This is a genomic window from Starkeya nomas, from assembly GCF_902703545.1.
Classification (GTDB): domain Bacteria; phylum Pseudomonadota; class Alphaproteobacteria; order Rhizobiales; family Xanthobacteraceae; genus Ancylobacter; species Ancylobacter moscoviensis.
On sequence record NZ_CACSAS010000029.1, the window covers coordinates 1 to 57671 of the forward strand.

Annotated in this window: 49 protein-coding genes (1 of these 49 running past the window's edge); 31 read left to right on the plus strand and 18 right to left on the minus strand. The window is 65.0% G+C overall.

From position 1 onward, the window contains the following. Nucleotides 1-87: 87 nt before the first annotated feature. From rbbA to ftsH (STARVERO_RS22095), 3 genes are read right to left on the minus strand one after another with little or no spacing between them, the layout of a single operon-like run. Nucleotides 88-2478 carry a ribosome-associated ATPase/putative transporter RbbA gene (rbbA, locus tag STARVERO_RS22085; RefSeq protein ID WP_159602167.1) on the minus strand — a complete coding sequence of 797 codons (2391 nt, stop codon included), beginning with the start codon at nt 2476-2478 and terminating at the stop codon, nt 88-90. Continuing rightward, nucleotides 2468-3487 carry an HlyD family secretion protein gene (locus STARVERO_RS22090; RefSeq protein ID WP_210323649.1) on the minus strand — a complete coding sequence of 340 codons (1020 nt, stop codon included), beginning with the start codon at nt 3485-3487 and terminating at the stop codon, nt 2468-2470. The genes rbbA and STARVERO_RS22090 overlap by 11 nt, the downstream gene beginning before the upstream one ends. Nucleotides 3488-3517: 30 nt before the next feature. Continuing rightward, complete coding sequence (ftsH, locus tag STARVERO_RS22095) at nt 3518-5392, minus strand: ATP-dependent zinc metalloprotease FtsH (protein ID WP_159602169.1); 1875 nt, start codon at nt 5390-5392, stop codon at nt 3518-3520. A 426-nt stretch (nt 5393-5818) separates the two neighbouring features. Between ftsH (STARVERO_RS22095) and STARVERO_RS22100 the strand changes: the two genes are divergently transcribed. From STARVERO_RS22100 to STARVERO_RS22140, 9 genes are all read left to right on the plus strand, one after another. Then, complete coding sequence (locus STARVERO_RS22100) at nt 5819-6847, plus strand: ribose-phosphate pyrophosphokinase (protein WP_159602171.1); 1029 nt, start codon at nt 5819-5821, stop codon at nt 6845-6847. Between the two features lie 48 nt (nt 6848-6895). Beyond that, a complete protein-coding gene (locus STARVERO_RS22105; protein ID WP_159602173.1) occupies nt 6896-9283 on the plus strand; it encodes a phosphoketolase family protein in 2388 nt (795 codons plus the stop codon). Between the two features lie 8 nt (nt 9284-9291). Continuing rightward, the gene (locus tag STARVERO_RS22110; RefSeq protein ID WP_159602175.1) at nt 9292-10650 is read left to right on the plus strand and encodes an MBL fold metallo-hydrolase RNA specificity domain-containing protein; all 1359 of its coding nucleotides are present in this window, start codon (nt 9292-9294) and stop codon (nt 10648-10650) included. After that, a complete protein-coding gene (locus STARVERO_RS22115; protein WP_159602177.1) occupies nt 10647-12173 on the plus strand; it encodes a thymidine phosphorylase family protein in 1527 nt (508 codons plus the stop codon). The genes STARVERO_RS22110 and STARVERO_RS22115 overlap by 4 nt, the downstream gene beginning before the upstream one ends. 20 nt (nt 12174-12193) lie before the next feature. Next, a complete protein-coding gene (locus STARVERO_RS22120) occupies nt 12194-12694 on the plus strand; it encodes a cytochrome b (RefSeq protein ID WP_280178166.1) in 501 nt (166 codons plus the stop codon). A gap of 43 nt (nt 12695-12737) precedes the next feature. Next, nucleotides 12738-14015, plus strand: a complete 1278-nt coding sequence (locus STARVERO_RS22125) for an MgtC/SapB family protein (RefSeq protein ID WP_159602181.1) — start codon at nt 12738-12740, stop codon at nt 14013-14015. A 604-nt stretch (nt 14016-14619) separates the two neighbouring features. Then, nucleotides 14620-16104 carry a multicopper oxidase family protein gene (locus STARVERO_RS22130; protein ID WP_159602183.1) on the plus strand — a complete coding sequence of 495 codons (1485 nt, stop codon included), beginning with the start codon at nt 14620-14622 and terminating at the stop codon, nt 16102-16104. Between the two features lie 272 nt (nt 16105-16376). Then, nucleotides 16377-17417 (plus strand): type II glyceraldehyde-3-phosphate dehydrogenase, encoded by a 1041-nt coding sequence (locus STARVERO_RS22135; RefSeq protein WP_159602185.1) that lies wholly within the window; start codon nt 16377-16379, stop codon nt 17415-17417. A 39-nt stretch (nt 17418-17456) separates the two neighbouring features. Beyond that, entirely contained in the window at nt 17457-19055 is a 1599-nt protein-coding gene (locus tag STARVERO_RS22140; protein WP_159602187.1) for an ABC1 kinase family protein, read from the plus strand. Between the two features lie 12 nt (nt 19056-19067). Here the strand turns inward: STARVERO_RS22140 and STARVERO_RS22145 are convergent, their stop codons facing one another. The 8 genes from STARVERO_RS22145 to STARVERO_RS22180 all read right to left on the minus strand — a co-directional run bounded on the left by STARVERO_RS22145 (nt 19068) and on the right by STARVERO_RS22180 (nt 26928). Next, on the minus strand, nt 19068-19736 hold the full coding sequence (locus tag STARVERO_RS22145) for a DUF6629 family protein (protein ID WP_159602189.1): 669 nt from the start codon (nt 19734-19736) through the stop codon (nt 19068-19070). 1 nt (nt 19737) lies between these two features. After that, complete coding sequence (locus STARVERO_RS22150; protein WP_159602191.1) at nt 19738-20748, minus strand: hydroxyacid dehydrogenase; 1011 nt, start codon at nt 20746-20748, stop codon at nt 19738-19740. Continuing rightward, nucleotides 20745-21398, minus strand: coding sequence for a CBS domain-containing protein (locus tag STARVERO_RS22155; protein ID WP_159602193.1), 654 nt, complete (start codon nt 21396-21398; stop codon nt 20745-20747). Before STARVERO_RS22155 ends, STARVERO_RS22150 begins: the two co-directional genes overlap by 4 nt. Nucleotides 21399-21412: 14 nt before the next feature. Then, nucleotides 21413-23107, minus strand: coding sequence for an alpha-glucan family phosphorylase (glgP, locus tag STARVERO_RS22160; RefSeq protein WP_200837949.1), 1695 nt, complete (start codon nt 23105-23107; stop codon nt 21413-21415). 29 nt (nt 23108-23136) lie between these two features. Next, nucleotides 23137-23340 (minus strand): DUF2934 domain-containing protein, encoded by a 204-nt coding sequence (locus STARVERO_RS22165; protein ID WP_159602195.1) that lies wholly within the window; start codon nt 23338-23340, stop codon nt 23137-23139. 110 nt (nt 23341-23450) lie between these two features. Further along, nucleotides 23451-23945, minus strand: a complete 495-nt coding sequence (locus tag STARVERO_RS22170) for a DUF411 domain-containing protein (RefSeq protein WP_159602197.1) — start codon at nt 23943-23945, stop codon at nt 23451-23453. Then, a complete protein-coding gene (gene cueR / locus STARVERO_RS22175; RefSeq protein ID WP_159602199.1) occupies nt 23942-24379 on the minus strand; it encodes a Cu(I)-responsive transcriptional regulator in 438 nt (145 codons plus the stop codon). The genes STARVERO_RS22170 and cueR overlap by 4 nt, the downstream gene beginning before the upstream one ends. Next, nucleotides 24376-26928 carry a heavy metal translocating P-type ATPase gene (locus STARVERO_RS22180; RefSeq protein WP_159602201.1) on the minus strand — a complete coding sequence of 851 codons (2553 nt, stop codon included), beginning with the start codon at nt 26926-26928 and terminating at the stop codon, nt 24376-24378. Before STARVERO_RS22180 ends, cueR begins: the two co-directional genes overlap by 4 nt. A 155-nt stretch (nt 26929-27083) precedes the next feature. On the opposite strand from STARVERO_RS22180, the gene STARVERO_RS22185 reads away from it, so the two are divergent. Further along, entirely contained in the window at nt 27084-27275 is a 192-nt protein-coding gene (locus STARVERO_RS22185) for a heavy-metal-associated domain-containing protein (RefSeq protein WP_159602203.1), read from the plus strand. Between the two features lie 197 nt (nt 27276-27472). Then, nucleotides 27473-27958, plus strand: coding sequence for a DUF305 domain-containing protein (locus STARVERO_RS22190; protein ID WP_159602205.1), 486 nt, complete (start codon nt 27473-27475; stop codon nt 27956-27958). A 35-nt stretch (nt 27959-27993) separates the two neighbouring features. On the opposite strand, the gene STARVERO_RS22195 is transcribed toward STARVERO_RS22190, so the two are convergent. Together STARVERO_RS22195 and STARVERO_RS22200 are read right to left on the minus strand one after the other, a co-directional pair. Next, entirely contained in the window at nt 27994-28257 is a 264-nt protein-coding gene (locus STARVERO_RS22195; RefSeq protein WP_034462619.1) for a hypothetical protein, read from the minus strand. Between the two features lie 179 nt (nt 28258-28436). Beyond that, nucleotides 28437-28811: a hypothetical protein gene (locus tag STARVERO_RS22200; RefSeq protein WP_159602207.1), complete on the minus strand. Its 375-nt coding sequence runs from the start codon at nt 28809-28811 to the stop codon at nt 28437-28439. Nucleotides 28812-30051: 1240 nt separating this feature from the next. Between STARVERO_RS22200 and STARVERO_RS22205 the strand changes: the two genes are divergently transcribed. The 12 genes from STARVERO_RS22205 (at nt 30052) to STARVERO_RS22260 (ending at nt 45529) form a co-directional block, all read left to right on the plus strand. Next, entirely contained in the window at nt 30052-30978 is a 927-nt protein-coding gene (locus STARVERO_RS22205; RefSeq protein WP_159602209.1) for a DUF3991 and toprim domain-containing protein, read from the plus strand. Nucleotides 30979-31205: 227 nt separating this feature from the next. Next, the gene (locus STARVERO_RS22210; protein WP_159602211.1) at nt 31206-31883 is read left to right on the plus strand and encodes a hypothetical protein; all 678 of its coding nucleotides are present in this window, start codon (nt 31206-31208) and stop codon (nt 31881-31883) included. 170 nt (nt 31884-32053) lie between these two features. Further along, complete coding sequence (locus STARVERO_RS22215) at nt 32054-32656, plus strand: DUF1419 domain-containing protein (RefSeq protein WP_159602213.1); 603 nt, start codon at nt 32054-32056, stop codon at nt 32654-32656. Between the two features lie 8 nt (nt 32657-32664). Further along, entirely contained in the window at nt 32665-33063 is a 399-nt protein-coding gene (locus STARVERO_RS22220; RefSeq protein WP_159602215.1) for a DUF3085 domain-containing protein, read from the plus strand. A gap of 106 nt (nt 33064-33169) precedes the next feature. Continuing rightward, the gene (locus tag STARVERO_RS22225) at nt 33170-38266 is read left to right on the plus strand and encodes a DEAD/DEAH box helicase family protein (protein ID WP_159602217.1); all 5097 of its coding nucleotides are present in this window, start codon (nt 33170-33172) and stop codon (nt 38264-38266) included. A gap of 247 nt (nt 38267-38513) precedes the next feature. Next, the gene (locus tag STARVERO_RS22230) at nt 38514-40187 is read left to right on the plus strand and encodes a ParB N-terminal domain-containing protein (RefSeq protein WP_159602220.1); all 1674 of its coding nucleotides are present in this window, start codon (nt 38514-38516) and stop codon (nt 40185-40187) included. 87 nt (nt 40188-40274) lie between these two features. Further along, the gene (locus STARVERO_RS22235; protein WP_159602222.1) at nt 40275-40751 is read left to right on the plus strand and encodes a hypothetical protein; all 477 of its coding nucleotides are present in this window, start codon (nt 40275-40277) and stop codon (nt 40749-40751) included. Further along, nucleotides 40748-41626 carry a DUF7007 domain-containing protein gene (locus STARVERO_RS22240; RefSeq protein WP_159602224.1) on the plus strand — a complete coding sequence of 293 codons (879 nt, stop codon included), beginning with the start codon at nt 40748-40750 and terminating at the stop codon, nt 41624-41626. The genes STARVERO_RS22235 and STARVERO_RS22240 overlap by 4 nt, the downstream gene beginning before the upstream one ends. After that, nucleotides 41623-42048, plus strand: coding sequence for a hypothetical protein (locus STARVERO_RS22245; protein ID WP_159602226.1), 426 nt, complete (start codon nt 41623-41625; stop codon nt 42046-42048). The genes STARVERO_RS22240 and STARVERO_RS22245 overlap by 4 nt, the downstream gene beginning before the upstream one ends. 323 nt (nt 42049-42371) lie before the next feature. After that, nucleotides 42372-43694: a tyrosine-type recombinase/integrase gene (locus STARVERO_RS22250; protein ID WP_159602228.1), complete on the plus strand. Its 1323-nt coding sequence runs from the start codon at nt 42372-42374 to the stop codon at nt 43692-43694. Between the two features lie 117 nt (nt 43695-43811). Then, a complete protein-coding gene (locus STARVERO_RS22255) occupies nt 43812-44480 on the plus strand; it encodes a DUF6088 family protein (protein WP_159602297.1) in 669 nt (222 codons plus the stop codon). Beyond that, nucleotides 44477-45529 carry a nucleotidyl transferase AbiEii/AbiGii toxin family protein gene (locus STARVERO_RS22260; protein ID WP_159602230.1) on the plus strand — a complete coding sequence of 351 codons (1053 nt, stop codon included), beginning with the start codon at nt 44477-44479 and terminating at the stop codon, nt 45527-45529. Before STARVERO_RS22255 ends, STARVERO_RS22260 begins: the two co-directional genes overlap by 4 nt. Here the strand turns inward: STARVERO_RS22260 and STARVERO_RS22265 are convergent. The 5 genes from STARVERO_RS22265 to STARVERO_RS22285 all read right to left on the minus strand — a co-directional run bounded on the left by STARVERO_RS22265 (nt 45463) and on the right by STARVERO_RS22285 (nt 48509). Continuing rightward, the gene (locus tag STARVERO_RS22265; protein ID WP_159602232.1) at nt 45463-46539 is read right to left on the minus strand and encodes a S1C family serine protease; all 1077 of its coding nucleotides are present in this window, start codon (nt 46537-46539) and stop codon (nt 45463-45465) included. The two genes, STARVERO_RS22260 and STARVERO_RS22265, sit on opposite strands and share 67 nt — an antisense overlap. Before the next feature lie 23 nt (nt 46540-46562). Beyond that, complete coding sequence (locus STARVERO_RS22270; protein ID WP_280178169.1) at nt 46563-46979, minus strand: phosphate-starvation-inducible PsiE family protein; 417 nt, start codon at nt 46977-46979, stop codon at nt 46563-46565. A gap of 176 nt (nt 46980-47155) precedes the next feature. Beyond that, entirely contained in the window at nt 47156-47647 is a 492-nt protein-coding gene (locus STARVERO_RS22275) for an Hsp20/alpha crystallin family protein (protein ID WP_159602236.1), read from the minus strand. Between the two features lie 20 nt (nt 47648-47667). Then, nucleotides 47668-48066: an Hsp20/alpha crystallin family protein gene (locus tag STARVERO_RS22280; protein WP_159602238.1), complete on the minus strand. Its 399-nt coding sequence runs from the start codon at nt 48064-48066 to the stop codon at nt 47668-47670. Between the two features lie 14 nt (nt 48067-48080). After that, entirely contained in the window at nt 48081-48509 is a 429-nt protein-coding gene (locus STARVERO_RS22285) for an Hsp20/alpha crystallin family protein (protein WP_159602240.1), read from the minus strand. A 193-nt stretch (nt 48510-48702) separates the two neighbouring features. Here STARVERO_RS22285 and STARVERO_RS22290 point away from each other — a divergent pair, with 193 nt between their 5' ends. The 8 genes from STARVERO_RS22290 to STARVERO_RS22325 form a co-directional block, all read left to right on the plus strand. After that, nucleotides 48703-49131 (plus strand): MarR family winged helix-turn-helix transcriptional regulator, encoded by a 429-nt coding sequence (locus tag STARVERO_RS22290; protein ID WP_159602242.1) that lies wholly within the window; start codon nt 48703-48705, stop codon nt 49129-49131. Nucleotides 49132-49147: 16 nt separating this feature from the next. After that, on the plus strand, nt 49148-50980 hold the full coding sequence (ftsH, locus tag STARVERO_RS22295) for an ATP-dependent zinc metalloprotease FtsH (protein WP_159602244.1): 1833 nt from the start codon (nt 49148-49150) through the stop codon (nt 50978-50980). Nucleotides 50981-51041: 61 nt separating this feature from the next. Continuing rightward, a complete protein-coding gene (locus STARVERO_RS22300) occupies nt 51042-53957 on the plus strand; it encodes an ATP-dependent Clp protease ATP-binding subunit (RefSeq protein WP_308678649.1) in 2916 nt (971 codons plus the stop codon). A 73-nt stretch (nt 53958-54030) separates the two neighbouring features. Continuing rightward, entirely contained in the window at nt 54031-55155 is a 1125-nt protein-coding gene (locus tag STARVERO_RS22305; protein ID WP_159602246.1) for an RNA polymerase sigma factor, read from the plus strand. A gap of 171 nt (nt 55156-55326) precedes the next feature. Beyond that, on the plus strand, nt 55327-55977 hold the full coding sequence (locus STARVERO_RS22310; protein ID WP_159602249.1) for an HdeD family acid-resistance protein: 651 nt from the start codon (nt 55327-55329) through the stop codon (nt 55975-55977). Nucleotides 55978-56178: 201 nt separating this feature from the next. Further along, complete coding sequence (locus tag STARVERO_RS22315; RefSeq protein WP_244616990.1) at nt 56179-56871, plus strand: hypothetical protein; 693 nt, start codon at nt 56179-56181, stop codon at nt 56869-56871. Nucleotides 56872-56923: 52 nt separating this feature from the next. After that, nucleotides 56924-57433, plus strand: a complete 510-nt coding sequence (locus tag STARVERO_RS22320) for an NADH dehydrogenase ubiquinone Fe-S protein 4 (RefSeq protein ID WP_244616993.1) — start codon at nt 56924-56926, stop codon at nt 57431-57433. 33 nt (nt 57434-57466) lie between these two features. Beyond that, nucleotides 57467-57671, plus strand: partial view of a rhomboid family intramembrane serine protease gene (locus tag STARVERO_RS22325; protein WP_159602253.1) — the start only. The gene runs 545 nt beyond the window's last position; the window shows 205 of its 750 coding nt (coding positions 1-205); it begins with the start codon at nt 57467-57469; the stop codon falls past the right edge of the window.

Genomic DNA, 57671 nt, shown 5'->3' on the forward strand with positions numbered 1-57671 from the left:
TCGGCAAAGCCACCCAAACCCACCAGGGAGAAGCCGCGAAACTTGACCGCCACCTGACCCCAGACCACCATCAACCCGGGTCACTTCTCAGTGGAAATCCAGGGTCACTTCTCGACGGAAATCAACACTCAGGACACCGATCGCGACGTAAGGGAGCTGCTTGCCCAGCAGATACTCGCCGACCGTCGCCGGCGACGCGTAGACATTCGCGATCGACCCCATCTCCTTCTCCCGCACGACGCCAAGGGCCGTCAGCATCGCCGGGAAGATGATCAGCAGCAGCATGATCGATCCCGGCGTGATCGCGAAGACGGAGCGAAAGTCCTGATTGTAACGAAAGCGCGGCTCGACCCGCAGCGTCTCGGCCGGCAGTCCGTTGGCGCTTCGCGCGGCGCGCGCGAGCTCGCCGGCATAAGTCTGAAGCGTGCCAAGAATGTAGGCGCGCGCGGTCTCGGCGGGGAAGGTGTTGCCGCCGTCAAGCCAGAAGCCGACTTCAGGTCGGTGGCCTTGCAACAGGTCGCGGCCGAAGCCCGGCGGAATGTCGACCGCGAATTTGAGTTCGCCGGCGCGCAGGCGCCGGTCGATCTCGACATCCTCCTTCAGGCGCGCCTGCTCGACGAAGTACCGCGAGTTCGAGAATTGGTCGAGGAAAGCCCGGCTTTCCAGCGACTGGTCGCGGTCGAGCACCGCGTAGCGCAGGCCTTCGATGTCGAAGGAAATCCCGTAGCCGAAGGCGGCCATGAGCAGGAGCGGACCAATCAGCGCGAAGGCCAGCCGGATGCGGTCCCGGCTGAGTTCGAGCGCCTCCCGGCGTGCGAATGTCCAGATCCGCTTCATGGAAGCGAGCCTCGGCTTCTGCACCGCCCTGGCATCGTCATCCCGCATCGCTGAGCCGGGCTCGACCGCGCTGCGCGCATCACTCACAGCCGCCTCTTCGGTCCCGGTAGCCGCCGCATCCTCCAGATAGGCGACAAAGGCATCCTCGAGGCTCGCGGCGCCCCGCGCGGCCTGGAGCTCGCTTGGAGCGCCGACCGCCAGCACGCGGCCCGCATGCATGAGAGAGACGCGGTCGCACCGCTCGGCCTCGTTCATGAAATGCGTCGAGATGAAAATCGTCACCCCGTCGCGGCGCGACATCTCGAGCAGCAGGCTCCAGAAGCGGTCGCGGGCCGCCGGATCGACGCCCGAGGTGGGCTCGTCCAGAATGAGGACATCGGGACGATGCAGGCATGCCGCCGCCAGCTGAAGGCGCTGGCGCATGCCCAACGGCAAGGCGTCCGGCAGCGTCCCGGCGACATTAGCGAGTTCGAAGCGCGACAAGGCCTCCTCGACCCGCTCACCCAGCCCCTTGCCGCCGATGCCGCACAGCCGCTCGTGCAGTTCGAGATTGCCGCGCACGGTCAGTTCTTCGTAGAGCGAAAAGGATTGCGAGACGTAGCCGATGCGCGTCCTCGTCGAGATGTCGCGCGCATCGACCGGCTTGCCCAGGAGCTCGGCACGTCCTTCGGTTGCCGGCAGCAGCCCGGTCAGCATCTTCATCGTCGTCGTCTTGCCGCAGCCATTGGAGCCGAGGAAGCCGAAGATCTCGCCGCGCTCGATGCGAAAGCTCACATGATCGACCGCGGTGAAATCGCCAAAGCGCATCGTCAGGCCCTCGGCCACGATGGCAGGCGGTCCGCCGTCCGCTTCGGGACGTGGCACGGACGGCGCCACCCGCGCCCCGCGCCGCTCCGGGCGTTGCAGCTCGATATAGGCCTGTTCGAGAGTGGCTGCGCCGGTGCGCGCCAGCAGTTCAGCCTGGCTCCCGTCGGCGATAATCGCGCCATCGTCGATGGCCACGATGCGATCGAAGGCTCCGGCCTCCTCCATGTAGGCCGTTGCCACGATCACCGTCATGGTCGGCCGCTCGGCCTGGATGCGCGCGATCAGCGTCCAGAACTGGCGGCGCGACAACGGATCGATGCCGGTCGTCGGTTCGTCCAGGATGAGGTGATCCGGATCATGCACCAACGCACAGCAGAGCCCCAGCTTCTGCTTCATCCCGCCGGAGAGCTTTCCCGCTGGCCGATCGGCAAAGGCAAACAACCCGGTGACCCGCATGAGCTCGTCGATGCGCCCACGCCGGCGCTCATCCGGCTGGCTGTAGAGCCGGGCAAAGAAGTCGATGTTCTCGTAGACCGACAAGGTCGGATAAAGATTGCGTCCGAGCCCTTGCGGCATGTAGGCGATGCGGGGCGCAGCCTCGCTTCGGTGCGCCGCCGAGGCCATGTCGCCGCCCAGCACGCTGACAGAACCGCGCTGAATGCGGCGAACCCCCGCGATCAAGCCGAGTAACGTCGACTTGCCGACCCCGTCAGGACCGACAATGGCGAGCTTGCAGCCAGCAGGGATGGTCAGAACCAGATCGCGAAGAGCGACCACCTTCCCATAGGAATGCTGGACACCCGACAGGCTGACGGCGGCGGGGTCAGCCTCCATCGGGCAGCCTCGGCGCAAGCTCGGCCGGCCAATTCGCGTCTCCCGTCACCGGGACATAGGCGTTGCCGGTCATACCCGCCTTCACATAGCCGCGCTCGGAGGCGACCAGCGCCGGGTCGATATGCAGCTTGACGCGATACATCAGCTTCTCGCGCTCGTTCGCCGTCTCGACGAATTTCGGCGTAAACTGCGCGTCGGCGGAGACGAAGGATACGGTCGCCGGGAGGACAAATCCGCCCGGGCCATCCAGCACGAGGCGCGCCTGCGAGCCCACCGCCACGCGACCGGCGGAGGCCGTCGGCAGATAGATCGTCATATGCGCATCCGAGAGATCGAACACCGTCAGCACCCGGCCTCCGGCGCCGACAACCTCGCCAGTTCGCGCCAGACGATACTCGACGCGGCCAGACACCGGCGCCCTCAAGGTCATGTCGGCGATGGCCGCCTCAATCTGATTGACCTGCGCCTCGGCGACTTCGACCGAGGCCTTGGCGTCCTCGACCGCGGCCTTCGCGGTCTGCAATGAGGCCCGCGAGATGTCGCGTTGCGCCGTCCGGCGATCAAGCTCAGCCTGTGTCGACGTGTTGGTCCGCATGAGCTCAACCACACGCTGGAGCTCGACCTGCGCAAGATTGAGCTCGGCCTCGCGCAGCGCGACGCTCGCCTGCGCGCTGGCGACGCTCTGATGGCTGCGGTGGACCGCTGCGCGGGCCGCCGTCAGTTGCGCCTGGATCTCGCTCGTGTCGAGCCGCGCGAGCACATCACCCTTGCTGACATTGGCGCCCTCGTCGACCAGCACTTCCGCCAGACGCCCGGCATATTTGCTGGTGATGTCGACCCGCTCGACCTCAATCCTGCCGTTCACCCGCGCGAGGCCCGCCGGCACGCGGTTCTGTGTTCCAAGCCAATAGACATAGGCTCCTGCTGCCGCGGTCGCGACCAACACGGCGATGACGACAATGGGCGATCTGCGCACTTTATGGTCCCTCGAACAGCGAGCGCCCGCCAAGCAGGCCGATCCGGCGGTGTTTGATCCCCATCATTCGACCAGAGCGAGGCCTGGCCGTCCCGGCGCCTCGCGTTCGAGACCGGTAGTCAGCTTGGCAAGGTCATCGGGCCCCAGCGTTTCGCGCGCAAGAAGTTCGCGCGCACTGCTTTCCAGCACCGAACGGTTGCGCTCGAGGATCGAACGGGCCTTCTGGAAGGCGCGGTCGATCAGGTCTTTCACCATGTGGTCGATGGCCTCGGCCGTCTCATCGCTGTAGGTGCGCGGACGCCAGACCGGGGTCTGGCCGACAAGGAAGCTGCCCGTCTCCGGCTCATAGGCGACCTGTCCGAGCTCCTTCGACATGCCGAACCGGACCACCATGTTGCGCGCGATGTCCGTCGCCTTGACGAGATCGTCCGCCGCGCCCGTCGAAATCTCGTCGAACACCAGGCTTTCGGCGGCCCGGCCGCCAAGCAGCACCGCCATGCGATCCTGCAACTCGGACTGACTCATGAGGAAACGATCTTCGGTCGGCCGTTGCAGCGTGTAACCGAGCGCCGCGATGCCGCGCGGGATGATCGAGACCTTCTGCACGACGTCGGTCTGCGGCAGCGCCATGGCGACGAGCGCATGACCCATCTCGTGATGCGCCACGATCTGGCGCTCGCGCGGAATGAGAATCCGGCTCTTCTTTTCCAGGCCCGCGACGATGCGTTCCACGGCCTGCGTGAAATCGTCGAGCACGGTGGTGCTCGCGCCGCGGCGTGTGGCGACCAGCGCGGCTTCGTTGACGAGATTGGCGAGATCCGCGCCGGTGAAGCCTGGCGTGAGCGCGGCAACCGCCGCCACATCGAGTTCCGAGGCCACGCTGATCTTCTTCAAGTGCACGTTGAGGATGTCGATGCGGCCCTGACGGTCGGGGCGGTCGACCAGGACCTGTCGATCGAAACGGCCGGCCCGCAGCAGCGCCGGATCGAGAATCTCGGGCCGGTTCGTCGCCGCCAGCACGACGATGCCGACGCTCGGGTCGAAGCCGTCCATCTCGGCGAGAAGCTGGTTGAGCGTCTGCTCCTTCTCGTCATGTCCGCCGCCGGGCATATCGACGCCGCGGGCGCGGCCGAGCGCGTCGAGTTCGTCGATAAACACGATCGCCGGGGCCTGCTCGCGCGCCTGCTGGAACAGGTCGCGCACGCGCGAAGCGCCGACGCCGACGAACATCTCGACGAATTCGGAGCCGGTGATCGAGAAGAAGCGAACGCCCGATTCGCCGGCGACGGCGCGCGCCAGCAGCGTCTTGCCCGTCCCCGGCGGTCCAACGAGAAGCAAGCCCTTGGGAATGCGCGCGCCGAGGCGGCCATAGGTCCCCGGGTCCTTGAGGAAGCCCACGACTTCGGCGAGTTCCTGCTTGGCTTCATCGACGCCCGCCACATCGGCGAACGTCACCTTTACAGACTTCTCGGCATAGACCTTGGCACGGCTACGGCCGATGCTCATCAGGCCGCCATGCTGCCCGGCCATCATCGGGCGCAACAGGAACATCCAGATCAGCACGAACATCGCCGCCGGCATCAGCCACGACAGCAGGTTTTCGAAGAGGCCCGGCGCCGGTTGCCCCGAGAAGGAAATGTTGCGCCTGGTCAGCACGTCGGCGATCTGCGGATCGACGCGAACCGTGGAGAAATGTTGAGGGGCGTCCTTCTCGATCGGCGGCTTGTACGCGCCGGTGATCTCCGTCGGTCCGACGACCAGGTCGGTGACGCCGTCCTTTTCGATCAGGCCCTGGAATTCGCTGTACGGGATGACCTTGATGTGACCTTGGCCGACAAGCAGGTCCCGGATCAGCAGAACGGCGAAGAAGACCGCAATAAAGTACAGGATGTCGAACTTGAAGACCCGCTTGGCGGGCGCTTTATTGTCATTCTCCATCGGCCGCATTCCCGTACTTCTTTGGCGCGCGACGGGCCAATGCGGTTGATACCATCAGCCAGGCACGGCATCGTTCGACGCATCTGTGAGCGTCAGGACCGATGGAGGTTCGCTGCTGAAGGCGAACCCGGGCCCCGCTCGGCCCTGAAAATGCGCGCCCGGGACGGCCGAAACTTTAACTCAGATCAAGATTGCGTTCGGAAAGTCGCTGACCACCAAACGATAGGCACGCCATCGCGCACGAGCGGAAATGCCGCTCGAACGCGTCGGCCGGGCCGGTACACAACGGCGAGAACTTAATCTCGATTAAAGAATCGAGCGGCCGCGCGGGCTTTATCGAGAGCCTGTCTTCGCCTTTGCGCAAGAAATCATGAAGCCGCGCCCGCGTTCTGATGCAGGCCGAGACGAGACGACGAAAGACGAAGAATGGCCACTGCCCCCGCCCAGAAGATTTCCGCCCCCGTTATCGTTCCTCTTCCCGGCAACGAGGCCTTTGCGCAAGCGCTTGCAGACGCCGGCGCTGGCGAGCTGGGCGCGATCGAAACCCGCAACTTCCCGGATGGCGAAACCTATGTGCGCCTCGCGACGGACGTTGCGGGAAAAGCGGTGCTTTTGGTTTCGACGCTGGCGCGCCCCGACGAGGGATTCCTCCGGCTCGTCTTTCTTGCCGACGCGGCGCGGTCGCTCGGCGCGGCCACGGTCACCTTGGTCGCCCCCTATCTTGCCTATATGCGCCAGGACCGCCGCTTCCGGCCGGGCGAGGCCATCACGTCACGAACCTTCGCGCGCCTGATATCCGCCAGCTTCGACCGGCTCGTCACCGTCGATCCGCATCTGCACCGCTATCCGGCCCTTTCGGCGCTTTATGAGATCCCGGCGCTGACGCTGCATGCCGCGCCTCTTCTGGCGGACTGGATCGCCGCGTCGATCGCCAAGCCGCTCGTCATCGGCCCAGACGAGGAAAGTGAGCAGTGGGTCTCCGCGATCGCGGCGCGGATCGGGGCGCCGCACGCGGTGCTACGCAAGATCCGGCATGGCGACCGCGACGTCGAGATCGCGTTGCCGGACCTTTCGCGATGGAACGGGTTGCAGCCCGTTCTGGTCGACGACATCGCTTCGTCGGGCAACACCCTCATCGAAGCGGCAAGCAAGCTGCCCCCGCTCGGATTTGCCCGTCCCGACGTCGCCGTCGTGCACGGCATCTTCGCCGGCGACTCCTATGCGAGGCTGGCGCCGCTTTGCGGCAGGATCGTCTCCTCCGACTCCGTCAGCCACCCGACCAACGTGATCGGGCTCTCGCGGCTGATCGCCGAGGCGCTTGCGGCCGCCGCCGCGCCCGATCCCGAACTTGTCCGTCATCGACGCCCGCCCGAGCCAGTCGATGACGTCGAACGCGCCGGCATCGATTCCTTTCCTGCAAGCGACCCTCCGCCCTGGACCGGCGGGGTCGCATGAGGCGGTCGATATCCAGAAAGCAGATCCATCCAGCAAAGGCAGCAGCGCATGGCCGAGACGACGTCATCAGCCTTCGAACCCTCTCCAGCCTTCGAACACTGGCGCGCCGGTTATGGCCCGATCACGCATAGCGACGAAACGGTCGAGCGCATTCGCGCCCTCGCGCAGTCGCCCAAGCTGAACCCCGACGCGCTTTACCGCCTGCTCGCCGCCGCCGACCGGCTGACCGCTGCTGCGATGTGGACGGTCGTCCACATGACCTATGCCAAGCGCGTCGACCTCTCTGGCGCGCCGTTGCCGGCCGACGCTTTCAAGGCGTCCCCGGAGGGCCATACCGGCGGATCGCTGAACATGGTCCCCGCCTTTGTCGGCTACCTCGCCGCGAACGCGCTCTCGGCCATTACGCGTTCCTGGATGATGGGACAGGGCCATTGCGTCGCCGCGATCGAGGCGATCAATGCGCTCACAGGCGATGTCTCCGATGCGCAGAAGGGACGATATGACCGCAGCGAGGCGGGCCTGTCCCAGCTTGCCGCCGACTTCTATTCCTACGCCATCGACGCCGACGGCCGCCCGGCGGTGCCGATCGGCAGCCACGCCGGACCGAACACGGCCGGCGCCATCTCCGAGGGCGGCTATCTCGGCTTCGCCGAGGTCCAGTATGTCCATGCGCCGCTGCCGGGAGAGAGTCTGGTCGCCTTTCTGAGCGATGGCGCCTTCGAGGAGCAACGCGGCTCGGACTGGACGGCGCGCTGGTGGCGCGCTGAGGATAGCGGCCTCGTGGTGCCGATCATGATCCTGAATGGGCGACGCATCGAGGAGCGCGCGCAGATCGCGCAGCAGGGCGGCGCGGAGTGGCTCGCCGATCATCTCAGGCTCAACGGCTTCGATCCCTTCGGCATCGACGGCAAAGACCCGGCAGCCTTTGTCTGGGCGATCCTGACAGCCGAGGAACGCCTCGGCCGGTTTATCGCCGATCCGGCCCGCGCCTATCCCGCCCCTATCCCCTATGTCATTGCCGAGACGGTGAAGGGCTTCGGCTTTCCGGGCGCCGGAACGAACGCGGCGCACAACCTGCCACTCTCCGCCAACCCCTCGCGTGACGCCGGTGCCCGCAAGGCCTTCAACGACGCGGCGCGCGCCCTGTTCGTAACGCCTGACGACATCGAGGCGGCGGTCGCTGCGCTCGCCGTCCACGGAAAGCAGAACCGGCCAGCGGAGAGCCGCCATCCGCTCGCGGTTCGTCATCCGGCAGGGCCGGACCTGCCTGCGCCGGGCTGGACCGAGATCGGCGCGCCCGCCGATTGCGCCATGCATGCGCTCGATCGCTGGTTCGTGCGTCTCGTCGACGCCAATCCCGCCCTGCGGGTGCGCGTCGGCAATCCCGATGAGCTGAGCTCCAATCATATGGGGGCGACCCTTGAGCGACTGCGCCATCGCGTCAACGCGCCGGAGACCGGCGTCGCCGAAGCACGCGACGGCGGCGTGATCACGGCGCTGAACGAGGAGGCGGTTGCCGCCGCCGCCCTTGCGAACAAAGGCGGTCTCAACCTCATCGTCAGCTACGAAGCCTTTGCGATGAAGATGCTCGGCGGCCTGCGGCAGGAGATCGTGTTCGCGCGCCGCCAGCGCGAGGACGGCAAGGAACCGGGCTGGATTTCGGTGCCGCTGGTCGTCACCTCGCACACCTGGGAGAACTCGAAGAACGAGCAGTCACACCAGGACCCGACGCTCGGCGAGGCGCTTCTGGGCGAGATGTCCGATACGGCGCGCGTGCTGTTTCCCGTCGACGCCAACAGCGCCGTCGCCACCATGGCCTCGGTCTTCGGCGGCCGCGGACAGGTCGCCGGCGTGATCGTCTCCAAGCGGGACATGCCGCATCGTTTCGACGGCGAGGCCGCGACCCGCTTCGTCGCCGATGGCGCCGCCCCGATCGAAGGGCAGAGCGAGGACGCGCAATTGCAGATCGTTGCGATCGGCGCCTACCAGCTCGAAGAGGCGCTCAAGGCCGCACGCCGTCTGAAAGAGCACGGACGGCGGGTTCTGGTGACGGCGATCAACGAACCGGGCCGCTTCCGCATCCCGCGCGACCCGATCGAGGCGCGTTTCGTGGCGACGGACGACGCGCTGAACCGCCTCTTCCCTGTCGGCGTCCCGCGGCTGATCGTATCGCACACCCGGCCTGAACCGGTGCTCGGCCTTTTGCGCCGGCTCGACGGCGGGCCGAAGCACACCGCGGCCCGTGGCTATATCAGCCGTGGCGGCACGCTCGACGTCGCCGGCATGCTGTTCGCCAACCGCTGCTCATGGGCGCATCTGATCGAGGCGGCTGCTCCCCTGGCCGGCTGGTCGCGTGAGGAGTTTCTGACGATCACCGAACGCAACGCCATCGATGGGAAAGGTTCACCCGCCGATCTGTCCACCCCCACGCATTGAAGGACGACATGCTGACACTCACTTCCCTCGGCGGCGCCGGCACCGTCACCGGTTCGAAACATCTCCTTGCCAACGGCGACAAGCGCATCCTGATCGACTGCGGTCTGTTTCAGGGCCTCAAGAACCTGCGCGAGCTGAACTGGGAGCCGCTGCCGATCGCACCGGCAAGCATTGACGCCGTGATCCTGACGCACGCCCATCTCGACCATTCGGGCTATCTTCCAAAGCTGGTGCGTGACGGCTTCCGCGGGAGGATCTACGCGACGTCCGCGACGCGCGATGTGTCGGAACTCATCCTGAAGGACAGCGGGCACCTTCAGGAGAAAGACGCCGAATACGCCAACCGCAAGGGCTTCTCGAAGCACAAGCCGGCGCTCGCGCTCTACGGCATCCATGATGCCGAGCGCAGCCTCGAGTTCTTTTCGACCGTGCCCTTCGACAAGCCGGTCAAGCTGCCCTTCGGCGCGACGCTCACCTTCCGCCATGCCGGACACATCCTGGGCGCCGCGACCGCCGAGGTCGAATGGGGCGGGCGCCGCATCGCCTTCTCCGGTGATCTCGGCCGCTATGACGATCCGGTTCTGCCCGATCCGGTCCCGGTGCCGGAGGCGGATTACGTTCTGATCGAGTCGACCTATGGCAACCGCGTTCACGATCCCGCCGATCCGACCGAAGCGCTCGGCGCTGTCGTCGAGCGGACGATCGCGCGCGGCGGGACGGTCGTCGTTCCCGCCTTTGCCGTCGGACGCGCGCAGTCGCTGCTCTACCATCTGTGGAAGCTCAAGACGGCCGGCCGCTTGTCGAAGGTGCCGATCTATCTCGATAGTCCGATGGCGATCGACGCTACCGACCTTCTCCACGCCCATCGCGAGGATCATCGCCTGACGCCGGAGCAATGCAAGGAAGTCTGCGCGATTGCGACCTATACGCGCGACGTCGACGGCTCGAAAGGCATCACGGCGAGCCCCTACCCCAAGGTGGTGATCTCGGCGAGCGGCATGGCGACTGGCGGCCGCGTCCTCCATCACCTGAAGGCCTTCGCGCCCGACGCCCGCAATACGATCCTGTTCTCCGGTTTCCAGGCGGCCGGCACGCGCGGCCGGGCGATGCTGCAAGGTGCGCAGGAGACCAAGATCCATGGCGAGTGGATTCCGGTCCGTGCCGCGGTCGAGGAGCTGTCGATGCTGTCGGCGCATGCCGATTCCAACGAGCTCGTGCGATGGCTTTCGGGCTTCCGGCGACCGCCGTCTCGTGTCTTCATCGTGCACGGCGAAGACGAGGGCTCCGAAGCCCTGCGCGTCCGCATCGACCGGGAGCTCAAATGGAACGCCGTCGTTCCCCGGCAGAACCAGAAGTTCGATCTATGACGTCTGCCGACACTACGATTCCCACCCAACCGATGCTGCGGGTCCGCCGCATCCGCCTGCACACGCAGCACCAGGCTGTGGTCGTCATGCGAACCGATTGCCACGTCTGCCGGTCGGAGGGCTTGTCGGCCCGCTCGCAGGTGCTGGTTTCGAACGGCAAGGGTCAAGTCCAGGCGACCTTGTTCCAGGTCGATGGTGACGACCTCATCGCCATCGACGAGGTCGGCCTCTCCGAGACCGCGTGGGAACGGCTCGGCCTTAACGACGGAGATGCGGTCCGTGTCAGCCATGCGCCCGCGATCGACTCGCTCGCCAGCGTGCGTCAGCGCATCTATGGCAATCGGCTCGACGCACGCGCCTTTGCCGACATCCTGCGGGACGTGGTGGCCGGACGCTATACGGAGGTCCACCTTGCGGCCTTTCTGACCGCGAGCGCGGCCCTACCGCTCGACGAGAACGAGACGGCCGATCTGACGGGCGCCATGGTGGATGTTGGTGAGCGGATGCGATGGGACGCGCCGATCGTGGTCGACAAGCACTGCGTCGGCGGCCTTCCTGGTAATCGGACCACGCCGATCGTGGTCGCGATCGTCGCCGCGAACGGCCTGGTCATGCCCAAGACCTCGTCGCGCGCCATCACCTCCCCGGCCGGCACCGCCGACACGATGGAAACGCTGGCGCCGGTGGAACTTGACATCGCCACGCTGAGGAGCGTTGTGGAGAGCGAAGGCGGCTGTGTCGCCTGGGGCGGCGCCGTGCATCTGAGCCCCGCCGACGATATCTTCGTGCGCGTCGAGCGCGAGCTCGACATCGACACCGAAGGCCAGCTCGTCGCCTCCGTCCTGTCGAAGAAGATTGCGGCGGGTTCGACCCATGTCGTGATCGACATTCCCGTCGGACCCACAGCCAAGGTGCGCGGCGAAGACGCCGCCAGCCGCTTGGCGGAGCGCTTGAGCGCGGTCGCGAGCCGCTTCAACCTCGCGACGACCTGCGTCCAGACCGACGGCTCTCAGCCTGTCGGGCGCGGCATCGGCCCCGCGCTCGAGGCGCTGGACGTGCTTGCCGTCCTGAACAATGCGCCCGACGCGCCCGACGATTTGCGCCGCCGCGCCGCCGCTCTGGCTGGAGCAGCACTTGAGATCGGCGGCAAGGCCGCGAAAGGACAGGGCCTCGACCTCGCGCTCGCAACGCTCGCCAGCGGCCGGGCCTGGTCGAAATTCGAGGCGATCTGCCAGGCCCAGGGCGGCCTTCGTGTGCCGCCCAAGGCGTCCTACATCCATCCGCTGACGGCTGCCCGTGCCGGTCGCGTGGTTCATATCAACAACCGCAAGCTCTCCCGGCTCGCCAAGCTCGCGGGTGCGCCGGAGGCGAAAGCGGCTGGCGTTCACATGGAGGTCAGGCTCGGCGACGAGATCGATCGCGGCCAGCCGCTCCTCCATGTCCACGCCGAGACGACCGGCGAGCTCGCCTACGCGCTCGATTACGCTTCGCGCGCGGGCGACATCGTCGAGGTCGAGGCTTGAGATGGCGTTGGCCAGGATCGATGCGTCGAGCGCATCGACCGGACGGATTTCCTCTCGCCCATCGGCTCATGCATTGGATGCTGCTGGTTCTGTGTCTCGTCCAGGTGCCGACGGCCTGGGCGATCCAGCGCACCCATATGGCGCACGTGTTCATGAAGCCGCGTCCCATCGACCTGTTTCTGCATCAAGTGCATGCGTGGAGCGGTTGGGCGATTCTCGGCCTTGTGATGGCGCAACTTGTGCTGCGCTTCACTTACGGTCGGCCAGCGCCCGTGCCGGGCTTGTCCCCCTTCGAGCGCATGAGTGCCGCCGCCATGCATGCGGCGCTCTATGCAGTCCTGGTCGCGCTGCCCGTCACCGGCACGATCGCCATGTATCTGACGTTTCGGATCGCGCCGGTTCACAGCCTGCTCAGCTGGACGCTGCTCGCTCTCGTCCTCCTTCACGCCGGCGCCGCGCTTTGGCACCATTTCTGGCGTCGCGACGAGGTCTTGTGGCGCATGATCCGAAAAGTGCGATGACGCTCGCCTCGCGCCAGGGCCGCCGATCTTCGGGAGGTTGGCGATGGAATCGCTGATCGCGAAGCTCGGCCTTGCCCTTGCCATCGGCCTGCTGGTTGGCCTCGAGCGTGGGTGGCGCGAGCGCGACGCGCCGGATGGGACGCGCACGGCCGGTATCCGCACCTATGCGATCACAGGTCTGCTAGGGGGATTGTTCGCGACACTGGCCCGCAGCCTCGAGGCGCCTTCGGTACTGATTGCCGGCCTCATCGCCTTCACAGCTGTCTTTGCCTGGTACAAAGGCCGCGAAGCCGTCCATAATGCAGATTTCAGCGTAACCGGAGTCGTCGCGGGGCTCGGCGTGTTCGTCCTCGGCGCTCTGGCGGTCGTGGGCGACCACCGCGCTGCTGCCGCTGGGGGCACCGCGCTTGCCGTCCTCCTCGCCAGTCGCGATCTCCTCCATGGCTTGCTCAGACGCATCTCATGGATCGAGCTGCGCGCCGCGCTGGTGCTCGCTGTCATGACAGCGATCATCCTGCCCCTGCTTCCCGCAGAGCCGATCGATCCCTGGGGCGGCTTCAACCCTCGCCAGGTGTGGCTGTTTACGGTGCTCACCGCCGCGATCTCCTTCCTCGGCTATATTGCCGTGCGAATCCTTGGCACCACGCGGGGCGTGCTCGTTGGTGGACTGGCGGGCGCGGTCGTCTCGTCCACGGCTGTTACCCTCGCATTGGCGCGCACGGCGGCGGCGGGGGAAAATCCCTGGCCACTTGCCGGTGCGGCGACACTCGCCTCAGCTGTCTCGGTCCTGCGCGTCGCCGGCATCGTGGCCATCGTCGCACCCGCGGTCCTCGGCGTCGCCGGCCTTGCTATTCTCGCAGCCGTCGCCGGCTTGGCGATCTGCGGCGGCGTCTTCCTCAGCCGAGGTCACCTTGCGGCGACCGGCGACAGTGCGCCGCGCAATCCCTTCGAGCTCGCGCCTCTTCTCGCTTTCGCGGCGCTGTTCGCCGTCGTCTCGACCATCAGCGCTGCTGCGTCGGGATATGCCGCTGGAACTGTTGCGACGTCGGCGGTCTCGGGAACCTTCGATGTCGACGTTGCAGTCTTGAGCGCGCTGCGGCTTCTTGGATCGACCGCTGATATCGAGACCGTCGGGCACGCCGTCCTGATCGCGCTTGCAACCAATGCCGCCGGCCGCCTGCTCGTCGCCGGTGCGACCGGTCCCGTCCGCTTTTGGCTTCCTCTCGCGATCGCCACCGCGCTGGCGGGTGCGGCCGGCTTCGCAGCTTTCATGGCGCTGCCGCACTTCGGTTGGCCCGGAGCGATGCCAATCCTGCGGTGACAGAGGCGGCCGAAGGTCTCAGCACGCCGATCGATGGCGGCTGGATGAGCAAATGCCCCGACAGATTGATCCCGATCAATCATCATCGAAGCGTGCTAAGATATTCTTCTAGAAACAGGTGCTCAAGGCAGATGGGTTTACTGGCCAGTGGTGTCGGTTGCATGAGAACGGCGCTCGTGGCCGTGCTCGTGTTCGCCTTGGTCGGCATGTCGGCCGCAAGCGCGCACGCCATGCCCTGCCCGAACGCGGCGCATTTGGTCGAGCACGCGTTGGGCAGCGATGGCGCGGGCAGTACTGTCGGCGTCCATTCTCAGACTGACGCCATCGACAAGCTGGTCCCAACTCACGCTGACCGCTGTTGCACATCGGTGTGCAGCCTTTGCAACGCGCCCGCAGTCACGGGATCGGACGAGAGGCCGCGGCCGATGTTGGTCAAGCATCGACTCGACCGTGGCGACCCGATCGCCGGCATTGTTGTCCGCCAGCCGCACAAACCTCCTCGACGCTGATCCAGCCCCCCGATGCTTTGGGGTTCGGCGCGCGCCCTCGCAGTGCGCTCAATCAGCACGCTTGGCCTATTCAGGCACGATGAGGATTTACGATCATGAACAGACGCAGTTTTCTCAACACCATGATGAGCGGCGCGGCCGCCCTCGGGACTGGCGCCCTTGCTCGTCCCGCGATCGGCTGGGCGCAAACGCCGGCCGGCCGCTCACCCACCAAGCTCGCGGCTGCGAGCCGCACCATCGAGGTCAATGGCCGCGCCGCACGCGTCTTCGGCCTGCTGCAACCCGATGGCACGCATGGCCTGACATTGGATGCGGACGCGCTCTTCGACGTTGAGCTTACGAACGAGATCGGTCAACCGACGCTCATTCACTGGCACGGACTGACGCCGCCGTGGGAGGCGGACGGCGTGCCGGACAATCCCTTGCCGTTGCTCAAACCGGCAACCAGTCATCGCTACACGTTCCCCGTCGGCGACGGCGGCACGCACTGGATGCACGCCCACACGCTGCAGGAGCAGAATCTGCTCGCAGCCCCGCTCATCGTCCGCCGGGCCGCCGATCGGGCGCGCGACGAGCAGGAGGTCGTCATCCTCCTGCACGATTTCTCTTTCACGCCCGTCGAAGAACTGCTCGCGCGGTTGCAGCAAGGCCAAGGCCACGACGCGGGCAAGAAATCAGGCGATATGGCCGGCATGCCGATGATGAACCACGCCGGGATGGGGCACGGCGACATGGGCAAGATGTCGATGGGGGCGATGCCTGGCATGCAGATGGCCGGAATGGACCTCAACGACATCGACTACGATGCTTATCTCGCCAACGAGCGAACGCTCGACGACCCCGAAATCGTGCGCGTTGAAAAGGGCGGTCGCGTCCGCCTTCGCATTATCAACGGCGCAACCGCGACGGGCTTCACGATCGATACCGGCGCGCTCAAGGGTACACTTCTCGCGGTCGACGGCCAGGACGTCGAACCGATCGTGGGCTCGACCTTTCCGGTCAGCATGGGGCAGCGCCTCGACATCTCTCTCGCGCTGCCGACCGGCGAGGGCGCCTATCCCGTGCTTGCGCTGCGCGAGGGTGCGGCCGAACGAACGGGCGTGATCCTGGCCACGTCCGGATCCACAATAAAGCGCGTCGCCAAGGCGGGTGACGTGGCCGGGCCGATCGTCGGGGCCGACCTCGAGCAGCGACTGCGCGCGCAACATCCTCTGGAGGCGAAGCCGGCGGATCGCAGGTTCACGCTGACGCTGACCGGCCAGATGCAGGGCTATGCGTGGGCGATCGATGGTGGCGACGCGCTGCGTGCCAGGCGCCGGCAGCGCATCGAGATCACCATGCGCAACGCATCGATGATGTCGCATCCGATGCACCTGCACGGCCATCATTTCCAGGTCACCGCCATCAACGGCGCGAAGCTGGCCGGCGCGGTTCGCGATACCGTGCTCGTTCCGCCGGGGGCCTCGATGACGATCGTCTTCGACGCCAACAACCCCGGGACATGGCCACTGCATTGCCATCATCTCTATCATATGGCGACCGGCATGATGGCCTACGTCACCTATGAGGACCTTGGCTGAGCCGCGAGAAACCCGATGCCGGCATTATCGTCGGCATCGGGCAAGCGGCCAGCATTGAGTGCTGAACCAAGCCCTGCAAGGGCGCGAGAAGGTCAGCCGAAAAGCATTTCCTGTCCGATTTCTCCAAGTATCAGCGGCCCTATCGGAGGGCGGCAACCTTAACTTCGATCAAAGATCGTCGGCGCACACGCTGGCAACTTGGTGATGTCCGCCGCGCGGGTCGAGAGCGTCCCGCCGCGACCATTGACGCAACCTGTCGAGGAATATCTGCAATGACACAGGAGAGCTCCGTCCGCGTCGCGGTGAACGGATTCGGCGTCATCGGCAAGCGCGTGGCCGACGCCGTGCGCCTTCAGGATGACATGGAACTCGTCGGCGTCTGCGACGTCGCTAGCGATTGGCGCCTACGTTCGCTGGATCAGAAGGAAATCGCGCTCTATGCGGCTACCGATGAGGCGCACGGGGCGATGACGGCAGCCGGCCTCACGGTCGCCGGTCCCCTCGATGCACTTCTCGAACAAGCCGACGTCATCATCGATTGCACGCCCAAGCATATCGGCGCCGCCAATGTCGAGCGCTATCGTTCTCGGCGTATCAAGTTCATCCTGCATGGCGGCGAAAAGCACGCCGTGACCGGACATTCGTTCGTTGCCGAAAGCTCCTTCGCAAGCGCCATCGGTCGCGAGTCGACTCGCGTCGTGTCCTGCAACACCACATCCATCGTTCGCACTCTCTCGGCGCTCAAGCGAGCTGGTCTCCTGAAGCGCGCGCGCGGAACGCTCCTGAGGCGCGCCACCGATCCCTGGGAAAGCGATGGCGGCGGCATCATGAACACGCTCGTGCCCGAGCCGAAGATCCCAAGCCATCAGGGGCCCGACGCGCAAAGCGTCGATCCCGAGCTCGATGTCGTCACCATGGCCGTGAAGGTGCCTGAGACGCTTGCTCATCTCCATTACTGGGCGGTCCAACTGACTCGCCCTGCCGATAAGGAGGAGGTGCTTCAGGCCTTCCGGCGGTCCTCGCGCATTGCTTTGATCCGGACCACGGACGGGCTCGGCGCCATCAACACTGTGAAGGAACTGATGGCCGATCTCGACCGACCCCGCGACAATCTTTACGAAGTGGCGCTGTGGGAGGATATGCTGCGCACCGAAGGTGACGAGCTTTTCTACGCCTATATGGTCGACAACCAGGCGATCGTCATCCCCGAGACGATCGACGCGATTCGCGCGCTCACCGGCCTCGAACCCGACGCCCACGCGTCCATCGCGCGCACGAACGCTTCGCTCGGCATCCGCCAACGGTTCTTCTGAGGTCATGGGCGGCATCGGTCATCAAGCGGGGCCGCCGACGTGATCTTCCGGTTCGTCAAGATCCTCGCCGCGGCCGCCTCGCTGATCCTGCTTTATTGGGCCGAACGCCGCCGCGGCGTCGATGCTGACGCCTCGGCGCTGCCATCCCGTTTGCGGCGGACGCTCGATGATCTCGGCGGCAGCTTCATCAAGATCGGACAGGCCCTCAGCATGCGGCCCGATCTGTTCCCGGAGGCATATCTGCGGCAGTTACGCGACCTCCGCGAACACGCCCGGCCATTCTCCACGCAAGAGGCGAAACCGGAACTCGAACACGCGCTGGCTCGCCCGCTCGGCGACGTGTTCCGGTCCTTCGACAGCGAGCCGTTTGCCGCTGCGTCGATCGCGCAAGTTCATCATGCCACCCTGCCCGACGGCAAGGACGTCATCGTCAAGATCCGGCGTCCGCACATGCGCGAGCGCATCGATGGCGACATGCGCATTCTCGTTGCCGTCGCCCGGCTCGCCGGCACGGCGATCCCCAGCCTCCGGCGCTTACAACTCGAGCGCCTCGCCTGCGAGATCTGGAGCAATCTCAGGCGCGAAACCGATCTTCTGCAGGAAGCGCGCAATATCCGGCGCTTCTGTGAGGCCTATAAGCAGCGCACCGACGTCTATGTGCCAGAAGCGATCGAAGCGCTATGCAGGGAGTCCATCCTCGTACAGGTCATGAGCCACGGCCGATCGATCGAGGATCCGGCGGTGGTGCAGGACGGTCCCCGCATCGCGGGCGTTCTCGTCGATTTCTATCTCGAGCAGTTGCTGAAGAACGGGCTGTTTCACGGCGACCCTCATCCCGGCAACCTCTTCCTGATGGAAGACGGCCGGATCTGCTTTCACGATTTCGGCCTTGTCGGCTACCTCGACCGCACCACAAGGCGCAATCTCAGACTATTCCTGCAGGCCTTCGTTCAGCAGGACGCTGGCTGGATGCTTGACGCCGCCATCGAGCTCTCGCTGATCGACCGGACAGCCGATCGAGCGCTTTTCGTACCCGGCATTGAAGAGATTCTCAGCGACTATTCATCGCTTCCCCTCAAGGATTGGTCGATCGCCGACGCCTTTCTGAGAGTGATGCGGCTCGGCGACGGCGCCCATGTCGTGGTGCCCTACAACCTCATGGTCCTCGTCCGCGCGCTGTTTCTGATCGAGGGTTGCCTGCGCCGGCTGGACCCGGACTTCAACGTGCTCGATAACCTCATCGCCAAGGGTGAAGCCGCGATCGCCGATACGCTGGGCGGCAGCCCCGAGCGCGCTGCCATGGCGCGCCTCAAGACCGAGCTCGCGCTCTCGGCCCAGGATCTGCCGGCGTTGCTTGCTTCGCTGCTGCATCGCGCCCATCAGTATGGGAAAGAACCTGCTCTCGGGCTGCGCATCGGGCATTCGGAGGAAATCGAGCGGAGGCTGGATCGTCGCGCGGGGCTCTTGGCGCTCGCGCTCCTGTCGGCTGGCCTGCTGGTCGCGTCCGCCCTGCTGGCGCAAGTAAATGCCGGCCCCCACGTGCTGGGGATGCCAGCGGCGGCCCTGATCGGCTTCGCTCTCGCGATCTGGCTTTGTCTGCGCGTCGCGCGCTCGGCGCGATCGCTCTGGCAAGGTTGAGTGCCCGGGCGATTACGCCGGGGCGGGCGTGGCACGCATGCGCCAGATCAGCGCCAGGAGATAGGCGGAGATCGCCGCGCCGCCAAAGCAGAACACCGAGATGTAGGCGTAAGAGAAAAACACGTAGGTGACGATGAGGACGCCGGCGACGAGTAAGCCGAATGTCTTGATCTTCCAGTCGCGCACCACCAGGAACGGTACGATGACCACGGTGACATAGATCGCATAGGTCACGATCCGGGAGACCAGGCCGTCGAGCAGATTGATGTCCTGGTAGCGGACTGCCCAGCGCAGGAACGTCGTGGTTAGCCAGCCGTCATGGACAAAGTACGGAACGAACTGCAGGCCGCCGAGCATCGCGCCGGCGATGACGAACAGAAGGATGATATTGCGCCGCGCGCCGCGCTCGAGAAAATACGCCGAGACTGGCACCCAGATCGGCCAAGCAATCCATGTGAAGAACATGTAGAGCAGCGAGTACTGAGCGACATGGTGTGCATTGCCGGCGTGGCCCTCGATCCAGACCAGTCCTTCCACCAATTGTTGCAGGCCGAACAGAAAAGGCAGCGTGGCGATCATCAGGTAGCGGCGATCCCGCCGCCAGGCCGATGCGGCGGCGACGGCTCCGGCCGGGATGAGGACGGCCGCGGCGGCGAGACTGACCTCTGCGGACAGGCACATCTCAAGCAGCCCCGACCAGATTGACGGCGCGTCCGGCTGCAAAGCCTTCGATGTTGGCGATTGTGGTCTCCATGATGCGCGCCAGGGCCGCGTCGGTGTTGTAGGCATTGTGCGGCGTGACCAGGACGTTGGGGAATCGTAGCAGCACGTGATTGGCGACAAGCGCCTTGAGATCAGACGCATCGACCGTCTTGTCGTGGCGAAAGATCTCGGCTTCCTCGCGGATCAGCGGCTCCTGCGGCAAGACGTCGAGACCGGCCGCGCGCAGCTTGCCGTTCGCCAGCGCCCGAACCAGCGCTTCGGAGTCGACCACATTGCCGCGCGCCGTATTGATGAGGATGGCGCGATCTTTCATCGCCGCGAATTGCCGCTCGCCGATCAGTCCCACCGTCGATGGCGATGACGGCACATGCAGCGTCACCACATCGGCCTGCGCCAGGATCTCGTCGAGCGGTCCATAGGTGAAGCCCAGCCGTGTCGCGGCAGCCGCGTCCTCGACCTGATCGAAGGCGACGACACACATGCCGAAGCCGCGCGCGATCTCGATCGTACGGCGCCCGATGCGCCCTGTCCCGACAACCGCGATGACCTTGTCACGCAATTCGAGGCCGCGCGTGCCGGCCATTGAGAAGCCGCCGCGCCGCGTGAGCGCGACGCTCTCAACGATGTTGCGCGCCAGCGCCAACAGCAGAGCGAAGGCGTGTTCGGCGACTGTCGCATCCCCGTAATCCGGCACATTGGCAATGGCGACGCCGTGCTCGCGGCAGGCGGCCAGATCGATATGGTCGTATCCCGCCGAACGGGTTGCGATGAGCTTCAGCTCGGGCAGCCGATGGATGATGCCGGCATCGAGGCGGGAGGTCACGAAAGGACTGATCACCTCCGCGTCCTTGAATTCGCCGACCGTCGTGATGTTGAGCGGAACCGTCGTGCAGCGGACGTCGTGCTGACGCATCAATCTAGCGCAGGCTTTCTTCTCCCAGTCCTCCGCCTCGAACAGAACAACCCTCATCCAGACTCCTTCTCGACCGTCAGATCATCCTTAAACCCCGATCCCACCACGCTGTCGACCACCATCCGCACGACGTCGATCTCCTCCTGGGAGCGCATGGCGCCCGTTACGTGCACCCGGCCGGCCGCGACATGGAGCTCCGGCTGCCGGCGCAGCACGGTGCCAGCCTCCTCGAGCCGTGCGTGCAGCGCGCGCAACACGGCCGCATCACCCCGGACCTCGGCATCAGGTCCGCCGGCCGAAATGACCTTGAGCAGGTCTGCCCGGCTGACGATGCCCACCAGCTCCGCGCCGCGCAGCACTGGTAGACGCTTGATGCGATGAACACCGAGGAGCTGCGCCACCTGCGACAGCAGGGCATCCTCCTCGATCGTCAGGACTGGCGACGACATGAGCGCGCCAACCTTCCAGCTCCGGCTTCGGACATAGGCACGGGCGCGCGCCTCCACGCCACCATCTGCGAAGGGCGTTCCAAGCTCGGAGCGCCGCAGCAGGTCGCCTTCGGTGAGCAGGCCGACCAGGGCTTGGGCGTCATCCAGCACCGGCAGGCCGCTCACATGTTCACTGAGCATGATCTGCGCGGCGTGCCAGACGCTGTGCTCGGGGCTGATCGTGACCACCCGGGTCGACATCACATCCCGCACGCGCATCGCTTGTCTCCCGGTCAACGCAAGTAGGCTTCGGTGACGTAGCGCCGCATCATCCGATGAGAGTTGAAGGACGGGCCGATCTTGCTGATCGCCTGCTTCATCATCCAGATCCAGCGTCCGCGATCACCGTCGTAAAGCGGAAGCACCACGTCCCTGAGCTTGTCGTACAGAGCGCCAGCGTCATTCGCGTCGGCGCCATTGCTGGGGATCGACCAGCCCGTCACGCCGTCGACGCAGCCCTCGATCCACCAGCCATCGAGGACGCTGAGATTGAGCACGCCGTTGAGCGCGGCCTTCATCCCGCTGGTGCCGGAGGCCTCGAGAGGCGGCAGCGGCGTGTTCAGCCAGACGTCGCAGCCAGCGACCAGCGCCGCCGCGATGTCGAGATTGTAGCCGGGCACAAACACCGCCTGGACCACACCGTCCAGCGCCTCGATATGCGCGCCGAGCGATCGGATCGCCTCCTGCCCGCCGCCGTCGCTTGGATGCGCGAGGCCGGCCAGCACCATCTGAAACGGGCGATTTTTCGCTATCTCCCGCAAACGGTCCAGGTCGGAGAAGATTAGCTCTGGGCGCTTGTAGGCGGTCATGCGCCGCGCATAGCCGATCAGTGGCAGATCGGGACGCAGCTGCTTGCCCGTCGCCTGTGCGATGCGCGCCAACAGATCGCGCTTGGCGTTTTCGTGCGCCGCCCACAGCGCACGGTCGTCGATCTGGTCAGCGAAGGCGAGGACTTCGGGCTCATGGGCCCATTTCGAGAACTGCTGCTCGAAGAGCGTTGCGACAGCGCGGTGCGTCCATCGATGAACATGGACGCCGTTGGTGATCGAGGCGATCTGATAACCTGGAAAGAGTTTGCGCGTCGTCTCCGCATGCCGGCGGGCGACGCCGTTCACATAGCCGCTGAGGTTCAGCGCCAGCCGCGTCATGTTAAGTTGATCGACGCCGGCCAGATGCGTCAGGACATCACGTTCGATGTAGTCGCCGAGGACGCGGTCGACGAGATCATAGTCGAATTTGTCGAATCCGGCCTCTACGGGCGTGTGCGTCGTGAACACACAGCGCTCGCGAACCGCCGCGATGTCATAACCGCGGACCGGATCCGACGCACCATCAACGTCTGGCCGCTGGGTCTCCCGCAGCAGAGGCAGCGTCAGCAGCGCGGCGTGACCTTCGTTGAGATGATACTTCTTGATGCGGAAGCCGAGCGCGCGCAACACGCTCTGGCCGCCAATGCCGAGCACGATCTCCTGCTTCAGCCGATAGGCCTGATCGCCGCCATAGAGCGTATCGGTGATCCGGCGATCCTCGACGGCGTTCTGCTCGAGATCGGTGTCGAGCAGCACGACCGGAACGACATGCCCGAGCGGGCATTCCAGCCCATAGAGCCAAGGGCGCACCCATACGGCGCGCCCCTCGATCGACACCGCCACCATCTGCGGTAAGGCTGTCGCGAAATCCTGTGGCACCCACGGGTCGGGCTTGCTGATCTGCCCATGACGGTCGTCGATCGCTTGCCGCACATAACCCTGCCGGCTCACGAGCGTAACGAACACCATCGGCAGATCGAGATCGGCGGCCGAGCGCACCGAGTCCCCGGCGAGCACCCCCAGCCCGCCGCTATAGGTATGCATCTCGGCGCGAAGCGCGATCTCCATCGAGAAATAGGCAAAGCGCGTCCGCCGGATAGACCGATCGAGAAAATCCAAGAATGCTCTCCCGGCGTGAGGCCGCCCGATTATTTCTTCTTCTTGGCAGCTGCTGCGGCCTCACCCGTCGCTTCGGGCTCGGCGCCCTCCCCCGCGATCTCGGTTTCGGCGCGTAGCCAGTGCTCGACGTCGTGGCCCTCCGGGCAACCCTCGTGTACCCAGATCTCATACGCCCGCAGCTCGATCTTCGGCCGAAGGACATTCTGCTCCGGGGTGGCCTGCGCTTCTGACATGATCCTGCTCCTTCATCGATGTCGGACTGTGTTAGGCGCCCGGCAGCTTCCGCTCGCGACGCGCCGTCATCGTTGATGGATGTTAAAGATCGCAGCGGCCGCTGCTTCTTTCAGTAGCGCGCGAAAACCTGTCGCCCGCGCGGACCAAACAGCACCACGTCATAGCGCTCCGCTTGACCGCCGGTCTCCATGCCCGGCGATCCCATCGGCATGCCGGCGACGGCAAGGCCCGTCGCCTCCGGCCTTTCGGCCAGGACGCGGAAGATCTCCTTCGCCGGCACATGGCCTTCGATCACATAGCCTGACAGCGTCGCCGTGTGACACGATTGCAGATCGGCCGGCACGCCGAGCCGTGTCTTGAGAGGCGCGAGATCGTCCAGGAGCTTGTCCTCCACCGAAAAACCGGCCTGGCGCAGATGGGCGATCCAGGCCGAGCAGCAGCCGCAGCTCGGCGAACGCGTCACCTCAATCGGCGTGCCGGCGGCCGAGACGCTGGTGATGCCGCTGAGTGAAGCACCGAGCCCTCCGGCGAGGCCGATGAATTTCCTGCGGCTGAACGTCACGTTTGTCTCCCTGGATACGAAAGCATGGTGCTGCTCGATCATGGCGCGCTATCGATGGCGCCGCGCGAGCGGCGCGGCTTGCCCGCCTCGCCCTGTTCCAGATCGGCGAGGATCGGGCAGTCGGGACGATTGTCTCCCGAGCAGCAGGACGCCAGATGCTCCAGCGTTGCCGCCATTTCCTCCATCTCCTGGATGCGCCGGCGCAGATCGGCGATGCGCGCCAGCGCGATACGCTTCACATCCGCGCTTTGCCGGCTGCGATCCCGCCAGAGCTGCAACAGCTCCTCGATCTCCGCCATCGAGAAGCCGAGGTCGCGCGAGCGCCGTACGAAACGCAACATGTGCACGTCGGTCGTCGAGTAATCGCGATAGCCGGCCGCGGAACGGCCCGCCTTCGGGATCAGACCGCTTTGCTCATAGTACCGGATCATCTTGGCGCTGACGCCAGAAGCGCGCGCCGCCTCGCCAATATTCACGCCGCGCTCCTTTCCAGGGCCGCAGATGCACCCGTCGCATCTCTGCCCCGCCGGTTCGCGGCGTCATGCGTGCCCGGCACAAGCCGCGGACGGAAGCGCCGCAGCCGCAGCGCGTTGCCGAGCACGAACACGCTCGACAGCGCCATCGCGCCCGCGGCCAGCACCGGCGACAGCAGGATGCCGAATGCCGGATAGAGCACGCCGGCGGCGACCGGAATGAGCACGACGTTGTACGCGAAAGCCCAGAACAGGTTCTGCCGGATGTTACCGATCGTGGCCTTCGACAGTGCGAACGCATCGGCGACCCCCTTGATGCTGCCCGACATCAACACCACGTCGGCCGCCTCGATCGCGACATCGGTGCCGGTGCCGACCGCAAGCCCGACATCGGCTTCCGCCAGCGCGGGCGCATCGTTGATGCCATCGCCGACGAAGGCGAGCCGGCCATAGGCTTGCTTGAGGCGACGGACCGCTTCGACCTTCCCTTCCGGCGGCACCTCGGCGACGACCTCGTCGATGCCGAGTTGACGTGCGATGGCGCTGGCGGTCCGGGCATTGTCGCCGGTGATCATGGCGACCTTCAGCCCCAGACCGTGCAACGCCGTGATCGCATCGGGGCTCGTGGCCTTGATGGGATCGGCGACCGCGATGATGGCGGCAAGCTTGCCGTCGATCGCCGCATAGAGCGGCGACTTGCCCTCGTCGGCGAGGCGGCTCGCGGTCGCCGCAAACGGCGCGACGTCGAGGCCAAGCGAGCGCATGTAGCGATCGGCGCCGATCTCCACGCGCACACCGCCCGCATCCGCGGTGACGCCGAAGCCGGTGATCGACTCGAACCGGCTGATCTCTGGCAGGCGCAGCCCCTCCTGCGCTGCCGCATCCACGATCGCCCGCGCGATCGGGTGCTCGGACTTCGCCTCCACGGCGGCGACCCGCGCGAGGACCGCGCCGCGCTCGAATCCCTCGGCCACGTCGAGATCGGTGAGGACCGGCCGGCCTTCGGTCACGGTGCCGGTCTTGTCGATCGCCACCACCCTGGCATCCTTCAGCAATTGCAGCGCCTCGCCCTTGCGGAACAGCACGCCCATCTCGGCGCCGCGTCCGGTGCCGACCATGATCGAGGTCGGCGTGGCCAGCCCCATCGCGCAGGGGCAGGCGATGATGAGGACGGCGACCGCATTGACGACGGCGAAAGTCAGCGCCGGGTCGGGCCCGAAGATGAGCCAGATCACAAATGTCGCCGCCGCCACGGCCATGACCGCCGGCACGAACCACATCGTCACCCGATCCACCAGGGCCTGGATCGGCAGCTTCGATCCCTGCGCCTCCTCGACCATGCGAATGATCTGCGCGAGCACCGTCGCATCACCGATCGCGGTTGCCCGGACGCTGAGCGCGCCCTTCTGGTTCACCGTGCCCCCGACGACGGTGCTCCCGGCCGCCTTGGCCACCGGGATCGGCTCGCCTGTGATCATCGATTCATCAATGTAGCTCCCGCCCTCGAGCACGTCGCCGTCGATCGGCACGCGCTCGCCGGGCCGGACCTCGACCACGTCGCCCGCCACCACCTCGCCGATGTCGAGATCGACGATGCTGTCGCCGCGCCGGACATGCGCGATCCTCGGCTGCAAGCCGACCAGGCGCTTGATCGCTTCCGACGTCCGCCCCTTGGCGCGGGCTTCGAGGAAGCGGCCGAGCAGGATCAAGGTGACGATCACCGCCGCGGCCTCGTAATAGACGTTGACCGTGCCGGGCGGCAGAATCTGCGACGCAAAGGTCGCGACGAGCGAATAGAAATAGGCCGCCAGCGTGCCGACGGCGACGAGCGAGCTCATGTCCGGCGCGAACCGCGTCAGGGCCGGCAAGCCCTTCGTGTAGAACCGTCGCCCCGGCACGAACAGGACCAGGGTCGTCAGCACGAACTGGAGATACCAGTTCGTCTGCATGCCGATGGTTTGCATGATCAACTCATGGATCGCCGGCACGAGATGCGAACCCATCTCCAGCACGACGATCGGCGCGCTCAGCAGCGCCGCTACGGTGAGATCGCGCTTCAGCCCGGCGGTCTCCGCCTCCTTGCGCGCGACCGCCGCTGCATCCGGCGATCCGGCAGCGACGACGCGGGCGTCGTAGCCGGCATCCTCGATGGCCTTGACGAGCAGGGCCGTGTCGAACAATCCTTCGATCGTCGCACGCTCGGTGGCAAGGTTCACCCGCGCGGCCGCGACACCAGGGACCGCCGCCAGCGCCCGCTCGACCCGCGCCACGCAGGAGGCGCAGGTCATGCCTTCGATGGCGAGTTCGGTTCGTGTCGATGGCACGGCATAGCCGGCATCTTCGACCGCGGCGACCAACGCCCCATAGGCGATCGGCGCTTCGGCCGTGACCTCGGCCCTCTCGGTTGCAAGGTTGACGCTGGCACTTTCGACGCCAGGCACGGCCTTGAGCGCCTTCTCCACACGTCCCACGCAGGACGCGCAGCTCATGCCCTCGATCGGCAAGATCACTGCGTTTCTGCCGGCAGAGACGTCCCTTACTGGCGCGTTCATGGCCCTATCCTTCCGCAACTGATGCAAATCCTAAGCGGAAGGTGGGGCTTCCAACCGTGGGAAGGTCAAGGCCAAAAAAAGATGTTGCCCCCTCTTGACCTTCCCACGCTGGAAACCGCCATCTGAATTGGCATGAGAGACAAAAGGAGATCCTCATGCAGTTCCACATCAAGAATATGACCTGCGGCGGCTGCGCCCGCAGCGTGACCAAGGCGATCCAGAGCGTGGACGCCCAGGCCAAGGTCACCATCGATCCGAACACCCGCAAGGTCGATGTTGCCTCGCAGCGCCCGCGCGCCGACTTCGAGGCGGCTTTGCAGCGCGCCGGTTATCCGGCCGCCGCATGACGACGACCAATGCGGCCCGGCTTGGCGCCGGGCCGCGCTGGTCTTGGAATTGAGGGCCCCGCTGGTGCAGGTTGGCTCGTGCGATGCCCCCCGGGAAGAGTTTGGGGCGCCGGTTTCTCGAAACATTCGTCCCTTCAGAGCGTTCACTTGCCGCACCGCAATTACGGCCGGCACAATAGAGAACCAGGACGCGTCCGATGGACGAGACGGCTCATCATCAAGGACACCGCCACTCGGGAGCACGCGCATACTGGTTGCTCGGCCTCAATCTGCTGTTGAGCCTGATCGTCATGTACCTTGTGATGTACACGATGATCGACGGATGGTCGGACTATCGCAACAACATCAACATGCTCTACATGGCCCTGACCATGTGGGCGCCGATGGGAATTTTGATGCTTGCCACGATGGCCGGCATGTATCAGGACGCCCGCACGAATATTATTCTCTATGTCGTGTTCGCGTTGGTGACGCTCGGCTCGTTCTGGGCCACGCGCAGCCAGGCGCTGGTCGGCGACCGGCAATTCATTCAATCGATGGTCCCTCACCATTCCGGTGCAATCCTGATGTGCCGCGAGGCCAAACTGCAGGACCCGGAACTGGTCAAGCTCTGCGAGGAGATCTCGCAGGGGCAGCGCCGGGAAATCGAACAGATGAACGCGATCGCCGCGCGCCTGCGCTAAAGTGCGCGCGCCGGCCGGTGACTGGTAAAAGTCAATCAGCCCTCGTCGTCATCATTGCGCTCGCTCGATGCGGTGCAGCCGGCGCGCGTGCAGGTGACGACGAGGCGCCGGTCTCCTCGGCCTTTGCAGTCAACCTTGAAGACGGAAATCGCGTCCGACTTGTAGGTCTCCTCGATGTTTGCCACCGGACATCGCGCCGCCAGCAGCGTTGCGCTCAACTGCGCATCGCTCGCAGCTGCCGCGTCGATCATCGCCGCCGATAGGAGGGTGGTTGCAACGTAGGACATAATCTTCTTCATGGCATGTCTTCAAAGAAAGGCCGGCTTGTCCTGCAGTGATCCACTGGGGGATGCAGGCATGGCGTCTCACCCGCCGCACGCCCACGACGGAAGCCGTGAGCATCGAAACGTGAGACAACAAGACCGGAACGATGTGTGAAAGCGGTTGCGCACCACTTGGAGTGGCGCGCGATGCAAAGCTATGTGCGGACGTGCGCGGCGCCACGCGGTGGGCGTTCAAACTCCAGCGGCCCGAGGCCGGCGCCATCTTCATCAGGCGCCTGCAGGGATGCTTTCACATGCCGAAGCAACAGGACGGCCTGATTTGACGGGAGCGGAGCCAACAGACTGCAAGTCGCGCTGGCGCACTCATCAACGTGCACCGCCTGTTCGAAGTGCCCGAGCCCCGCGTTGTCGTCCGTCGCGATCAAATGGACCGCCGGGTGCGCGAATGATCGAGCCGTGACCTCGATCTGCACCGGCGCCAGCGCAAACATTCCGATCCATCCGACAAGAAGCCAGCTCAGCAGCCAGCGTCCCCCAACAGTCGGTCGCACGATGCCAAGCGACACCATTCCAGCCTCGATCGATTCGCCAACATCATCGAGTATTGCGACGGCTATGTCGGGAGTGGGGCAAGCCCGCGACATGGCACCCCGCCACCGCCGCTTTAGCTGGCTCTTAGCGTGGCTGCTGGCGCACGCGGATGTCGCTCTTACGCCTTATCGGATGGTGGCCGCACGCGCCGCCCGGCCGGGCAGGATGGCGCGGAAAGCCCTATGCCCCGACCTTCAGGGACATAGCCAAGCTCATCGCAGAGATTCCGAAAAGCGACCCGCCGGCGCTCCTTTTCAAGCGCGGCGCTGTCGCAGCGCCGTTCGTGATCCTTGTCGGTAAGACCCTCTGGGCGACAGATGGGGCATGAGGCCATATGCACGACCTTCTCCCACGCTGCCAAGGCCTCGACATAGGCGCGATGCGCCGCGACCGTCTGCGACTCCAGGGACGATACGTGGTCTCCGTCCTGAACCACCCGATGCTCCCCACTGGGATCGTGTCTGCGGTACGCCCCCGCAAACGAACCCTCTCTGACTCTTGGTGATCGGGGAGTTCGAAACCGTGCTAGACGGCCCTGTGGCCTTTAGTTCGGGAAGAACCTGTTGCATACGCCACAGGCTCCCCGACCATAAGGTCAAGGAGTTTGATGCCGTAACGGCCGGCACCAACCGCTAGCAGGGGTTTCGACGCCCCAGGGCAGCGCGTACTGCCCCATACGACTCATAACCGCTCGTTTGCGCCGCTTCTAGATGGTTTGCGTAAAGCTTCGCTTGCGACCACAGGATTGGGCGTCTCCCCTTCGGGGCCGGGCTGGCGGCTGCGCGGAAGCCCCGCGGGCGGGTCTTCCCCCATTCGGGCAGCCATCCCTGACGCACATCGCGTGAATGAATTCGAAGGAGGCTCTCCCTTAAGCGCACGCCCGTGACAGCTGTCTCGTCGCTCAGAAGGTCCCGCCACAGGTCCGCCCAGCTCATCGACGCCCGATCTCGCCGCTGGCGACGCTCGAAAAGCGGATGTCAGGCTCGTCCAACAGCATGATCCATGGCCCCGGCTCGCTGAGCCGGGTTGATGCCGCTGGCGCGATGCCCGATGCAAGGGAGGCTGCGCCGCGGCCGGGATCCCATTTTGAGACGACTTGTCAACGCGCCCTTGCATCCGGCACGCTTCGCGGCGGGCGGATGGCATTGCCGTCGCCATAGGGCAACGGAGGGTCAGCTACAGAAAGGACCAGGCGGGAAGCGCGCCAGGTGAAGGATCATGGAGAAAAGCGAAATCGAAGAGTTGCGAGCCAAGGTGGGTTGCGCCGCCCTGCTCCAGCAGGGCGGCTGGAAGGTCGATTTGAAAGAAAGCACGCGGCGCGCCGTCAAGTACCGTCGCGATTCCCAGATCATTATCGTCATTCACAACGATCGCGGCTGGTTCGATCCCTTGTCGACCGCGAAAGGTGACGTGTTTGATTTGGCCGGGCATCTGGGCGCGCATAGCTTTCCGCAAGCCTGCGAACACGTCGCCGCGCTTGTCGGTTTTGTGCCGAGCCCGCCTGCATGGCAGCGTGAGGTCCGGTCCACGCCGCTCGCGGCGGCAGCCGATCGCTGGCACCGGCGGGCCATCCCACGGCTCGGCTCCGAGGCTTGGCGCTACCTCACCGAGGTGCGCGGCATACCCGATACGATTGTGATCGCCGCCGTCGGACAGGGCGCACTCCGCGAGGGCCCTCGCGGCAGCATATGGGCGGCTCATTGCAACGACGATGGCGCTCTGCTTGGCTGGGAAGAGCGTGGCCCTGAGTGGCGTGGTTTCGCGACCGGCGGTGCGAAAGAACTGTTTCGGCTGGGTCCTTCGGCAGCGCCAAGGATCTGCATCACCGAGGCAGCGATCGACGCCATGAGCCTGGCGGCGATCCAGGTTATGCGGCCAGACACGCTCTATGTCAGCACCGGCGGCGGCTGGTCGCCCGCCAGCGAGGAAGCCATTCGTCGCCTGGCCAGTAGGCGGAATACTCGTCTTGTCGGCGCGACGGATAACAATCGGCAGGGCGAGGTTTATGCGGAGCGCATCCGGCAGATCGCTGACGAAACCGGCGCCGCCTACGCGCGAGCGCGCCCGCGCGCCGGCGATTGGAACGAAGACCTGCTCGTGCTTCTCGGCCGGCTTGCACACGAGCCCCTCGCGGCGGCCGGCTGATCATCCGAGGTTGCGAACCGGCGGCGGAAATCAGCCGGGTCCGGTTTGCGCGGATATGAGATGAAGGCGAGAAGCCGAGGGCCGGACAGGAAATGGGTCAGCGCTGCCGCATGCCCGGCCGGCGCGTCAAGGGAGGCTGCGCCCGCTGCGCGGCCCCTGACCCGCCGGACCGGAGAAGCGGCCGCCCCGAAGGTGTCTTCAACACCCGAAGGGAAGGACGGCTCCCCATGCCCATCTACACGATCGAGACCACCTACCACCTGCCGGTCTACCGCCACCGCTCCTATGAGGCGCCGAGCCTTGCCGAGGCCTGCCGCCTCGCCATCGAGGACGATGATTGGGAGGCGGAAACGCGCGACTATGAATCCGCCGGCGAAACCTATGTCACGGGCGCCTGGGACGGCCGCGACTGCGCCTATAGCGGCCCGGCGCTGCCCGTGCCGTCGCATTTCGACGAGACCGTGCAGCGCAAGGCGGATCATTTCGAGATCCTGCTCGGCCTGGTCAAGGTTCTGGGCGGCGCGGGCGATGTGAAGCAGAGCGCCTATTGGGTCGAACGTGCCGCCTCGGCCGTCGCCAAGGCGGAGGCGATCCTTGCCGGTGCGCGCGATCCCGCGCCGGATGCGTCGACGCCCCGGCCACACATCCTGCTCTCCTTCGACGAAAGCGAGGTGCGCACGACGATCGGCGACATCATCGCCGGCGACGAGACCTTCGCGACGCTCTCGGCCGATGCGATTGGCGACGACGATATCCATGCGGCTTGCGCCGCTGTCGCCGCGGCCTCCGATCTTTCGGAAGAACGCGGTTCGGCCGTGTTCAGGGCCGCCCTCGCCGCCATCCGGTCGGTGGAGCGGCGTGCGATGGAAGGGAGGGAAGAGGGGGAACGGAAAAAGGAGGAATGACGTGCCGCATGCCCGGCCGGCGCGTCAAGGGAGGCTTCGCCCGCTGCGCGGCCCTTGACGCGCCGGACCGGAGAGGCGGCCGCGAAGGTGGGGTCAGAAGGGCTGAAGAGGATGGCGAACCCGGAAGGGTGAGCCGCGCTCCGGCCCAACGAGGCTGAAAGGAGCCCAACATGATCCCCTTTTCGATCCGCAAGGTCTATCAAGGCGCCGCCGACCGCCGGCAGATGTTCCGCATGTTCGATCGGCACAAGGAGCGACCGAACCGCACGGACGACGACGCGACCGGGCTTTACGCGGGAGAGTGGTTCGAGATCGGCGCAGCCGAACATGTCTATATGTTCGAGATCCTGCCGCCGTTGTGGATGCGTGGCGAGATGTTCGCCATGCGCGAATTCCTCACCGGCAACGTCGCGAGCGTGTTCTTCGAGCTGAGGATCGACGGCCGCGTCCGCTATTTCCACGGTTATTGCGACCTTGGCGACCGGCAGTCGCCCGAGCGGATGCGCGCGGCGATCGTCGAGCGCGAGTCGCGGCCAGTTCGCGCCATGACGCGCGAGGAGCGCCTCGAGCACATCTGGTCGAGCACGCACGATCCCTATCGCGGCTATGCCGACTGGCGCTTTTCCGCCGCAGAGCGCGGCAAGCGCATCGTGATCGTCTACGGCCAGGATCGGAGCCATGACTTCCGGCTACTCGACCGACTGACCGACGCGGATATCGCGGTGAAGCTGCCGGTGCACCTACGCTATCTGCCCGACACGATCGCGGCATAGGTGCCGCCATGTTCACCTTTTCCGTGACAGCGGTTCGCGCGGTGATCACGCGCGGGCGCATCGACGCCCTCATGAATGGCGGGTTCCGCAACCCGCACTACGGTCTTGCGCCCGGCAAGGATGAAAAGCCCGGCGTCTGGCTCGTCGACGACGAAGGCGTCTACATCATGTCCAACGGCAAGCTCGCCGACGGGCAACGCCCCCTCGTCATCTATGCCGAGGAATGCGACCCGAAGACCAACCCCGATTACTGGCACTACAAGCGCCAGTATTTCGGCGGCGATGACGGCAGCGACTTCCTCGACGCCGAACTGCTCGTGCGGTCGATCGAAGCCTTGCCTTCGGCTACCCACCTCACGATCGCGATGACCGACGACAGCATGTCGATCACGCCGATCCGCCGCTGACCTCTCGGGCCACGCGGCCCGTTCCCGCAACTTCTCGCGACCATCGCACCAGCCGGAAACCCCGGCGAGGTCGATGGCGCGCGCCTTCATCACAGGAGACCTTATCATGGCGCACGACGATCCCTTCACTCTCGACCTCTTCGGCAACACCGCTCTCTCCTCGGGACTGGGCCTCGGCGTGACCGCCTTTGGCGGCGCGTTCGCGAACGACGACGACGATGAGCCCGATCCCTCGACGCCCGCTCCGGCGCTTCCGGTCGCAGCCACAGCACGCCCACCCGCCCCGGTCCGTCCCGCGCGCGGGTCGAATTTCCTTCTCGTCGGTGATCGGCTGCTCGCCAGGACCTGGAAGGATCGCGGGCGCGACAACATCGCCGCCATCCGGCTCGCGGCCGAGATCGAGGCGGATCAACGCCCGGCCACGCCGCATGAGCAGGCGAAGCTGATCCGCTTCATCGGTTTCGGTGCTTCCGATCTTGCTAACGGCGTCTTTCGCCGGCCCGGCGAAACCGATTTCCGCGAAGGCTGGCAGGAGCTCGGCGCCTCGCTCGAAGATGCCGTCGGCGAACTCGACTACGCCTCGCTCGCCCGCTGCACGCAGTATGCCCATTTCACGCCCGAGTTGATCGTGCGGGCGATCTGGACGGCATTGCGGCGTCTCGGCTGGCGCGGCGGTCGCGTGCTCGAGCCCGGCATCGGCACGGGCCTCTTCCCGGCGTTGATGCCAGAGGGACTGCGCGACATCTCGCATGTCACCGGGATCGAAATCGATCCGGTCACGGCGCGCATCGCCCGCCTGCTGCAGCCGCGGTCGCGCATCATCGTCGGCGACTTCGCGCGCACCGACCTGCCGGCGAGCTTCGACCTCGCGATTGGCAATCCGCCCTTTTCCGACCGCGCCGTCCGATCGGACCGGGCCTATCGCTCGAAGGGTTTTTGCCTGCACGACTACTTCATCGCGCGTGCGATCGACCTCTTGAAGCCCGGCGCGCTCGCCGCCTTCGTCACCTCGCACGGGACGATGGACAAGGCGGATTTCTCCGCGCGCGAGCACATCGCCAAGTCGGCGGACCTGATCGCAGCCATTCGTCTCCCTCAGGCCAGCTTCCGCTCGGCCGCCGGGACCGACGTCGTGGTCGACTTGCTGTTCTTTCGCAAACGCAAGGTCGGCGATGTCGAGGGCGACCTGTCCTGGCTCGACCTCGAGGACGTCCGGCCGGCGGCGGAGGACGAGAGCGCGATCCGCGTGAACCGCTGGTTCGCGCGACACCCCAATTTCGTTCTCGGCGCGCACGCGCTCGCCTCGGGTCCCTTCGGTGAGACCTACACCTGCCTGCCGCGCGACGCCGAGGATCTTTCGGAGACGCTGGCAGCCGCCGTCAATCTCCTTCCGGAGGCGGTCTATGACGGCGAGCCCGAGGCGATCGATTCCGATATCGAGGACGCCGACGGCGTATCCGGGATCGACCTGCCGTCCGACCGCCACGTCCGTGAGGGCAGCTACTTCTTCGACAAGGCCCAGGGGTTGATGCAAGTCCTCGATGGTGGCGCTGTCGCGGTGACAGCACGCAAGGGCCGCAGCGCCGACGGCATCCCGGAGAAGCACGTCCGCATCATTCGGAAGCTGATTCCAATCCGCGATGCCGTGCGCGAGGTGTTGAAATGCCAGGAGCTCGACCGGCCGTGGAAGGACGCGCAGGTCAGATTGCGCATCGCCTGGTCGAGCTTCGTCCGCGACTTCGGTCCGATCAACTTCACGACCGTCTCGCTGGCGGAAGACGAAGAAACGGGCGAGGTGCGCGAGACGCACCGCCGGCCGAACATCCAGCCGTTTGTCGATGATCCCGACTGCTGGCTGGTCGCCTCGATCGAGGACTACGACCTCGAGACGAACACCGCGAAGCCCGGGCCGCTCTTCACCGAGCGCGTTATCGCGCCGCCTGCTGCGCCGGTGATCTCCAGCGCGGCCGACGCGCTCGCCGTCGTCCTCAATGAGCGCGGTCACGTCGACGTCGGCCACATCGCCGAACTGCTGCATCGAGACGCGGTGGAGGTCGTCGCGGAACTCGGCAGCGCGATCTTCCGCGACCCCGCAGACGGCTCGTGGCAGACGGCCGATTCCTACCTGTCCGGCCCTGTCCGGGAAAAACTCAAGACTGCGGAGGCCGCGGCGGCGCTCGACGCGGACTATGCGCGAAACATCACGGCGCTGCAGGGCGTACAGCCGGCTGATCTCAAGCCGTCCGACATCACGGCGCGTCTCGGCGCACCGTGGATTCCGGCCGCGGACGTCGTCGCCTTCGTCAGGGAGACGATGGATGTGGAGATCAAGATCCACCACATGCCGGAGCTCGCATCGTGGACCGTCGACGCGCGGCAACTTGGCTGGACGGCGACCGGCACGTCGGAATGGGGCACCGACCGGCGTCATGCAGGTGAGCTTCTCGCCGACGCGCTCAACAGCCGCGTGCCGCAGATCTTCGACACCATCAAGGACGGCGACAGCGAGCGCCGCGTCCTCAACGTCGTCGACACCGAGGCCGCGAAGGAAAAGCTGCAGAAGATCAAGACGGCGTTCCAGAACTGGATCTGGACCGACCCGGATCGAACGGATCGGTTGGCGCGCGTCTACAATGATCGCTTCAACAACATCGTGCCGCGGGCCTTCGACGGCTCGCATCTGAAGCTGCCGGGCGCGTCGGGCGCCTTCGTCCTCTACGATCATCAGAAGCGCGGTATCTGGCGCATCATCGCCGCGGGCGCGACCTATCTCGCCCATGCCGTAGGCGCCGGCAAGACCATGACGATGGCGGCTGCCATCATGGAGCAGCGCCGGCTCGGCCTGATCGCTAAGGCGATGCTCGTCGTTCCCGGCCATTGCCTGGCGCAGGCGGCGAGGGAGTTCCTCGCGCTCTATCCCGGCGCCCGCATCCTCGTCGCCGACGAGACCAATTTCACCAAGGACAAGCGGCAGCGCTTCCTCTCGCGCGCGGCCACAGCGACCTGGGACGCGATCATCATCACGCACTCGGCCTTCCGCTTCATCGGCGTGCCCTCGGCGTTCGAGCAGCAGATGATCCAGGACGAGCTGGAGCTCTACGAGACGCTGCTGACCAAGGTCGAGAGCGACGATCGGGTCTCGCGCAAGCGTCTCGAGCGGCTGAAGGAGGGTTTGAAGGAGCGCCTGGAGTCGCTCGCCACCCGCAAGGACGATCTCCTGACCATTTCGGAGATCGGCGTCGATCAGATCATCGTCGATGAGGCGCAGGAGTTCCGCAAGCTGTCCTTCGCCACCAATATGTCGACGCTGAAAGGCGTCGATCCGAACGGCTCGCAGCGTGCCTGGGACCTCTACGTGAAGTCCCGCTTCATCGAGTCGAGAAATCCCGGCCGCGCGCTCGTGCTGGCGTCGGGCACGCCGATCACCAACACGATTTGCGAGATGTACTCGGTGCAGCGCTATCTCGGCTACGCCGCCCTGTCCGAGCGCGGCTTGCACGAGTTCGACGCCTGGGCGTCGACCTTCGGCGACGTCTCGACTGAGCTCGAGCTCCAGCCGTCCGGCAAATACAAGCCGGTGACGCGCTTCGCGACCTTCGTGAACGTACCCGAGCTCGTTGCCATGTTCCGGTCCTTCGCCGACGTGGTGATGCCCGAAGACCTGCGGCAGCACGTCAGGATACCGGCGGTCTCGACCGGCAAGCGTCAGATCATGACGGCGAAGCCGTCGGCGTCCTTCAAGCGCTACCAGCTCGTGCTCGATGCGCGAATCAAGGCCATCGAGATGCGCGACCGGCCGCCGGAGCCGGGCGACGACATCCTGCTCTCCGTCATCACCGACGGGCGCCATGCCGCGATCGACCTTCGCCTTGTCGATCCGGACAACGACGACGAGCCCGACAACAAGCTCAATCTCCTTATAGGCAACGCGCTGCGCATCTGGCGGGAAACCGCGGACAACGCCTATGTGCGTACCGACGGCAAGCCCTATGAGCTGCCCGGCGCCGCCCAGATGATCTTCTCCGATCTCGGCACGATCAGCGTCGAGAAGTCCCGCGGCTTCTCGGCCTATCGCTGGATCAGGGACGAGCTCGTCCGCATGGGCGTGCCTGCGTCCGAAATCGCCTTCATGCAGGACTACAAGAAGTCGGAGGCGAAGCAGCGCCTGTTCGGCGACGTGCGCGCCGGCAAGGTCCGCTTCCTGATCGGCTCCTCCGACACGATGGGCACCGGCGTCAACGCCCAGCTCCGCCTGAAGGCGCTGCATCACCTCGATGTGCCCTGGCTTCCCTCGCAGATCGCGCAGCGGGAAGGGCGGATCGAACGTCAGGGCAATCAGAACGACGTCATCGACATCTTCGCCTATGCGACGGAGGGCAGCCTCGATGCCACGATGTGGCAGAACAATGAGCGCAAGGCCCGCTTCATCGCCGCGGCGCTGTCCGGCGACGCGTCGATCCGCCGCCTCGAGGATCTCGGCGAGGGCCAGGCCAACCAGTTCGCGATGGCGAAGGCGATCGCGTCGGGCGATCAGCGCCTCATGCTCAAGGCTGGGCTCGAAGCGGACATCGCGCGGCTTGAGCGCCTGCGCGCCGCCCATATCGACGATCAGCATGCCGTGCGCCGCCAGCTTCGCGACGCCGAGCGCGACATCGAGTTCTCCACCCGCCGCATCGCTGAGATCGGCGAGGATATGGAGCGTCTCGTGCCGACCACGGGCGAGGCCTTCGCCGCGACGATCGCCGGCAAGCGTTATGTCGAGCGCAAGGAGGCCGGCCGCGCGCTGATGAAGGAAGCCCTGACGCTCGTCCAGCTTCAGCAGGAGGGCGAAAGCATCATCGCTTCGATCGGCGGCTTCGATCTCGAATATTCCGGCGAGCGGTTCGGCCGCGACGGCTATCGCTACAGCACGATGCTGCTCCGCACCGCTTCGGAACACGAGATCGAATTGCCGATCACGGTGACGCCGCTCGGCGCGATCGCCCGTCTCGAGCACGCGCTCGACGATTTCGCGGGCGAGCGCGAGCGCTATCGCCAGCGCCTGGCCGACGCCCGCCGCAGGCTCGCCTCGTACCAGTCGCGCGACGCTGGCGAATTCACCTTCGCCGGCGAGCTGGCGGAAAAGCGCCGCCAGTTGGCGGAGGTGGAGGATGCCCTGGCGAGGGATGTCGAGGGAGGCGGCGAACAGGCCGCCGCAGCATGAGGGGAGAAAAGGGGGGAAAGGCCCGCTCGCAGATCGGCCAGGCCGGCAACGCTCGCGCTCAATCGCCGCCTGCGCGAGCCCGGCCCGTCGTCCTTCGCAGGGCTGTGAGCCCTGCTCGTCCGGCCGGGCAGGGCTGCTCGGCCGCAATTGTGCCGGCCCAACCGCTCCGCGGGCCGGGGGGTGTCTCCGGAAGGAGACGAGAAAGGACCGCAAGGCGCGGTCCGCGAACCCCGAAAAGGAGCATCCCATGTATCTCATGAAGGTCGATCCGCGCGCGCTCGTGGAAAACCCCGACCATTCGCGCCAGACGAAGTCGACGCCGCAGGCCGACGCGCTCTTGCTGGCGTCCATCAAGGCCGTCGGCATCGTGCAGCCGCCCGTCGTGTCGCAGCAGACCGATGGCGGCAACGGCTTTGTCATCAACGCCGGCCGGCGCCGCGTGCGCCTCGCCGTCGCCGCAGGCCTCGAGGAGATCGACGTTCTCGTCGACGATCCGGCGAACGACAACGGCGCCATGCGGTCCTTTGTCGAGAATCTCGCGCGCGAGCCGCTGAACGCCGTCGATCAGTGGCGCGCCATCGAGCGTCTCGTCGCGCTCGGCTGGACGGAGGAGGCGATCGGCGTCGCCCTCACGCTGCCGGTCCGCCAGGTCCGGAAGCTCCGCCTGCTCGCGAATGTCCTGCCGGCGATGCTCGATCACATGGCCAAGGGCGACATGCCCGACGAGCGTCAGCTCCGCACGATCGCCTCGGCCTCGCCCGACGAGCAGAAGGAGGTCTGGAAGAAGCACAAGCCGTCGAAGGCCGATCCGCAGGTCTCTTGGTGGAGCGTCGCGCAGGCGTTGACCAAGGCCCGCATGTACGCACGTCATGCCAGCTTCGGCGACGATCTCGCCCAGGCCTACGGCATCCAGTGGGTCGAGGATCTGTTCGCGCCGGCCGACGAGGACAGCCGCTACACCACGGATGTCGAGGCATTCCTCGGCGCACAGCAGGAATGGATGACGGCCAACCTGCCGAAGAAGGGCATCATCGCCGAAGTCACCAACTACGGCGAGGTGAAGCTGCCGCCGAAGGCGCAGCGCGTCTATGGCAAGGCGTCGAAGGGCGATTGCACCGCCATGTATCTCGACCGTGACGGCCGGGTGCAGAGCGTGCATTACCGCATGCCCGCGGCGAAGAAGCCGAAGGGCAACGGCGCGACTGCCGGCGATGATGCTGCTGATGAGACCGGCGCGACCGCCAAGCCGCGTCCCGACGTGACGCGCAAGGGCGTCGAGATGATCGGCGACTTCCGCACGGACGCGCTGCACGAGGCGCTCGCCCGGGCGCCGATCGAGGACAATGCGCTGATGGCGCTGCTGATCCTCGCCTTCGCCGGCCAGAACGTCTCCGTCGCTTCGGCCAACGGCGGGACCTATTACGGCACGCGCCGGATCGCGCGCCATGCCGTGAACCTGTTCGATCAGGACGGCCAGCTCCTGCTCGACAACGACACGCTCCGCATCGCCGCGCGGTCGGTCCTCGCCGAGGTGCTGTCGTGCCGGGAGAACCGCACCGACAGCGGCATCGTCGCCCGCGTCGCCGGCGATGTCGTCGGCGCCGACAACTTCCTGCCGAATATGGGCAGTGACGACTTCCTGTCGTGCCTGTCGCGCAGCGCGCTCGAAGGCTCGTGCAAGGACACGCCGGTTCTTCCGCGCCAGAAGGTGAAAGACACGCGCGCCGCTCTGGTCGAGCACTTCAAGGAGGGCCGCTTCGTCCATCCCGCCGCGCTGTTCGCGCCGGACAAGACGGCGATGTCGAGCTGGCTCGCCTCGAACGCCGTTGCCGAAGACGACGAGTCCGACGAGCTCGTCGAAGACGGTGAGGATAGCGGCGAAACGCCGGACGACGAGGCATTCCGCGAAGCCGCGGAATAGAGCCGGCCTCCTCATCTCCCGAACGACAACCGCCGCCGGTCCCTGCCGGCGGCGGCTTCATTTCCACCATCCGCACAGGAGGACGTCATGTCCGCACAGTCAATCTACGAGTTCGCGTTGCTCGGCTCGATCATTCGCTTCTCCGACGGCGCGCCGCGCCCGCCGGACCGCCATCGCCGCAAGCTCTCCGCCTGGGAGAACAACAACAGCGGCGGCCGCCTCATTCGCAAGCAGGCCGAGCGCCGCATCGGCAACACCGTCATCGGCGCGAGCATCACCCTGCATGCCGGCGACTATGGCAGTGGCGGCGTCGTCGTGCTGCGCGTCCACCGGACATTCTCGGTCGACAGCCGCCTGACGTTTGCCGTGACCGAACGGCCGAACGTCGGTTCGGTCCAAGTGCTCGACCGGCCGGGCGACGACGGCGAGCTGGTCTATCTCGCCAGCCATCGTGCAGACGCGGAGGAATGGCTCAAGCGACACGGCTATCCCAACGCCGTGCTGCGCGAGATCTCGGCCGACGAGGTCGCGGCCGCCGTCGTGGAAGGGAGGGCTGCCGCATGAGCATGCCCGCACCCTCCACCGGAATGATCGCGGAACCCGCGGGCGCATTTCCGCAGATCGAGTTCGGCCGCACAGCAGAGGGCATTCTCGTCGCCTGTGTCGCCGACACCTCCTTCGCCATGCTGCCGGCGCGCGATGGCCGGCACTATCTCGCCACCGGCTGGCGCATCGGCCGGCCGATGGCCGAATGGAAGCGATCCGACTTTTACGGTCATGCCGACGAGGCGGCGTTCCGCTGCAAGGTCGCGGAAAACGCGGAGCATCAGCGCGAGAAGCGCGCGCTCGGCCGCCGCGAGATCGGCTCCACGGCGAATACGCCGTGGGGCCGCTCGCAGGGCGCGACCCTCTATGCCGAGGGTGTCGTCTGCCATTCGACCGCCGGTCATGGCGGCTTCCACCTCTCGGCCGAGCGCAATCGCAAGGTCCATTCCGTGCTGCGGTCGCGCGGCGGCTGGTACGAGGAAGATGCAGGCTGGGCGATCGTCGCGCTCACCTTCCCGCATCTCTTCACCAGCTATGAGCGGCGCTGCGCCGAGCGCACGATCAAGGATAGCTGGCCGGACGCCTGGGAAGCGATCTTCGGCACGATCCTTCAGCCCGGCGAGTCTCTGGAAAAGGATCGCCGCGCCTTCGAGCAGCGGCACGCCGACGACTGGATCGTCGTATCGGCGATTACATCGGATCAGCAGCCGGGCTTTGTCGAAGTCGTCGCCACGCCCGGCGGCCGCCGCGGTGCGGGCACCGAGGAACGGCGCTTCCTCGTGCCGTCCGGCGAGTACCAGGTCGGACGCTTCGGCTTCGTCGTCGATGAGGCGCGTCATCCGGTCCATTCCGGCCCGTCGAGCTTCATCGGCTGGCAGGGGAGGGCGCGATGACAGCTTCCCCGCAACGCATCGCGCAGCTCTCGCGCATGGAAGAGGCGCGCCGCCAGACGCAGCGCCAGCTCGACATGATCGACCGGCAGATCATCTGTCGCATGACGGCGCTGATTCCACAGCTCGGTCGCAAGCGTGCCGCATATCGCCGCGGCAAGCCCGCCGATCCGAGCGCGTTCCTCGAGCGCTACCGCTCGAACCTCGCCGCCATCACGGCCGAGCGCCAGCCCGAGATCGACGCCCTGTCGCGCAAGCTCGCCCGGCAGGATGCGGCGATCGAGGCATTGCGTGAACGCTGCGGCGCCGGGCCATGCGGGTCAAGGCCGGCACAGCCGGCAGAGGCCGCCGCTGTCGAGGATGGCAGGCGCGCTTGTCGGCCGGGAGAGCAGCGCGGCGGGCTGATCTACGCGCCGAACCTGTAACCCGATGGTGACCGCAGCTCTCGCGAGCCCTTCCGGCGCCTGCGATTTCAACTGCCCGAAAACGACAATAAGGTCGACTGGAGCGGGCGATGGGATTCGAACCCACGACCCCAACCTTGGCAAGGTGCCCGACGCGCTTGCGCCGCCATACCCGACTTCACGCTACGGCACGATTTAACTATATAACTCAAGATATTAATTGACATCAGTCCCGCCGAGCCTATCCGGGAGGTAGCCGCCGACTTGCTTCGAAATGCTTGGAATCGGCTTCGATAGAGGGTATGGTAGGGAAATTCTAAGCAAAAATTCGACAAGGTATTGATATGGCGACGGAAAAGATCACAAGGCGGATCGTGGACGCGCTCAAGGCTCCGAAACCTTCGAGAGATGGGGTCAAGGTTCGGGAGCATTTCGTGTGGGATCGCGAGCTGCGCGGGTTCGGCGTGCAGGTCATGCCGTCGGGTCTCAAGAGCTTCGTCATCCAGTATCGCACCCTGGAAGGGAGGAACCGGAGAGCCGTCATCGGGCGCTATGGGCTGATGACGGTCGAAGACGCTCGCAAGCTCGCCCATGAGAAGCTGGTGGCCGTCTCCAAGGGTGTCGATCCGGTCGCCGAGGAGGCCAAGGCGGCCGGCCTGCTCACCGTCGCCGAAGTCTGCGACTGGTATCTGGCCGAAGCGGAGGCCGGGCGGATCCTCGGCCGCCGCCGGCGACCGATCAAGTCGTCCACGCTGGCGATGGACCGCAGCCGCATCGAGGCGCACATCAAGCCGCTCCTCGGCCGCCGCCAGGTCGCATCGCTCAAGCTCGGCGACGTCGAAGGCGCGCAGGCGGACATCGCGGCCGGCAAGACCTCGAAGCCTCGCGCGGGCAGCCGCGGCGGCGCCACCACCGGCGGGGAAGGCGTGGCCGCGCGGACCATGTCGACGCTGCATTCCATCCTTGAGCACGCGGTTCGCCTCGGGAAGATCGAAGCCAATCCCGCGAAGGGCGTGCGCAGGCTCGCCAGCGCACCGCGTGAACGGCGGCTCAGCCGGAGCGAGATCGAACGGCTGGGCAAGACGCTGCGGGCGGCCGCGGAGGAGGGTGAGCATCCGACGGGGCTCGCGGCTATTCGCTTCCTCCTCCTGACCGGCTTCCGGCGCATGGAAGCGCTCGGGCTACAGGGCACCTGGCTCGATGAAGAGGAATGCGCCATTCGCTTTCCGGATACCAAGAGCGGCGCGCAGATTCGCGTGATCGGCCAAGCCGCTATCGATCTGCTTCTCGACCAGCCGAAAACCAAGTCCCCCTTCTTTTTTCCGGCCGATTGGGGTGAAGGGCATTTCATCGGCGTCGTGCGCGTTCTCGATCGCGTCTGTCAGAAGGCCGAGCTGGCGGACATCACTCCGCACACGTTGCGCCACACCTACGCGAGCCTTGCGGGCGATCTCGGCTTCTCCGAGCTGACGATCGCGGCGCTGCTCGGCCATTCCGCCAGGGGCGTCACGCAACGCTACGTTCATATCGACGAAGCGCTTAGGATGACGGCTGACCGGGTTGCCGACGAGATGGCCGACCTGCTCGATGGGCGGGCGACGCCCACACGCTCTCGCTCCGCTCGCCGGGATCGGTCCGAGCGGAACCTGGAACCGACCAGGGTGTGAGTGTCCGAAGTTTGCGACAAACTTCGGACACCAGGGTTCGCGCGCTTTGTCCGAAAAATGTAGTATTCTTCGGACACCAGCTTGCGTCATGTCCGAAAAATGTATCATATTTCGGACATGACGACCTTAGCGCATGAAACCGACCTTCGCTCCCGGCTGCTCGCCCGGATCGCCTCCAGCCCGAACGAGGTCTGGACGCCCGGCGATTTTGCCGACCTTGGCAGCCGCGCCGCCGTCGACAAGACCCTGCAGCGCCTCGCCACCGCAGGCGAGCTGCGCCGTATCGACCGCGGTCTCTACGACCAGCCCCGCAAGAATGATCTGACCAGCCGCCCCACCGTGCCCGACTATCGCGCCGTCATCCGCGCCGTCACCCGCCGCGACCAGGCGCGCGCCGTGGTGGACGGCATGACCGCTGCCAACGATCTCGGCCTCACCACCGCCGTCCCGGCGCGCATCGAGGTGCTGGTCGACGCGCGTCTGAAACCAATCAAGCTCGGTAGCCAAGAGATCCACTTCAAGTTCGCCGCGCCTAGCCGCCTCTATTGGGCCGGCCGGCCAGCCATGCGCGTTGTCCAGGCGCTGCACTGGATGCAGGACATGCTTGCGCAGGACGATGAGCGCGCCCGCGTCCAGGCCGCGCTGCGCCGCCTTTTCGGCGACCCGCAGCACGGGCAGGCGATCCGTGACGATCTACGCGCCGGCCTATCCGCGCTTCCGATCTGGATGCAGGAGTTCTTGCGAGGCCTGCTCAGCGCAACCGATGCGGACGAGGGCCAGTCATGACCAGCACCGCGTACAGGCAGGTCATCGCCGCGCCGCCGAGTGACCGGCTTGACCTGTTTCTCACCACCGCCAATCGGCTTGGCACGCCGATCGGCAATGTGGAGAAGGATTTCTGGGTCTGCTGGACGCTGAATGCGCTCTATCACGAGCGGCCTGATGGAGGACCGCGCCTCCTGTTCAAGGGCGGCACCTCGCTGTCGAAGGCCTATAACCTGATCGAGCGCTTTTCCGAGGACATCGACGTCACAGTCTTCCGTAACGACCTTGACGAGGCTGCTTCGGTCGAGGAACTGGAGGCTCTGTCGAACAAAAAGCGCCGTGCCAAGCTCGATGCGATACGGGATGCGTGCTGTGCCTATATTACAGGCCCGCTCCACGAATTCCTAGGCGCACAGCTCGCCGACGTCACCAATGGGGCCGGACGTGTCGAGGTCGACGAAGCCGATCCCGACGGACAGACACTGCTCGTCTGGTATCCCGAGGTCGAGCCACGCGACGGAGCCTATGTGCGGCCGGCCGTGCGGATCGAGTCCGGCGCGAAGTCAGCTCTTGACCCCAACCGTCCTGTTACGATTCGACCCTATGTCAGTGAGGAGGCCGGCGGGCTCGAACTGGCGATCGCTGACGTCACAACGATCGAAGCCACCCGTACCTTCTGGGACAAGGTTGTGATCGCCCATGGCTTGCGGCTCTGGTACGAGCGACGCGGCGTGCTCCGGCAGGAAGGCCAGCGCGTGTCGCGGCACTATTACGACCTCCATTGCCTGCTCGGCTCGGAGGTCGGGCGAGTGGCGCTTGCGGACCCCAGCCTCGGCGCCGATTGCGTGCGACACGCGCGCATGTTCTTCGACCGCCCCGACTATGATCTGGCTTCCGCCGTTCCGGGCTCATTCGCCGTCGCGCCGACCGGTGCGATGATCGATGCGCTCAGCCGTGACTACGCCAACACCACCGCGATGATCTTTGGCGTCGCCCCGGATTTTCAGGCGATCTTGAGGTCGGTTGGGGAAATCGAGCGGATTGCAAATGCGATAACGCGGAATGCCTGAATGGTCGCTTTCCCGAAAATTCCCGTAAGGCCGGCATTTTTCTTGTTACTCCCGATATTTCCCGTATTTTCGCAATGGATATCATGTGCCGGCGGGGGAGCCAAATGAACACCTTCGGGATCGATCGCGAGCACGAGGACCCCCGGAGTGCCGTTTCGGGCGAGGGCCGCATCAACTTGCGGATCGAATCGGATACCGAGCCTCGGGGGCGCGTAACGACCGCGGGCGATCAGCTGCGGCACGACCCGATTGACAGTGTCGACTGGCACCGCGAATCCGATACCGGCGCTGCCGCCAGACGGACTGAAAATGGCGGTGTTGACACCTAGCAGGCGGCCGGCGCTGTCGAGGAGAGGCCCCCCGGAATTGCCAGGGTTGATCGCCGCATCCGTCTGAATCAGACCACGGATCGGCAGATCGCCGTCGCCTGGCAACTCGCGGTTGAGGGCCGAGACGATCCCCGTCGTCATCGTCCAGTCGAGACCGAATGGGTTGCCAATGGCGAAGACGTTCTGCCCAACACGCAAATCCTTGATGGTCCCCACCGATATCGGCGCCGGGCGGCCCGCGCCGATGCCGATATGCAGTACCGCCAGATCGTGCTCCGGTGCACGTCCGACGAGGCGCGCGGGAAAGCCGCGACCATCCGCCAATCGCACGATCGCGCGGCTGGCACCGGCGATGACATGGTTGTTCGTTACCGCATGGCCAAACCCATCCCAGACGAATCCCGATCCGCTTCCGCTCGGCACGTCGTAAACGCTTCGCGTCCAGGGATCGACCATGCGCTTTTCCGTCGTGATAAACACAACGCTGTCTCGCGCGTTCTCGAAAATCGCGATCGCACTTTCTTCAGACGCGGCGAGATCACCCCTCGGCGCAACGGTGCGTGGCTCGGCGAAGCGGCCGAGCAGGATCCCGCTCACGAGCGGGAAACTCTGCCACGCAGCCACGATGAGAAGCGCGGCCACGGTGACGGAAACCAGACGGGTGAAGAACCAAAAGTTCAAGCGACGCCTCTCGAATGGAACAATCACGATTGATCGCGACGATCCTGATCGCGCACCAGCCAGTGGACAGCACCAAGGGCAAGGGCGGCTCCGGCGAGGGCCGCGATCTTGGCCGGACTCGTTTCGCCGAGATCCAGGATGATGAACTTGCGGGCGATCGCAAGCAACGCGATGAGGACGATGGTTCGCACCTGCAGAATTCCGAACCTGCGCTCAGTCGCCACCAGTAGCGACCGTTTGAACTCCAGCGCGATCACCACGGTGAAAATCATGCCGAAGACGACTTGGAACGTGCTGTAATCGAGCGTATCGAGCGCGCCCAAAACCAGTCGGTTCAGCACCTCGCGCAGGAGCGCCCATACAGATGCCACCACGACCACGGCGATGATGGCGCTGAGCAGGAAGATGACGACCTGCTCGAATTTCTCGTAGAGCGTCATTGCCGACCATTGTTCGCGGGTCAAACCGGGCGGTCTGTCGCGTTCCATTGCGATCTCTCCTCAAACATGGCCCCCGGGGAACCGGGTTCCCCGGGGGCTTCGGCATCTGTATCACACCTGAAATCACGTGGATCGAGGATGCATGTCAGGCGTCGGCGACTACTCGATCACGCGGATCAGCCGTTCTTGACCTCGATGCGCTTGACCTTCGCCTGTGCCTCCGGTGTCTGGGGAAGCTTGATGGTCAGCACGCCGTTCTTGAAGGATGCCTGCGCCTTTTCGCCATCCACACCTGGGGGCAGCGGAATGGTCCGGTAAATCGCGCCGTAGCTGCGCTCGGAGAGATAGTATCCCTTTTTCTCCTCCTGGCGCTCGATCCTCTTTTCGCCTTTCACGGTCAGCATGTCGTCGTTGACCGTGACCTCGATGTCCTTCATCTCCATGCCAGGCAACTCGATCGACACTTCGATCGCGTTGTCGGTCTCGACCATGTCGGATCTTGCTTCGCCGCTTCCCCATGGCCAGTCAAAATTCCCAACACGATTCCAGAAGTTTTCGAACACATGGTTCATCTCGCGCTGGAGCGTCGCGATCGGGTTGTCCTCGCTGCTCTTGGCATCCGGCGCGTTGTCCTTGCGCGCCCAGGGAATGAGGTCCTTGATCTGCATGATATGGTCTCCTTCGGTTCTCAGGCGCCCTTGACGGCGATCCTTTTCGGTTGCGACTCAGCGGCTCGAGGGAGGGTCACGGTAAGAACGCCCCCGTGCATTTCAGCCTCGATCCTGTCAGGGTCGAAGTCTTCGGAAAGCATGAAGGCCCGCTCGAAATCGCCCTCGCCATATTCGGCATAGGACAGTTGCAGGTTCTCGGGCTGCATGGGTTCGACCCTGCCGCGGATCGTCAGCACGCGGTTTTCGAGCGTGATATCCACATGGTCGGGGCCGACGCCGGGCATCTCGAGCATCATGGAGACGCCCTGATCGGTCTCGATGATATCGGTCAGCGGGCGATAGATGCGGCCGCCTCCAGTGGTCTCAGGCGCGTCCGTCACCGTTTTCTCTGTGGCTTGCGTAATGTCGGTGCTCATCTTTCCAGTTCCTCTCACGCTGCCTTGATCTCGATCTTCTTTGGCCGTGTCTCCTCGGGCCGGGCAATGACAATCTTCAACACGCCGTTGACCATCCTTGCCTCGACCAGGTCATCGGAGGCTGCGAACGGAATGCGAATGGCGCGCGAGAATTTGCCATAGGCGCGCTCGTTGCGGTGCCACCGCGCACCCTCCGGGACTTCTGGAGCCTTGCGTTCGCCGGAAAGCGTCAGAACGTTGTCATTAACGGAAATCTCGATATCGCCCGGCTCGATCCCGGGCAGTTCGGCGGTGATGGCGATGGCATCCGGACCCTGCCAGACATTCATCGCCGGGAATGCCGCGCGAGACGTTGGCGGCCTGAAGCCGCTCTCAAGATCGCGCATCATGGAGCGCATGAGCGCGAAGGGATCGTTGCGGCGGATTCGTGTTGGATAGAGCATTGCTGACCTCCTGAAGCTGAAGCGCAACGCCGATCAAGCCGTGCGCGCGGTTCTTGCGGAGGCTCGCGCCGGCAGGCTCTCGGGCATCTTCAATCCTATGCGCAGCGGGATATGATGCAAGCAAAATTTATGCTGGCAAACCAAGCGTCCGCACGTATGATGATCGTTGTCACATAGAACTGGAGGACCACCGATGATCTCATCCGGACAGGCTCTGATCGGCACGACGATCCACCGGGTCGCTCAGCTCATCCAGCAGCGCATCGACGACGAGATCCGCGACAGCGGGCTCACACGCCTGTCCTGGATGGCTGCTGCTCATGTTGCCGACGCGGATGGCCTCACGATCGGCGACCTGGCGGCCCGGCTGGAGGTCGGTAACGCGACGGCCAGCCAACTGGTGGATCGCATGGTGCGTGGCGGCTGGGTCGAGCGATCGCCTTCACCGGACGACCGGCGATCGCAGATCGTCACGATAACGGCGAAGTCGAGATCTACCATACGGGACATCGAGCCGCGGCAGCTGCTGCTGGAAGATGAGATCTTGCGGGATCTGTCGCCCGAAGAGAGACGCGTTCTGTTTGTGCTTCTGGAGCGCATACGTGCGCGGCTGTCACGCTAGAGGGAGACAGCCTGCCATGGAGAAAAGGACCGAATACAACATCTGGTACTGGGTCGCGGCATTTGTGGCTGTGATCCTTATCCAGAACCTGATCGCCAGCTGGCAGTCCGTCGCACCGATCAGTTACAGCCAGTTCGAAAAGTATCTCAATGACGGCAAGATCGCCTCCGTCGCAGTCGGAGCAGATACGATAACCGGCAGCTTCACAGAACCGGTCGATGGCAAGAGGCAGTTCGTCACGACCGTCGTGAACCCCGCCATCCTCGAGCGGATCGACCGGGCCGGCGTCGAGATCACGGGCGTTCCGCAGAACACCCTGTTCGGCACGTTGATCTCGTGGGTGGCGCCGGCGCTCGTGTTCTTCGCCATCTGGATGTTCCTGTTCCGCCGCTTTGCCGACAAGCAGGGTTTCGGCGGGTTCATGCAGGTCGGCCGCAGCAAGGCCAAGGTCTACATGGAGAAGGAGACCGGCGTCAGTTTTGCCGACGTCGCCGGCGTGGACGAGGCCAAGGCCGAACTCGAGGAAGTCGTCGCGTTCTTGAAGAACCCGGCGGAATACGGAAAGCTCGGCGCGCGCATTCCCAAGGGCATCCTGCTGGTCGGGCCGCCGGGGACGGGCAAGACGCTGCTCGCCCGCGCGGTGGCCGGAGAGGCGGGCGTCGCCTTCTTCTCGATTTCCGGCTCGGAATTCGTCGAGATGTTCGTGGGCGTCGGCGCCGCGCGCGTCCGCGACCTGTTCGAGCAGGCGCGCAAGGCGGCTCCCGCGATCATCTTCATCGACGAGCTCGATGCCCTCGGTCGCGCGCGCTCGGCAGGCCAGATCGCCGGCGGACATGACGAACGCGAGCAGACGCTCAACCAGCTTCTGACCGAGCTCGACGGCTTCGACCCGTCGGTCGGCATCGTGCTCCTGGCCGCGACCAACCGGCCCGAGATCCTCGACCCTGCGCTTCTCCGCGCGGGCCGGTTCGACCGGCAGGTTCTGGTGGACCGGCCCGACAAGAAGGGCCGCGTGCAGATTCTCGGCGTGCACATGAAGAAGGTGAAGCTCGCCCCGGACGTCGATGCCGAGAAGGTGGCGGCACTGACGCCGGGCTTTTCGGGCGCTGATCTCGCCAATCTGGTCAACGAGGCGGCGCTGCTCGCCACACGCCGCAAGGCCGATGCGGTGACGATGGACGACTTCAACAATGCCGTGGAACGCATTATCGCCGGGTTGGAGAAGAAGAACCGCGTTCTGAACCCGCGCGAACGCGAGATCGTCGCGCATCACGAAATGGGGCACGCGCTGGTGGCGATGGCCCTGCCAGGCGTCGATCCCGTGCACAAGGTCTCGATCATCCCCCGCGGCATTGGCGCGCTTGGCTATACTATCCAGCGGCCGACCGAGGACCGCTTCCTGATGACGCGCGAGGAGCTCGAGAACAAGATCGCGGTGCTGTTGGGCGGACGGGCGGCGGAAAAGCTCGTCTATAACCATCTCTCGACCGGCGCGGCGGACGATCTGGTGAAGGCCACCGACATCGCCCGTGCCATGATCGCGCGCTATGGCATGGATCCCGATCTCGGCAATGTCAGCTACGACAGCGAACGCCCGGGCTTCCTCGGGACCGGCGATCAGGCGTCCTGGCTCAACCGACGCTACAGCGAGGCGACGGCCGAGCGCATGGACCAGAAGGTGCGCGAGGTCGTGGATGGCGTCTTCAAGCGCACGCTGGCGCTTCTTGAAAGCAACCGAGGTCTTCTCGAGCAGTCTGCACGCGATCTCTTGCAACGAGAAACGCTGGATGAGACCGAACTGAAGGAAATCGGCCTCAAGGTGAAAAGAACGGAAGCGGTTGCGGCATGACGTCTTTAGCGGCGCGGATGGCGCGAACAAATCGAACTGGATGAGCGAAGGGAGAACACAAATGGCAAACGGTAAGTGCGACATGTGCGGCCGCCCGGCGACGGCCCGCGTCCGGGCCTCGGTCAACGGCCGCGTGCAGGACATGGAACTGTGCGATCAGCATTATCGCGAGATGGTGCGCCGGTCTGGCCGCAGCGCGTCGCCGCTCGAATCGCTCTTTGGAAGGCACTCGCTGCTCGACGAGTTCTTCGGCGACAGCGGATTCGGAAGCCTCTTCGGCGACAGCCCGTTGGCGGGAAGCGCGCTCGGGTCTGCGGGCGGCCACGATGCCGTTGACGCAACCTTCGACGATGCCGCCCCCCGGCGCGGCGTCCGTCGCGGCGGGGGCGGACGGACAATCGCCGACAGGCTGAGCGAGCAGGGCAACAAGCTTTTGCAGGAAGCGGCGCAAAAGGCCGGAGAGTTCGGGCGTAGCGAAGTCGATACCGAACATCTGCTTCTGGCCCTAACTGCTTCCGAGGTCGTCAAGACCATCCTCGAGCAATTCAAGGTCGATGTGGACGATCTGCGTCGACAGATCGAGACAGAGGCAAAGCGCGGCGATGCCAAGCCGCAAGGCGAGATCGGCGTCAGTCCGCGCCTCAAGGACGCGCTGAACCGGGCCTTTATCGCCTCGAACGAGTTGGGCCACTCCTATGTTGGCCCTGAGCACTTGGTGATCGGCCTCGCCGAAGAGGGTGAGGGTCTCGCCGCGTCGATCCTCCGCAAATACGGATTGACACCGCAGGCGCTGCGCCAGCAGGTGACGAAGGTCGTCGGCAAGGGCGCCGAGGAAGGCCGCGTGGAGGCCCCCTCCAGCACGCCCGATCTCGACCAATACAGTCGTGACCTGACCAAACTCGCCCGCGAGGGCAAGCTCGACCCCGTCATCGGCCGCGCTCGAGAGATCGAGACGACGATCGAAGTGCTGGCCCGGCGCAAGAAGAACAATCCCGTCCTGATCGGCGAGCCCGGCGTGGGCAAGACCGCAATCGTCGAGGGGCTGGCGCAGCGGATCGTCGCTGGCGAGGTGCCCGAGGCGTTGCGCGACAAGCGGTTGGTAGAGCTCAACATCAACTCTATGGTCGCCGGGTCGAAATATCGCGGCGAGTTCGAGGAACGAGTCCAGAAGATCCTCAAGGAGATCACCGAGGAGAAGGACAGCCTGATCCTGTTCATCGACGAGATTCACACGATTGTGGGCGCGGGCCAGGGCGGCGGTGAAGGCGGGCTCGACATCGCCAACACCTTCAAGCCGGCGCTGGCGCGAGGCGAGTTGAACCTGATCGGTGCCACGACTCTCAACGAGTATCAAAAATATATCGAAAAGGACGCCGCGCTCGAACGCCGCTTCCAACCGGTCTACGTTGACGAACCGACGGTCGCGCAGACGATCATGATCCTGCGCGGTCTGCGTGATACGCTGGAGGCCCATCACAAGGTTACGATCACAGACGAAGCTATCGTCGCGGCGGCAGAGCTTTCGGACAGGTATATCACCGGCCGCTTCATGCCCGACAAGGCGATCGATCTCATCGATCAGGCCGCCGCGCGCGTGAAGATCAGCGCCACCGCGCGCCCGGTTGACGTGCAGGAGCTCGATGCCGAGGTCCAACAGATCAAGCGCGAGCAGGATTACGCCGCGGCCCGCAAGCAGTTCGACCGGGCGGCGGAACTCAAGAGAGAGCTGGAAACCAAGCAGAAGGAACTGAACGAGCTACTGGAAGTCTGGAAACGCGACCAGGCATCGGCCACGGCCGAAGTGCGCGTCGACCATGTCGCCCAGATCGTCTCGAAGATCACTGGTGTTCCGGTCACGGAGCTGACCACCGAGGAGAAGGACAAGCTCCTCAAGCTCGAGGAGAAGTTGCACGAGCGCGTGATTGGCCAGGAAGAAGCGATCCGAGCCGTGGCCGACGCGGTGCGCCTGGCGCGTGCGGGTTTGCGCGAAGGACGCGGCCCGACCGCGACCTTCCTGTTCCTCGGCCCGACAGGCGTTGGTAAGACGGAACTGGCCAAGACGCTCGCCGAGGTTATCTTCGGCGATCAAGACGCGATGATCCGTATAGACATGTCGGAATATGGCGAGCGGCACTCCGTTGCCCGGCTTGTCGGGGCGCCTCCGGGTTATGTCGGCTATGACGAGGGCGGCCAGCTGACCGAGAAGGTCCGCCGCCGCCCCTATTCGGTCGTGCTCCTCGACGAAATCGAGAAGGCGCATCCGGATGTCTACAACATCCTGCTTCAGGTGTTCGACGACGGCCGCCTGACAGATGGCAAGGGCCGCGTGGTGGACTTCACCAACACCATTATCATCGCCACCTCGAACCTCGGTTCCGACATCATCCAGCGCAACCTCAAAAAGCGCGGGACGCAGGAGTTCGACGAGGTGAAGCAGAAGGCCGAACTTATGGAGGTGCTGCGCGGACATTTCCGGCCCGAGTTCATCAACCGGATCGACGAGATCATCGTGTTCCATTCGCTGAATCATGCCGAGATCCGCCAGATCGTTGAGTTGCAGCTGAACCGGGTGAAACGCACGGCCCTGACCCAAGGCGTCGAACTCGAATTCGACGTGAGTGTCGTGGATCACTTCGGCGCGGTCGGCTTCCGCCCCGAATTCGGCGCTCGCGAGTTGCGGCGACTGATCCGCTCGCAACTCGAGACCGAGCTCGCTCGCGAGATCCTCTCGGGACGTATCGCGGACGGCGACAAGGTACGCGTTGCCTGGTCGGCGGACGAGCAGAAGGTGGTCTTCGAGAAGCTCGAAAGGGCTAAGGCTGCCGATGCGTCGAGCGAGGACGCCGACGAGTCGAAAGGCGCCCCAGGCCAAAAGGGCAAGCGAAAGTCGGCGAACAGAGAACACAAGCCAAGTGCAGATGAGTCCGACAAGAAGTCACTGAAGAGCTCGTCTGGCGAACAAAAGCCGTCCGCCTGAAACGAGCGTCCCGGCCGGACACGGGCCACATCGACCATCTCCGGCCGGACCTCCAACGCAAAAGTCAGCGAAAATGAAGATTCGAACCGCATTTCGTAATCTCGACCGCCACGGGCGGCAGCGCGCCCCCGAGGTGATCGCCGAGGAGGTCCGGCAGCTTGAAAGTCATCTGAAGCGCTTCCGACCCGAGCTGGTCCGTTTGGAGATCTCCGTGTCGCAGACGGAGGGCAAGACCCGCATCCACGCCAGCCTGCGTCTCCAACTGCCCTCGGGCGTGATCGCAGCGCAGGAGGACGGATTCGAGATCGAACCTGTCCTGCGCAAGGCGTTCGCCGATCTGCGCAGACGTGTCGATCGGAAGGTGGCGCTGCTCAAGGGCGAACCGCAATGGAAGCGCCGGGCACGGCGCGCCCGGATCAAGGCGCTGCTGCCGCCCGCACGGGACAGAGCCGAGGCCAAACGTCGCACGCTCTATTTCGGCCTGATCGAGGATCATCTCGATGCGGTCTACGACACCGTGAGGCGCGAACTGACTTACCTGGAGGCCAGCGGGGCGGTCCGCGAAGGCCGTCTCGATGTCGGCGATCTGGTCGATGCGACGATCCTGAAAGGTCTCGAGCGGTTCGAGCAGCGGCCGACAGAGTTCTCGGTCGGCCCCTGGCTGACGCGGCTGGCCTTCGAGAGCATCGACGCTGCGGCACGGGAGGCCAGCCATGCGCTGCCCGACAGCGCCGCCTCTCTCGACTTGGAGCCCGAGGCCCCGGCGCAGGATCCGACCGAGGCCGACCAGGAGATGTTCGAGTTCTATCAGCCCGACGAAGCCCTGCGTCTGGAAGACGTCGTGGCCGACGGCTCCGCCGCCAATCCCGAGGCCGAAGCGGCGCGGCGCGAGGAGGCACTGGCGCTGCACCGGGCCGTCGCGGCGCTCCCGGCGCTGTGGCGCAGGGTGCTGCTGCGGCTCGATCTGGAGAACGACACGGCGGAGCACGTCTCCCAAATCCTCGGCATTCCGGAAGATGACGTCCGACGGATCGCCCAATCCGCGCGGGCGCAGCTTCGCGAGAAGATGCAGGCGTCCGGATACCCGGCTGACACCGCCGGGACGTTCAGGGAATCGTCGCGCATCCCGCAGCCACTTCTGGATCGGGATCGGATCGAGAGGGGTCTCCTGGGCGACGTGAAGGGAGAAGCGTCATGACGCGCGGACATAATCGTCCTCCCCTTCCACCGAAGGTGCCGGGGACCGACATGCGGTCTTGGGACGTGCCGACGGCCATCATCTACCGGCCGGCGCGCTCGGTAATGAGCGTAGAAAATGCCGGCGCAACTCGGTTCCAGGAAACTTCTGAAAATTCAAGGAGGAGGAGAAATGAACACTGAGGCGGAACAAAGTGTGCGGGGCAGTGAGGATCTGCTTTGCAGCCTCTCCAAGAACTGGTGGGCATTTGTCCTCCGAGGCATTCTCGCGTTCCTGATTGCAGCGCTGGCATTCATCATGCCGGCAGAGTCGCTCCTCGCCTTGACCCTCGTCTTCGGGGCGTTCTCTTTTGCCGACGGTGTGTTCGGGCTAATTGCCGCCGTACGGCACCTCCGCAAGGGCGAACGTTGGGGCTGGCTGATGTTCAGCGGCATCCTTGGAATTGCGACCGGTGTTGTTGTGGTGGTCTCGCCCTTCGTCGCTACATTGGTGCTGGCCACTTTCCTCTGGGCGAGCATCGCTTTCTGGTCAGCGTTATCCGGCATCTTTGAAATCGTCGCGGCGATCCGACTGCGCAAGGAAATCAAAGGCGAGATCTGGCTTATTCTAAGCGGTCTTGTCTCGGTTGCCCTGAGCGTCGCCGTAATCTGGCTGTTTCTCACCCGCCCGGTCGAGACCTTTCTTGCGCTCGGTTGGCTCCTCGGTTTCTACGCTGCCTTCTTCGGCGTGATGATGGTGTTGCTCGGCCTCCGGCTTCGCAAGGCTCGTAGATCCGACGGCTCCATCTCCAGTGACATTATGAACAAACCCAGTGAAGCGTGAGCGTGGCGACCGAACACCACCGATACGTTGGCGACGAAGACGACGATCTCACTCGTTGGGATGAAACGATCTTCGAGCGATGTTTGCGCGTCGGCTTCAATCCGTTTGGCTCTGGGCCGACGCCTGTTTTCTTGCGGCACAAGCCAATAGAAGAGACGGCGGCGCACAATCTCCCGAATCAAGCTGCGGGAGATTGCAGAGATGAATGATGGCAGTCCGTCTAACGGCAGCAAACAACCTGTATATAGGCGTTCTATATATAGAGCTCGCGACCTGGCTTATGCGCTTTTCTCTATCGCCATTGGGGGAGCAGCATATCTCGCTTTTCGCGAGATGTTCGTCGAGAGCGAGCCCGTACCCTTCGCCCGGGAAGTAGTGCTGGTGTTTCTCGGGGCCGTTGCGACAATCTATCTGACAGCGGTCTTGCTGAACAGGCAAACTGAGCTGGAGCTTCGCAAGGAAGGACAGGTCATCATCCTTCAAAAGAAGAATGATATTTACATGGCCTGCATCGAGAAGGTCGCCCAAATCGTGGAGACCGCTCTGCACAACGACGACCTGATTGATGAATTGCGCGTCTTGAACCACAAGTTGGCCGTGCTGGGTAGTTCTGACGTCATCGCCTCCTTCGAGAATGTCCTTGATACCCTGATTTCGGGTCTGCGGGACGGAAAACTAAATTCAGAGGACGGATCAAATATCATGAAAGCTGTCGCAGAAATGACCTCCGCGATGCGCAGAGATATCCTCGAAGAGATTGCTGCCGGGAATCGGCGTACAACGCGTGAAGCCATTCTTCGAAACTCGAACCGTATGCAACATCTCGACCGGATTGAGTTCGGTAGTTCCGAAAGGGAACTACATCAGAAGGAAAACGGCAATGCTCGGACATAATCGTCCTCCCTTTCCACCGAAGGTGCCTGGGACCGACATGAGGTCGTGGGCCGTGCCGACGGCCATCATCTACCGGCCGGCGCGCTCGGTGATGACCTCCGCGCCCCGGCCGAATTACTGGGTGCTCGAGTTTGAGCCATCGCGACCGCTCTGGATCGAGCCGCTCATGGGCTATACCTCAAGCGACGATCCCTATCGTTCGATACGGCTCAAGTTCCCTGATCGGCAAAGCGCCATCGATTTTGCTGAACATAACGACTGGCGCTATATCGTGCGCGAGGACAATTCTGAGCGTGGTCCTGCCAACCGTTGGCAAGGAAGCGAGAGCCATCGGCTCTACAAGGGCGCGGATGCGCCGGGCGCTTTTCGAATTCTGCGCGGAAGCTACTCGGGAGGCACAGATCATCGCCTTCAGCGCGCGGTGAACCGTGAGGGCTCCGTCGAGCTGTCCGCTCAGGATAGTAACGGCGCGGATCCGGTTCTCGAAGCGAGCCTCGAGTCCTTCCCGGCGTCCGATCCGCCGGCATGGACGGGTGTGACGGTGGCGGCGAAGAAACCATGACTCGAACTGGAAACTGACGCGGGAACCGATAGCTTGTTTCCCTATCTCGACACCGTCGCGCGGAGATATCCTCCCGTCATCGTCTGGGCACTCGTAGGGGTGAACGTCCTCGCGTTCCTCTACCAGATCAGCCTGCCCCAGCGCCTGCTGGATCGGTTCCTGTTCGAGTTCGCGCTGGTGCCATCGCGCTTCTTCGGGCAGCTCAGTCTTGTCGCCCCCTCTGATTGGACTCCCTTCC

Bases quoted from the DNA above. Each gene is read 5' to 3' on its own strand.
- STARVERO_RS22170 (WP_159602197.1), bottom strand. From the start codon at position 23,945: ATGATCGAGCAGCACCATGCTTTCGTATCCAGGGAGACAAACGTGACG.
- STARVERO_RS22180 (WP_159602201.1), bottom strand. From the start codon at position 26,928: ATGAACGCGCCAGTAAGGGACGTCTCTGCCGGCAGAAACGCAGTGATC.
- STARVERO_RS22125 (WP_159602181.1), top strand. From the start codon at position 12,738: ATGGAATCGCTGATCGCGAAGCTCGGCCTTGCCCTTGCCATCGGCCTG.
- STARVERO_RS22145 (WP_159602189.1), bottom strand. From the start codon at position 19,736: ATGTGCCTGTCCGCAGAGGTCAGTCTCGCCGCCGCGGCCGTCCTCATC.
- STARVERO_RS22105 (WP_159602173.1), top strand. From the start codon at position 6,896: ATGGCCGAGACGACGTCATCAGCCTTCGAACCCTCTCCAGCCTTCGAA.
- STARVERO_RS22205 (WP_159602209.1), top strand. From the start codon at position 30,052: ATGGAGAAAAGCGAAATCGAAGAGTTGCGAGCCAAGGTGGGTTGCGCC.
- STARVERO_RS22220 (WP_159602215.1), top strand. From the start codon at position 32,665: ATGTTCACCTTTTCCGTGACAGCGGTTCGCGCGGTGATCACGCGCGGG.
- STARVERO_RS22250 (WP_159602228.1), top strand. From the start codon at position 42,372: ATGGCGACGGAAAAGATCACAAGGCGGATCGTGGACGCGCTCAAGGCT.
- STARVERO_RS22290 (WP_159602242.1), top strand. From the start codon at position 48,703: ATGATCTCATCCGGACAGGCTCTGATCGGCACGACGATCCACCGGGTC.
- STARVERO_RS22150 (WP_159602191.1), bottom strand. From the start codon at position 20,748: ATGAGGGTTGTTCTGTTCGAGGCGGAGGACTGGGAGAAGAAAGCCTGC.
- STARVERO_RS22255 (WP_159602297.1), top strand. From the start codon at position 43,812: ATGACGACCTTAGCGCATGAAACCGACCTTCGCTCCCGGCTGCTCGCC.
- STARVERO_RS22200 (WP_159602207.1), bottom strand. From the start codon at position 28,811: ATGGTGTCGCTTGGCATCGTGCGACCGACTGTTGGGGGACGCTGGCTG.
- STARVERO_RS22235 (WP_159602222.1), top strand. From the start codon at position 40,275: ATGTCCGCACAGTCAATCTACGAGTTCGCGTTGCTCGGCTCGATCATT.
- STARVERO_RS22165 (WP_159602195.1), bottom strand. From the start codon at position 23,340: ATGTCAGAAGCGCAGGCCACCCCGGAGCAGAATGTCCTTCGGCCGAAG.
- STARVERO_RS22215 (WP_159602213.1), top strand. From the start codon at position 32,054: ATGATCCCCTTTTCGATCCGCAAGGTCTATCAAGGCGCCGCCGACCGC.
- STARVERO_RS22300 (WP_308678649.1), top strand. From the start codon at position 51,042: ATGGCAAACGGTAAGTGCGACATGTGCGGCCGCCCGGCGACGGCCCGC.
- STARVERO_RS22115 (WP_159602177.1), top strand. From the start codon at position 10,647: ATGACGTCTGCCGACACTACGATTCCCACCCAACCGATGCTGCGGGTC.
- STARVERO_RS22245 (WP_159602226.1), top strand. From the start codon at position 41,623: ATGACAGCTTCCCCGCAACGCATCGCGCAGCTCTCGCGCATGGAAGAG.
- STARVERO_RS22260 (WP_159602230.1), top strand. From the start codon at position 44,477: ATGACCAGCACCGCGTACAGGCAGGTCATCGCCGCGCCGCCGAGTGAC.
- STARVERO_RS22155 (WP_159602193.1), bottom strand. From the start codon at position 21,398: ATGCGCGTGCGGGATGTGATGTCGACCCGGGTGGTCACGATCAGCCCC.
- STARVERO_RS22315 (WP_244616990.1), top strand. From the start codon at position 56,179: ATGAATGATGGCAGTCCGTCTAACGGCAGCAAACAACCTGTATATAGG.
- STARVERO_RS22285 (WP_159602240.1), bottom strand. From the start codon at position 48,509: ATGCTCTATCCAACACGAATCCGCCGCAACGATCCCTTCGCGCTCATG.
- STARVERO_RS22100 (WP_159602171.1), top strand. From the start codon at position 5,819: ATGGCCACTGCCCCCGCCCAGAAGATTTCCGCCCCCGTTATCGTTCCT.
- STARVERO_RS22110 (WP_159602175.1), top strand. From the start codon at position 9,292: ATGCTGACACTCACTTCCCTCGGCGGCGCCGGCACCGTCACCGGTTCG.
- STARVERO_RS22275 (WP_159602236.1), bottom strand. From the start codon at position 47,647: ATGCAGATCAAGGACCTCATTCCCTGGGCGCGCAAGGACAACGCGCCG.
- STARVERO_RS22210 (WP_159602211.1), top strand. From the start codon at position 31,206: ATGCCCATCTACACGATCGAGACCACCTACCACCTGCCGGTCTACCGC.
- STARVERO_RS22310 (WP_159602249.1), top strand. From the start codon at position 55,327: ATGAACACTGAGGCGGAACAAAGTGTGCGGGGCAGTGAGGATCTGCTT.
- STARVERO_RS22135 (WP_159602185.1), top strand. From the start codon at position 16,377: ATGACACAGGAGAGCTCCGTCCGCGTCGCGGTGAACGGATTCGGCGTC.
- STARVERO_RS22185 (WP_159602203.1), top strand. From the start codon at position 27,084: ATGCAGTTCCACATCAAGAATATGACCTGCGGCGGCTGCGCCCGCAGC.
- rbbA (WP_159602167.1), bottom strand. From the start codon at position 2,478: ATGGAGGCTGACCCCGCCGCCGTCAGCCTGTCGGGTGTCCAGCATTCC.
- STARVERO_RS22280 (WP_159602238.1), bottom strand. From the start codon at position 48,066: ATGAGCACCGACATTACGCAAGCCACAGAGAAAACGGTGACGGACGCG.
- STARVERO_RS22230 (WP_159602220.1), top strand. From the start codon at position 38,514: ATGTATCTCATGAAGGTCGATCCGCGCGCGCTCGTGGAAAACCCCGAC.
- STARVERO_RS22130 (WP_159602183.1), top strand. From the start codon at position 14,620: ATGAACAGACGCAGTTTTCTCAACACCATGATGAGCGGCGCGGCCGCC.
- STARVERO_RS22120 (WP_280178166.1), top strand. From the start codon at position 12,194: ATGCGTCGAGCGCATCGACCGGACGGATTTCCTCTCGCCCATCGGCTC.
- ftsH (WP_159602244.1), top strand. From the start codon at position 49,148: ATGGAGAAAAGGACCGAATACAACATCTGGTACTGGGTCGCGGCATTT.
- STARVERO_RS22270 (WP_280178169.1), bottom strand. From the start codon at position 46,979: ATGACGCTCTACGAGAAATTCGAGCAGGTCGTCATCTTCCTGCTCAGC.
- ftsH (WP_159602169.1), bottom strand. From the start codon at position 5,392: ATGGAGAATGACAATAAAGCGCCCGCCAAGCGGGTCTTCAAGTTCGAC.
- STARVERO_RS22305 (WP_159602246.1), top strand. From the start codon at position 54,031: ATGAAGATTCGAACCGCATTTCGTAATCTCGACCGCCACGGGCGGCAG.
- STARVERO_RS22240 (WP_159602224.1), top strand. From the start codon at position 40,748: ATGAGCATGCCCGCACCCTCCACCGGAATGATCGCGGAACCCGCGGGC.
- STARVERO_RS22195 (WP_034462619.1), bottom strand. From the start codon at position 28,257: ATGAAGAAGATTATGTCCTACGTTGCAACCACCCTCCTATCGGCGGCG.
- STARVERO_RS22190 (WP_159602205.1), top strand. From the start codon at position 27,473: ATGGACGAGACGGCTCATCATCAAGGACACCGCCACTCGGGAGCACGC.
- STARVERO_RS22225 (WP_159602217.1), top strand. From the start codon at position 33,170: ATGGCGCACGACGATCCCTTCACTCTCGACCTCTTCGGCAACACCGCT.